We start from the raw sequence: 55,463 nt of genomic DNA on the forward strand, positions 1-55,463 counted from the left end.
TCATCTTCTCGATGTCGAGGCGGCGCACGGGCCAGGGGCCCTTGGTGATCTCGGAGCCGAGGAAGAAGTTGCGCCACACCGGCATCAGCGGGACCACGGCGAGGTCCTGGTAGACGGTGGCGATGCCCTTGTCGAGGGCCTCGCGCGGCGTGGAGAAACGCACCGGGGAGCCGTCCACGAGGAACTCGCCCTCGGTGTGCTGGTGCAGCCCGGAGATGATCTTGATGAGGGTGGACTTGCCGGCGCCGTTGTCACCGAGGACACAGGTGACCTGGCTGGGGAAGACCTTCAGGTCGACACCGTGCAGGGCCCGGATGTTGCCGTACGACTTGCCGGCGTTGCGGAGTTCGACGATCGCCCCGTCGGTGGCGGGGGCGTCGTCGGCGAGGACGGCTCCGTGGGTGCCGGCTTCGTTGCTGGATGTCATTGCGGTCACCTCCGGGTCGCCGTACGGCTGACCCACAGATTGATCAGGACGGCGCCGAGGAGCATCACGCCGAGGAAGGCCTTGAACCAGTCCGGGTTCCAGCCGGCGTAGACGATGCCCTGCTGCACCATGCCGAACATGAACGCACCGAAGACCGGGCCGATCGCACTGCCGGCGCCGCCGGTCAGCAGACAGCCGCCGATCACCGCGGCGGAGATGTAGATGAGCTCCTGGCCCACGCCCTCGCCGGACTGCACGGTGTTGAAGGAGAACAGGTTGTGCATGCCGACGAACCAGGCACCGAAGCCGACCAGCATGAACAGGGAGATCTTCGTGAAGGTCACCGGGACACCGACGGCCCGCGCGGAGTCCTTGTTGCCGCCGACGGCGAAGATCCAGTTGCCGTACTTGGTGCGCAGCAGCACCCAGGTCGCCAGCGCGGCGAAGACCAGCCAGTAGACGATGGTGATCTTGATCTGGACGCCGCCGACCTCGAAGGAGGAGGCGAAGACCTTCTTGGCCCCGGCGAAGCCGTCCATGGTGCTGATGTCGTCGGTGGCCACGTTGTCGGTGACCAGCTTGGTCACCGCGAGGTTGACGCCCTGGAGGATCAGGAACGTGCCCAGGGTGATCAGGAAGCTGGGCAGACCGGTCTTGACCACCAGCCAGCCGTTGAGGAACCCGATCGCCAGCGACACGATCAGCGCGGCGATGACGCCCGCCCAGACGTTCAGGGTGAGCTGGTAGGCGAGCATGCTCGCGGTGAGCGCCGAGGTGATGACCGCGACGCCGGAGGAGAGGTCGAACTCGCCGCCGATCATCAGCAGCGCGACCGGGAGCGCCATGATCCCGATGGTGGACGACTGGTACAGGATGTTGGCCATCGAGCTGCCGTCGCGCACCGGCGGGGCGGTGATGAGGAAGAACACCCACACCGCCATGGCGCCGAGGAAGACACCGACATCGGGGCGGCCCAACAGGCGCAGCGCCAGGGATCGTTGAGCGGTCCGGCCGTCGGTCTCCTTCGGGCCGGGGGCCGGCGGTGTGGTCACCGCCGGCTCGGCATGCTGGGTCATACCCATCACCTGGTGCCCTTCGCGGCGAACGCCGCCACCTTGTCGACGTTGGTCTTGTCCACGAAGGCCGGGCCGGTCAGCACGGGCTGCTCGCCGCCGCCCATGTAGTTGCCGTTGTTCTTGTAGAGCCACAGCGAGTCGATCGCGAGGTAGCCCTGGAGGTACGGCTGCTGGTCGACCGCGAACTCGATGGTGCCCTTGCTGATGGCGCCCGTCAGGTCCTTGTTGAGGTCGAAGGTGGCGATCTTCGCCTTGCTGCCCGCGTCGGACACCGACTGCACCGCGGTCAGCGCGAACGGGGCGCCGAGGGTGACGATGTAGTCGATGGACTTGTCCTGGCTGAGCTTGGCGGTGATCGTCGACGTCACGGACGGCATGTCCGTGCCGTTGACGTTCAGCGTCTGCAGCTTGCCCTCGAAGGTCTTGTCGACACCTTGGCAGCGCTGGGTCAGGCCGATGTTGCCCTGCTCCTGGACGACACAGACGGCGTTCTTGGCACCGGCCTCGTTCAGCCGCTTGCCGAGCGCCTCACCGGCGACGGTCTCGTCCTGGCCGAAGAACTCCATCAGGCCGAGCTTCTGCCACTCGCTGACACCGGAGTTGAGGCCGACCACGGGGATGCCGGCCGTCTTCGCCTTGGCGATGACGTCCTTGAGGGCGTCCGGCTTGGCGAGGGTCACCGCGATGCCGTCGACCTTCTGGTCGATGGCGTTCTGGATGAGGCCGGCCTGCTTGGCGGCGCTGGGGTCGTTGGAGTAGACGAGCTTGACGTTGTCCTTGGCGGCGGCGGCCTCGGCACCCTTGCGGACGATGTCCCAGAAGGTGTCACCGGCCGACTGGTGCGTCACGAGCGCGACCGTCATACGAGGAGTGCTGGCCTTGCCGGCGGAGGCGCCGTCCGCGCTCTCCTCGGACTTCTTGCCCCCGGAACTGCTGGAGCAGCCGGCGAGGGTCAGGGCAGCTGCCGCGGCGATCGCCACAATCGGGGCGAATCTACGGGAGCGGGAGTGCGAAGAGCGGTCCATCTTTCCTGCACCTCACTGTGCTTCACGGGGGAAAGGGAGAGAGATCTCGGGGGATTCCGAGGCCCGGGATCTTGGCATGTCCGGGTCGCGAGCCGCAAATACGAAGGTTGTACTGGGACGGGATCCAATCCCTAGATGGACCCACTGTCAAGACTTTGTTAAGACATCATTTCACAAGCAGGTCCGAATGTAAGTACAAACTGTTGACAGGTTGGCCTCCGAGGCCTACACCTGGGAGGCGACAGGCCCCCTGGGACTCGAGGAGCGTCACACATGGCCGATTCATCCCAGCCCTTCGACTTGATCACGATCGGCCGCATAGGAGTTGATCTTTACCCACTCCAGACCGGCGTGCCACTGGGCGATGTGCAGAAGTTCGGAAAGTTTCTGGGTGGTTCGGCGGCCAACGTTTCGGTCGCCGCCGCCCGGCTGGGCCGCTCCGCCGCCGTGATCACCCGCACCGGCGACGACCCCTTCGGCACCTATCTCCACACCGCGCTCAAGGAGTTCGGCGTCGACGACCGCTGGGTGACATCGGTGGCCGCGTACCCGACGCCGCTGACGTTCTGCGAGATCTTCCCGCCGGACGACTTCCCGCTGTACTTCTACCGCCGGCCCAAGGCTCCCGACCTGGAGATCCACACGGAGGAGCTGGACTACTTCGCGATCCGCGCGGCCCGCATCTTCTGGATCACCGGCACCGGTCTGAGCGAGGAGCCCAGCCGCTCGGCCACGCTCGCCGCGCTGAAGGCCCGCGCCAAGGCGGGCACCACCGTCTTCGACCTCGACTGGCGCCCCATGTTCTGGCGTGACCCCGAGGAGGCCCGCCCGTACTACGCGGAAGCCCTGCGCCACGTGACCGTCGCGGTCGGCAACCTCGACGAGTGCGAGGTCGCCACCGGAGTCCGCGAACCCCTCGCCTGCGCGGAGGCCCTGCTGGCGGCGGGAGTCGAGCTGGCCGTCGTCAAGCAAGGTCCCAAGGGCGTGCTCGCGGTCCATCGCGACGGCACGACCGCCGAGGTCCCGCCGGTCCCGGTCGAGGTGATCAACGGCCTCGGCGCCGGCGACGCGTTCGGCGGCGCGCTCTGCCACGGTCTGCTGTCCGGCTGGGAGCTGGAGCGGATCATGCGGTACGCCAACGCGTCCGGCGCCCTCGTCGCCTCCCGTCTCGCCTGCTCCTCGGCGATGCCGACGGCGGCCGAGGTCGAGGGCCTGCTGAACGGAGTCTCGTCTTGAGCGCCGACATCCGCGACCTCGCCTCCCTCAGGGCCCGGCATCCGGAAGCGATCGCCGAGGCGGCCGCCCGCCGTGTGCGGCGCCCGCTGCTGGGCGACAGCGGCCGGCTGATGATCGTGGCCGCCGACCACCCGGCCCGCGGCGCCCTCGGCGTCGGCGACCGCAGGCTCGCCATGGCCGACCGCGCCGACCTGCTGGAACGCCTCTGTGTCGCGCTGTCGCGCCCTGGCGTGGACGGGGTGCTGGCCACCGCGGACATCCTGGAGGACCTGCTCCTGCTCGGCGTGCTGGAGAACAAGGTCGTCATGGGCTCGATGAACCGCGGCGGCCTCGCGGGCGCCGCCTTCGAGCTGGACGACCGCTTCACCGGCCACCGCGCCCAGGACCTCGCCCGGCTCCGCTTCGACGCGGGCAAGCTGCTGCTGCGCGTCGATTACGACGACCCCGGCTCGTTGACAACGTTGGAGTCGACGGCCCGCGCGATCGACGACATGGCGGCCCACCGCCTCCCCCTGTTCGTGGAACCGTTCCTCTCCCGGCGGCTCGGCGGCAGGGTCGTCAACGACCTCTCCCCCGAGGCCGTCACCAGGTCGATCGCCATCGCCTCGGGCCTCGGCGGCACCTCCGCGTACACCTGGCTGAAGCTGCCCGTGACCCACGACCCGGACGACATGGCGGAGGTCCTGGAGACCTCCACCCTGCCCGCGGTACTGCTGGGCGGCGAGGTCGACGACCAGGAGGCCGCCTACGAGCGCTGGCGCAAGGCCCTCAGACTGCCGACGGTCCAGGGCATGGTCGTGGGCCGCTCCCTGCTCTACCCCGCCGAAGGCAGCGTGGAGACGGCGGTCGACACGGCCGTCGGGCTGCTGTGACACGAGACGCACGCGAAGGAACGGAGGCACCGATGACATATCACCTTCCCGCGGGAAAGGCCCTCGGCGGCCCTTACCTGGTCGACGTGTCCCCCGAGTCGGCCGGCTGGGGCTACTCCGCTCTCCGCGTCCTGGAGCTGCCGCCGGGCGGCACCCACATCTTCGACACCGGCGAGAGCGAGTGGATCGTCCTCCCTTTGGCGGGCGGCTGCACGGTGACCACGGCCGACGAGTTCGGCGGTGACACGTTCCAACTCCATGGCCGGGAGAGCGTGTTCACGGGCGCCAGCGACTTCGCGTACGTCCCACGCGATTCCCGTACGACGGTCTCGACGACCGGCGGCGGCCGGTTCGCGCTCACCGGCGCGCGCTGCACGAGACGGCTGCCCGCCCGCTACGGACCGGCGTCCGACGTGCCCGTGGAGCTGCGTGGCACCGGGAACTGCTCCCGGCAGGTCAACAACTTCGGGGCGGCAGGGGTCTTTGAATGCGACAAGCTGATCGCCGTCGAGGTGATCACCCCCGGCGGCAACTGGTCGTCCTTCCCACCGCACAAGCACGACGAGCACCGCCCCGGTGAGGAGTCGGTGCTCGAAGAGATCTACTACTTCGAGATCGACGGCCCAGGCGGCTGCGGCTACCAACGCGTCTCACCGTCCGGCCGGGGCCGCAACACCGACGTCCTGGCCGAAGTGCGCGGCGGCGACGTCGTGTTGATCCCGGACGGCTGGCACGGACCCTCCATGGCCGTGCCCGGTCACCACATGTACTACCTCAACGTCATGGCGGGCCCCGAGGCCGAGCGCGTCTGGCTGATCCGCGACCACCCGGATCACGCCGGCATCCGCGACACCTGGCCCGACCAGCCGGTCGACCCCCGACTCCCCCTCTACACGGCACCGGAGAAGTCCTGATGAGCACGCCCACCCGCCGCCTGACCGTCGCCCAAGCCCTGGTGCGGTTCCTGTCCGTCCAGTACACCGAGCGGGACGGGGTGCGGCACCGGCTGATCGCCGGGACCTGGGGCATCTTCGGCCACGGCAACGTGGCGGGCCTCGGGCAGGCGCTGCTGGAGGCCGGCGAGGGGGTGATGCCGTTCCACCAGGGCCGCAACGAGCAGTCCATGGTGCACGCGGCCGTCGGTCACGCCCGCCACCTCGACCGGCTCTCCGCGCAGGCCGTGACGACGTCCATCGGCCCGGGCGCGACGAACCTGGTCACCGGCGCCGCCCTCGCGACGATCAATCGCATCCCGGTCCTGCTCCTGCCCGGCGACTACTTCGCCACCCGCACCGCCGACCCGCTCCTCCAGCAGCTGGAGCACCCGACGGAGGCTGACGTGTCGGTCAACGACACCCTGCGCCCGGTCTCCCGCTGGTTCGACCGCGTCACCCGCCCGGAAGCCCTGATCCCCGCGGCCCTCAACGCCATGCGGATCCTCGCCGACCCCGCGGAGACCGGCGCCGTCACCCTCGCCCTCCCCCAGGACGTGCAGGCGGAGGCCCACGACTGGCCGGAGGAGTTCTTCGCCGAGCGGGTATGGCGGGTACGTCGTCCCGCTCCCGATCCCGTCGAACTGGCCGAGGCGGTACGGGCCGTACGGTCCGCCGCCCGCCCCCTGATCGTCGCCGGCGGCGGCATCCACCACAGCAAGGCGGAGGAGGCGCTGAAGGCGCTCGTGGACGCCACCGGCATCCCGGTCGCCTCGACGCAGGCCGGCAAGGGCTCGCTGCGCCACGATCACCCCGCCGACCTCGGCGGCATCGGCCACACCGGTACGTCGGTCAGCGACGACCTGGCCCGCACCGCGGACCTGGTGATCGGAGTGGGGACGAGGTACACGGACTTCACCACCGCCTCCGGCACGCTCTTCCTCGACCCCGGCGTCCGGTTCCTCAACCTCAACATCACCGGCTTCGACGCCCACAAGCTCGCGGCGCGAACGCTGGTCTGCGACGCCCGGGCGGGGCTCACGGCGTTGACGGAGGCCTTGTCCGGTCACCGGGTGGCCCCGGCCTACGAGTCCGAGTACCGCTCCGGCAGGGAACGCTGGGAGCAGGTGGTCGACGCGGCTTTCGGCGCCGCCGACGAGAACGCCGTCCCGACCCAGACCCAGCTCCTCGGCGCCCTCGACGCGGTCGTCGGCGACGAGGACGTGGTGATCAACGCGGCGGGCTCGCTCCCCGGCGACCTGCACAAGCTGTGGCGGGCCCGCAGCCCCCGCCAGTACCACCTGGAGTACGGCTACTCCTGCATGGGCTACGAGATCCCGGCCGCGATCGGCGTCCAGCAGGCGAGCCCCGGCACACCCGTGTGGGCGCTGGTCGGCGACGGCACCTATCTGATGATGCCCACCGAGATCGTCACGGCCGTCCAGGAGGGCCTGCCGATCAACCTGGTCCTCATCCAGAACCACGGCTACGCCTCCATCGGCGGCCTCTCCGAGACGGTCGGCGCAGAGCGCTTCGGCACCGCCTACCGCTACCGCGCCGCCGACGGCACCTTCTCCGGCGCCCCGCTCCCCGTCGACCTCGCCGCCAACGCGGCCAGCCTCGGCATGGACGTACTGCGCGCCAAGACGGTGCGCGAGCTGCGGGAGGCACTCACCGCGGCCCGCGCCTCCGACCGGCCGACCTGTGTGTACGTCGAGACCGACACCGCCAACCCGGCCGCTCCCCCGACCGAGGCCTGGTGGGACGTGCCGGTCGCCGAGGTCGCCTCCCGCGAGGCGGCCGTACAGGCGCGCGGGGAGTACGACCGCCAGGTCGCCGACCGCCGCCGCCACCTCTGAACCACCGCTCAGGAAAGGCCCCGCACCATGAAGACCCTCACCCACTGGATCGACGGCAAGCCCGTCGAAGGCCTCTCCGGCCGCCACGGCGCCATCTACAACCCGGCGACCGGCGCACAGGAGAAGCAGGTCGCGTTCGCGACGGTCGACGAGGTGGACGCCGCCGTGGCCTCCGCCAAGGCCGCGTTCGAGAGCTGGGGCACCTCCTCGCTGGCCAGACGCACAGCGGTCCTCTTCAAGTACCGCGAGCTCCTGGACGCCCACCGCGACGAGATCGCCGAGCTGATCACCGCCGAGCACGGCAAGGTGCACAGCGACGCGCTCGGCGAGGTGGCGCGCGGCATGGAGATCGTGGAGCTGGCCTGCGGAATCAGCGTGCAGCTGAAGGGCGAGCTGTCGACGCAGGTCTCGACCCGGGTCGACGTCGCCTCGATCCGGCAGCCGCTGGGCGTGGTCGCGGGCATCACCCCGTTCAACTTCCCGGCCATGGTGCCGATGTGGATGTTCCCGCTCGCCATCGCCTGCGGGAACACCTTCGTGCTCAAGCCCAGCGAGAAGGACCCCTCGGCCTCCTTCCGACTGGCCGAACTCGCCTCCGAGGCGGGCCTGCCGGACGGTGTCCTCAACATCGTGCAGGGCGACAAGGTGGCCGTCGACCGTCTTCTGGAGCACCCCGACATCGAGGCGGTCTCCTTCGTCGGCTCGACACCGATCGCCAAGTACATCCAGCTCAGGGCGGTCGAGCACGGCAAGCGTGTGCAGGCCCTCGGCGGCGCCAAGAACCACATGCTGGTCCTGCCCGACGCCGACCTGGACTTCGCGGCCGACCAGGCGATCAACGCGGCGTACGGCTCGGCGGGCGAGCGCTGCATGGCCGTGTCGGTGGTCGTGGCGGTCGGCGACACGGGTGACGAACTGGTCGGCAAGATCGCCGAGCGCGCGGAGAACCTGAAGATCGGCCCCGGCAACGACCCGTCGAGCGAGATGGGCCCGCTGATCACACGCGAGCACCGCGACAAGGTGGCGTCCTATGTGACGTCGGCCGCCGACCAGGGCGCGGTGGTCGTCGTCGACGGCACCGGTTACTCCGTCGAGGGGCACGAGGACGGCTTCTTCCTCGGCGTCTCGCTGCTGGACAAGGTGCCGCTGACGGCGGACGCCTACCGGGACGAGATCTTCGGTCCCGTCCTGGTCGTGGTGCGCGCCGAGTCGTACGACGAGGCCATCAAGCTGATCAACGACTCCCGTTGGGGCAACGGCACCGCGATCTTCACCCGGGACGGCGGCGCCGCCCGCCGCTTCCAGCTGGAGGTCAAGGCGGGCATGGTCGGCGTGAACGTGCCGATCCCGGTCCCGGTCGGCTACCACTCCTTCGGCGGCTGGAAGGACTCCCTCTTCGGCGATCTGCACGTCTACGGCAACGACGGTGTCGCCTTCTACACCCAGGGGAAGGTGATCACCACGCGCTGGCCGGACCCGGCCGACGCGGGCATCAACCTCGGTTTCCCCAGCCACTCCTGACACTTCCTCAGAAGGGAGGGACGTTCCATGGCGAAGACCGGCGGCTCCTCACGTGCCGCTACCGCCCCCGCGCTCGATTCCCTGGACTTCGCCCTGGACCGGGGCAGTCCGGTGCCGCTCTACTACCAGCTCGCCCAGCAGCTGGAGGCGGCGATCGAGCACGGGGCCCTCGCCCCGGGAAACCTCCTGGGCAACGAGATAGACCTGTCCGTACGCCTCGGCCTGTCCCGGCCGACGGTCCGGCAGGCGATCCAGTCCCTCGTCGACAAGGGGCTGCTGGTCCGGCGCCGCGGGGTGGGCACGCAGGTGGTGCACAGCCAGGTCAAGCGCGGCCTCGAACTGAGCAGCCTCTACGACGACCTGGAGGCCGCCGGACAGGGCCCGACCACGGTGGTGGTGCGCAACGAGCACGCCCCGGCGTCCGCCGACGTGGCCGCCGCGCTCGGTGTCGCGGAGGGCAGCGACGTCGTCGTCCTGGAGCGGCTGCGCGCCACACACGGCCAGCCGGTCGCGATCCTGTGCAACTACCTGCCCGCGACACTCCTCGAACTCGACTCCGCCCGGCTGGAGTCGACGGGCCTGTACCGGCTGATGCGCTCGGCGGGCATCACCCTGCACAGTGCCCGCCAGACCATCGGGGCCCGCTGCGCCACCGCCGAGGAGGCGACACGCCTGGACGAGAAGGCCGGGGCCGCGCTGCTGACGATGCAGCGCACGGCCTACGACGACACGGGCCGGCCGGTCGAGTACGGGACGCACATCTACCGTGCGTCCCGGTACGCGTTCGACTTCCAGCTGCTGGTCAGGTCCTGAGGCTCGCGGTGAACGGCGTGACCGGCCGCTCCCTGCGTTCGCCGTCCACGGTGATGTCGACGGCCTCGTTGTAGAAGGCGAGGAGTCCCTTGACCGGGGCCACCGCGAGCAGCGGCTCCGGGTAACTCCACAGGATGTTGCGGGGGATGTCGCCCTCGCCGCGCCAACTCCAGTACTCGGCCGTGCCCTTGTACGGGCAGCCGGTGCGGTGGTCGGTCGCGGTGAACAGGTCGAGGCGGACGTCGTCGCGGGGGATGTAGTACCGCGTGGGCAGCGAGGTCTCGAAGAGCAGTACCGGTCGCCGGCTGTCGGCGACGACGGTGCCGGCGATCTCGACCACGACATGGCGGCTGCTGAGCAGGGCGTCCACCCGTTTGTGCGGGTCACGGGGGTGGATGAAGATCTCTTCCTCCTCCTCGTACCAGTGGTCCAGGCCGCTGTCCCAGTGCCGGAACCACTCGAAGGCGATGTGCCCTGCGAGGTCGTCGGCCGGGAAGCTCCACGCCGCGTTCTCCACGAGTTCGCCGTCGACCTCGAGGTCGTAGAAGATCTGCGATCCCGTGTGGGCGCCCGTGCGCGGGTTCTTCGCCGGGCGGAGGAGGTCCGTGCGGACCTCCTCGCGGGGGAACGCGTAACACGGGACGGGGACACCGGGCTCCCAGACGAGGACCGGGTGGCGGCTGTCGACGACGGCGACGTCGCGTTTGCAGCCGCGCACCCAGCGTTCACCGGGCTCCCAGACCAGGCCTTCGGGGGTCGTCCGGACGGATCGCTCGGTGGGGAACAGGCTCATGGCGCACTCTCCCTTCGGCTCCTTTCGGAGCCTACTGCGGCCGTGGTCAGTGCGCCGCGTCCAGCCGGGCCCGCTGCTCCTCGGTCAGCTCCAGGTCGATCGCGGCCAGGTTCTCCTCCAGCTGAGCCACCGACGACACTCCGGCCAGCGGGAGGATCGGCAGTGCGCCGCCGATCTGCCAGGCCAGGACGACCTGGTTGACGGTCGCGCCGGTCTCCCGGGCCACGTCGTGCAGGACCTGGAGGCGGGCCGCGGTGCCCGGGTGGTCGAAGTCGGCGGGGAGACGGTCCGGGTGCGTGTAGGCGCCCTTGAGCAGGGGCGAGTACGCGACCAGGGTCAGGCCGGGCTCCTCGCGCAGATAGCCGAGGAGGTCGGGTCCCGCGTGGCCGAGGCTACCGTCGGGGAAGAGGTCCTCGGGGACGTCGTAGCGCGGGCGGAGGTGGCTGTGGGCGTACTGGAACACCTCGTAGCCGGGCAGCCCGGCCGCGGCGGCGATCGACCGCGCGCGCTCGACCCGCCACACCGCGTGGTTGCTGACGCCGAGGAGGCCGACCGTGCCCTCGGCGACCAGTTCGGCGAAGCCCTCGACGGTCTCCCGCAGGGGCACCGCGTGGTCCTCGATGTGGGCATAGAGCAGATCCAGCTTGTCCACGCCGAGCCGTTCCCGGCTGCGCTCGGCGGCCTCGCGGATCACCTTCGCGGACAGGCCCTCCGCGTTGTCGATGTAGCTGGTGCCGGGTGCGAGCGGGCGGGCGCCGAGCTTGGTGGCGATCACGATCTCGCCGCCGATGCCGCGGCTGCGCCGCCAGCGCCCGAGAAGCTCCTCGCTCTGGCCGCCCTGGCCGCCGTCGATCCAGAAGGCGTAGTTGTCGGACGTGTCGATGAAGTTCCCGCCGGCCTCGACATAGCGGTCGAGCACGGCGAAGGCGGTCTCCTCGTCGGTGCGCGAGCCGAACAGCATCGCGCCGAGGGCGAGCACACTGACCTCGCGGCGGGTCTTCGGGTCGGTGCCGATGGTGCGGTACCTCATGGGAAATCCCTCCCGTTCACGCATCCGCATTCGGGGTGCGCGAACGGGAGTCTGCAACGTGAAGTGCACTTCAAGGCAAGGGGATTCACGCCTTACCGGCGAACGGTCCCTCCAGAGCCGCCCATTGCAGCAGCATGATGGTCTTCGCGTCGGCGATCTCCCCCGCGCGGATCATCTCCAGGGCCCGGCGGAAGGGTAGTTCGAGGATCTCGATGTCCTCGCCCTCCTCGTCCAGGCCGCCGCCCTCGTGGGTGTGGGTCGAGGGGCCGTACTCGGCGGCGTAGAAGCTGACCCGTTCGGTCACGGACCCCGGACTCATGTAGACGTCGAAGACGTGCCGGACCTCACCGATGGTGTGCCCGGTCTCCTCGATCACCTCACGCCGTACCGCGATCTCCGGGTGCTCGTCATCGTCGTCGAGCAGCCCGCCCGGCGTCTCGACCAGCATGCCGTCGGGGTGGCCGTTGACGTACACGGGGAAGCGGAACTGCCGTGTGAGGAGGACGGTTTCGCGTTCGGCGTCGTAGAGCAGCATGGTGGCGCCGTTGCCGCGGTCGTGGGTCTCGCGCTGCTGGGTGCTCCAACTGCCGTCGGCGAGTTGGAGGTCGAAGGTGGTGGCCCGCTCGACGTACCAGTGGCTGGACAGGAGTTTCACGTCGCGGACCTTGACGCGGGGGTTGCCGGTCAGGTCGAGGCCGGTGCGGTGGAGGCCGGTGCGGCCCCGGCCGTCGGGAGTGTCGATGCCGGCGGTCATCGGGCGTCCCGGGTCGGGCGGAAGATCAAGGTGGTCATGTCTCCCTGTCTATCAGCCCCGGGAGATTCGGTGCGGGCACCGCGAGAAGGCCTTCGAGCGGATGCACCACGGAGGCGTCCCGCGCTCCGTGGTGCTCCTGCGGCCTCAGCTCACGTGCGCACCTTGGCGGTCATGGAGAACTCGTCGGCCTCGGCGAGGTCGAAGTCGCCGTGGTCGCTGCCGAGCCCCTGCGCCACCAGCGCCGCCGCCGCACTGCCCAGAATGGCGGCCTCTCGCGGCGTGCGGTCGAGGCTGATGCCGCGCAGGAAGCCGGCCGAGAAGGCGTCGCCGCATCCGGTCGTGTCGACGACGTCGATATCGAAGGCGGGGACGCTCTCGGTGCCCTCGGCGGTCACCAGCAGCGCGCCCTCAGCACCGCGGGTGACGGCGACGAGCCCGGCCCCGGCGGCGACCAGCTTCTTCGCGCCGGTCACGAGGTCGTCCTCGCCACTGAAGCCGAGCACCTGGTCGTCGTTGGGCAGCAGGTAGTCGACGTACGGGAGCAGCGGCTCGATCTGGTCGAAGGTGCCGAGCTCACCGGGGGCGAGAAGGTCCACGGAGGTGACGACGTCATGCTCCTTGGCGTGCGCCAGGATGCGCGCGGCGACGTCGGCGCCGATCAACTCCGGTCCGCCCAGGTGGAGATGGGTCGCCTCGGCGACCGCGTCCCAGGGGACGTCGTCGAGGCCGTAGGTGATGTTGGCGCCGAGGAGGTGGAGGGAGGGACGGTCGCCGTTGGGGCGGATGGGCAGGACGCTCGCGGAGGTGGAGGTGTCGATGCGCCGGACGAGCAGCCCGGTGCCGATACCGGCCTTGTCGAGCAGCTGCACCAGCAGATCGCCCGTCGGGTCGGTGCCGATCGCTCCGGCGGTACGCACCTGCGCGCCGAGCTTGGCGAGGGTGAGCGCGGTACCGGCGGCCGTACCGGCGGCGGTCATGCGTATGTCATCCACCAGGGTGGCGCCCTGCCCCTCGGGTATGGCCTCCACCGGCCGTACCAGTACGTCCAGTACGTGCACGCCCATCGTGACGACCTTCATCGGGTTCCCTCCTGCACAGGTGGTACGGATTGTGTGGTGCCGTAATTGCGTGCGACGGCGGCCTCGATGACCGCGAGTTGCTGCTGTTCGTCGAGGACGCGGGGCTGCCCGAGGGCGGCCGCGCTCTGATACACCCCGCAGGCCCACTCCAGCAGCAAGGCGTGCTCGACCGCCTTGTCGAGCGTCGGGGCGTGGGTGACCGCGCCGTGGTTGGCCATCAGTGCTCCGCCGCGGCCCTCCAGTGCGGTGAGCACCGACTCGGCGAGTTCCGGGGTGCCGAAGGTGGCGTACGGTGCCACGCGTACGGTGCCGCCGAGGGTGAGCAACTGGTAGTGGATGCAGGGCAGTTCGTCGAGGACGAGGGAGAGCGCGGTCGCCATGGGCGCATGGGTGTGGACGACGGCGCCGGTGCCGTAGCGGTGGTAGACACCGAGGTGCAGGTCCAGTTCCGAGGTCGGCCGGAGGGCTCCGGACACGATCTTTCCGTCGAGGTCGACGACGGTCACCTGGTCCGGGGTGAGGTCGGCGAGGACCGCGCCGGTGGCGGTGATCGCGACCCGGTCGTCCGTGCGCACGCTGACGTTCCCGGCCGTGCCGATGAGGAGTCCCTCGGCGCCCAGCCGACGGCAGGCGCCGGCAACGGCGGCCCGCTCCCCGCTCCACGCCGAGCTTGAGTCGGTCATGCGCGCGACGCTAACCTAAACATGAAACAAAGTCACGTTCACGTTCGGAGGTTGTTGCGTGGCCGATCCCATCACGGACACCGACTGGGCGGCGGGCGTCGCCTCGCTGCGCCGCACGCCCCAGCAGGCCCGTAGCAAGGCCCGGCTCGCCCGGGTCCTGGAGACCGCCGAGCGCGTGCTGGTCGAGGAGGGCGTCGAGGCGCTCACCACGACCCGGATCGCGGCCGAGGCGAGGGTCTCGGTCGGCTCGCTGTACCAGTACCTGCCGGACCGGGGCGCGATCATCGAGGCCCTCGCGGCCGGGTACTTCGCGAAGCTGGAAGCCGCGATGGACGACCTGGTCGGCGCGGCCGCCGCACAGCACTGGGACGACCCGGTCGGCATCCTCATCGACGCGTTCGCCTCCATCTACCGCACCGAACACGGCTTCCGAGCCCTGTGGTTCGGCAGCGGCCTGACCGAACAGACCCGCGCAGCCGACCGTGAGCACAAGCGCCGTATGGCCGACGGCATCCGCCGTATACTCCTCGCCCTCGACCTCGCCGAGGACGACGAGGCGCTGGCCCGCACCTGCCACGCGGCGATGCTGGCGGCCGACGCGCTCGCCCAGGAGGCGTTCCGGCGGGACCGGGCGGGGGACGCTGCGCTGCTGGACGAGGCGAAGGTCATGCTGCGGGGGTATCTGGGGGATGTCGCGGCGCGCTATCGGGGCGGGGCGACACACGGCGACCGCTGAAACGCGACCGGCGGACCTGCCTCAGGCAGATCCGCCGGTGAACACCGTCGGGACGACAGGATTTGAACCTGCGACCCCTTGACCCCCAGTCAAGTGCGCTACCAAGCTGCGCCACGTCCCGGTGCGTTTTCGCGCGGTGAACCGCGTGATCGCGCGAAGAGCACTTTACCCCACGTGGTGGGCCGCCTCGAAGACGGCCCGGCCGCGCGGGACAATCGGGATATGGGCAGTACATCCTCAGGACGGCAGGCCGACGCCAGGGACCGGGACGACGAGGGGCGGGCACGCAACGCCCGGCCCCGGGACGGGCTCGGGCGGCCCCTGCCGTACGGCGCTGACGGGATCGAGCGGCAGCCGGAGGGGGTCGTACGCACCCCCGAGCGGAGCGTCGCGGAGGCACAGGAGCTGCTGGACGCGGGCAAGCCCTTCCACGCGCACGAGGTCTTCGAGGACGCCTGGAAGTCCGGGCCCGAGGAGGAACGGGCCCTGTGGCGGGGTCTGGCCCAGCTCGCGGTCGGCCTCACGCACGCGGCCCGGGGCAACGTCACGGGCGGGGCGCGGCTGCTGCGGCGCGGGGCGGGGGCGATCGAGGAGTGGGCGTCGGCCCCGGGGCACTCCCAGCCGTACGGGATGGATCCGGCCGGGCTCGCCGGATGGGCTCGGGAGCTGGCGGAGGATGTGGAGCGGGGAGGCGGGGCCGTGGACGCGGCGCTGCGGGCACCGCGCCTGCGGCAATGACGCCGGATTCGGCGCCGGCCCGGAGCGCCTCGAGCCGTGGGCGCGCGCCCGGGTCTCGGACCGGGCCTGGCGTCGAGGGAGTCCCGGAGCGAGTACACAGCCGCAGCTCCACGGACCGAACTCGTCCCAGGGCACCGCGCCGGACCTCGGGCGCGACCTCTCCCGCGGCCTCGTGCCACGCCCCGGACGCGGTGCCCACCCTGTCAGTGCCGTACGGCAGACTCGGGGCGTGCGAAAGATTCATGTCATCGGTATCGGCGCGGGCGACCCCGACCAGCTCACCCTCCAGGCGGTCAGGGCGCTGCGGAGCACGGACGTGTTCTTCGTCCTGGACAAGGGCGAGGTGAAGAGCGACCTGACGGATCTGCGCCGAGACATGCTGGAGGCGCACATACCGCAGGGGACGTATCGCGTCGTCGAGGCGCGGGATCCGGAGCGAGACCGCAGGGCGGGCGGTGCGGCCTACTCGCCCGCCGTCGGGGACTGGCGCAGCGCCCGTGCCGAGATCTACGAGCGGCTGATCACCGAGGAGCTGGGCGAGGACGAGAGCGGTGCGTTCCTGGTGTGGGGCGACCCCGCGCTGTACGACAGCACGCTCGGGATCCTGGAGGAGATCCTCGACCGGGGTGCCGTCGGCTTCGAGTACGACGTCGTGCCCGGCATCAGCAGTGTCTCCGCCCTCGTCGCCCGGCATCGCACCGGACTGAACCGGGTCGCCCGGCCCGTGCAGATCACCACCGGACGGCGGCTCGCCGAGGGGTTCCCCGAGGGCGTGGACGACGTGGTCGTGATGCTCGACGCCCACCAGACCTTCCGGCAGTACGCGGACGAGGACATCGACATCTACTGGGGCGCCTACATCGGCACCCCGGACGAGATCCTCGCCTCGGGTCCGATCGCCGAGGCCGCGCCCCGGATCGAGCGGCTGCGGGCCGAGGCCCGGGAGCGCAAGGGCTGGATCATGGACACCTATCTGCTGCGCCGCAACCCCGGGGAGCGGTAGGGGACCCGAGCGGCCCCGTCCCGCATGCGTCACTGGGCCACCGGTGTGACCGTGGCCTCGTGACCGTCACCGAGGAAACCGCGCCGCCCGCCGCAGAGCCGCCGGTACTGGACAAGCGTCGTCGCAACGTCGTCTTCGTGACGATCATGCTGGGCATGCTGCTGGCCGCCCTGGACCAGACGATCGTCGGCACGGCCCTGCCGACGATCGTGTCGGACCTGGGCGGCGCCGAGCACATGTCGTGGGTGGTCACCTCCTATCTGCTCGCGGAGACCGTCTCGACGGTCCTGGTGGGCAAGTTCGGCGACCTGTTCGGCCGCAAGGTGGTCTTCCAGGTCTCGGCGATCGTGTTCATCACGGGTTCGTTCCTGTGCGGTCTCGCCGGGAACATGACCCTGCTGATCGCCTGGCGGGCGATGCAGGGCATCGGCGCGGGCGGTCTGATGGTGACGTCGATGGCCCTCATCGCCGACGTCATCCCGCTGCGGGAGCGCGGCAAGTACCAGGGCGCCATCGGTGCCGTCTTCGGGGTCGCGACCGTCATCGGGCCGCTGCTCGGCGGTCTGTTCACCGACCATCTGACCTGGCGCTGGGCTTTCTACGTCAACGTCCCGATCGCGATCGTCGTGGTCTTCGCCGCCGCCCGCACGATCCCGGTGGTGAAGTCGGCCTCCCGGCCGATCATCGACTATCTCGGCATCGCGCTGGTCGCGGTCGGCGCCAGTGCGCTGATCCTGGCGACGAGTTGGGGCGGCAACGAGTACGCGTGGGGTTCGGGCGTCATCATCGGCCTGTTCGTCGGCGGCACCGTCGCCCTCGGTCTGTTCTGCTGGGCGGAGACCCGGGCGCCTGAACCGATGCTGCCGATGCGGCTGTTCAGGAACCCGGTGTTCACGGTCTGCTCGATCCTCAGCTTCATCGTCGGCTTCGCCATGCTCGGCGCGATGACCTATCTGCCGAGCTATCTGCAGTACGTCGACGGCGACTCGGCCACGGTCTCCGGGGTACGGACGCTGCCGATGGTCATCGGCCTGCTCATCGCGTCCGTCGCGAGCGGCAACGTGGTCAGCAAGACCGGGCAGTACCGGATCTTCCCGATCGTCGGCTCCCTGGTGATGGGGGTCGGGCTGTATCTGATGTCCCTGATGGGGCCGGGTACCGGTGCCTGGCTGGAGTCGCTGTACATGTTCGTGCTCGGTACCGGAATCGGTCTGTGCATGCAGGTGCTGACGATCGCCGTGCAGAACACCGTCGACTACACCGACCTGGGCACCGCCACCTCCGGTGTCACCTTCTTCCGCACGCTGGGCAGTTCGTTCGGCACGGCCGTCTTCGGCACCATCTACGCCAACTCACTGAAGCCCAACCTCGAGGACGGGGTCGCGCGGGCCGCGCAGGCGGGCAGCGGTCTCGACCCGGCGGCCATCGCCAAGGCGGCGACCAGTCCGGAGGGCGTGCACAACCTGCCGTCGGCGGTGGCCGCCCCGATCATCGACGCCTACGCCGACACCATCCAGACCGTCTTCCTGTGGACGGTGCCGGTCGCGGCGCTGGGCTTCGTGGTCGCCCTGTTCCTCAAGCAGGTCCAGCTGCGCGACAGCGCGCGGGCGGGCTCGACCGACATGGGCGAGGGCTTCGGGCAGCCGTCCGGGGCGGACTCGCAGCGGGTGCTGGAAGCGGCGGTCGGAAAGATCATCGGCACCACGGGGCTGGAGGACGCGCGCCGTATCGTGGCGGCGTCCGACACCCGTCTGGACATCGCCGGTGCCTGGGCGGTGATGCAGGTGGAGCTGTTCACGCGGATGACGGGCCACGCCAGTCTGGGCCTGATGGCCGCCCGCCGTCACATGCCGCCCGAGGTGCTGCTGCCGGTCTTCGACCGGATGGTCGACGAGGGCTACCTGACCCGCGCCGGCAACCTCTTCTCGCACACCCACGCGGGCACCCGCGAGGCCCATGTCATCGGCAAGGCCTGGGCCACGTGGCTGGAGGAGCGGGTGCAGGAGGACATCGGCCGCCCGGCGGGCACTGATCTGCTGGCCGCGGTCGACGCGATCTCCAAGCGTCTGCTGGTGGAGGACCTGGGCAACGGGCTGACGGAACGGTCCGGCGAACTGGCCTCCACCCACTGAGAATCCATGTGCGGACGGGCCGGGCAGTCGGCATACTCCCGGCATGCCTCCCCTCCGCTTCCACGATCCCGGCCTCGACGCGCACCACTTCGGCGACTCGGTGCTGGTCCGCTGCCCGCGCTGCGACCGGATCGCGCACTTCGAGCGGAGCGCACCGCCGCAGCCTCGGGTGATCTGCCGGTCCTGCGGTCTGTGCCGGCCCACGAACCGGTGCGCCTGGCCGAAGCTGTGGCTGCGGACCGAGACCCGTCACGGCACGGTGTCGGCGTACAACCTCGAACACCTCGACCTGCTCAGGCGGTTCGTGGCGGCGGACCTGCGCGAGCGCGATCCCTGGTACGAGCACGGGCGCAAGATGACGTACATCGGCCGGCTCCCCGCCTGGATCAAGAGTGCCAAGAACCGCACCGAGGTGCTGCGCGCCGTCGACCGCATGCGGGCCTCGGTCATCTCCGGCTGAGGCCCAGCCACTCCAGGACCCCGGCGACATCGGGCACCGTCTCCCTGTCCGCGGGCAGCGGGGGACGTCGTACGACCACGACGGGCAACGCCAGTCGGCGTGCGGCCGTCAGTTTGGCGGCTGTCGCCGCTCCCCCGCTGTCCTTCGTCACCACGACGTCGATGCAGTGCGTGGACAGCAGCGCGGACTCGTCGTCCTCGGTGAACGGGCCGCGTGCCAGGAGGACTTCGGTGCGCGGCGGCATCGGCGGCTCGGGCAGCTCCACGGAGCGTACGACGAAGTGGAGTTCGGTCAGGTGCGCGAAGGCCGCGAGGCCCAGGCGGCCGGTGGTGAGGAACACGCGGGGGCCCAGCAGTGGCAGCAGGCCGGCGGCCTCCGCCAGTGAACCGACCGGGTACCAGCGGTCCTCGGGCCCGGGCCGCCAGCCCGGGCGGCGCAGCACCACCGCCGGTACGCCGGTCGCGGCGGCGGCCCGGGCCGCGTTTTCCGTCATGGCCTCGGCGAACGGATGCGTGGCGTCGACGAGGGCGTCCACGCGCTGCTCCCGCAGCCAGTCTGCGAGCCCGTCCGCACCGCCGAAGCCCCCGATCCGCACGTCCCCGGTGACCGCTCCGGGGCGTTTCACGCGACCCGCGAGCGAGGTGGTGACGCGGACTCCGGGCAACGCGGTGAGCGCGGCGGCGAGTTCACGGGCCTCGGTGGTGCCGCCGAGGATGAGGACGTGGGGGGCCATGAAGGAAAGCGTACGAAGGGCGTGCCGGAGAGCGGGCACGGGGGGTTCGTTCGATTTCCGCTGTCTGTACGGTTCGATACGGCCGCCGCTACACTTCGTCGGTGCAGGGACTTCCTTGGATACATTTTCGCGTATTTCGGGTTGCCGGGGCAGCACTCTTGGCGTTGTTCGCCACTTTCCTCTGCTACCGGGTTGTGCCCGAGATGATGTGGACCGTCGAGACCGTGGGCAAGGATTTCACGGCCGACGAAGAGACCCCCGATGAAGTCACCTACTGGCTCGGCTTCTCCGAAGGACAGGAGAAGCGCACCTCGACCTATTCGCTTTCCTTCACCGAGAACAGCGGCGGCGAACTCGAGGTCAGCGGCGAGGAAGTCCTCACCGTGCCCCTGGGTGATCCCCTGGCCGCGGTACTGCGGCACGGCGGTGTCACGTCAGACTGGTCGAACTTCGTGTGGGCGATGGCCTGTTCCGTCCACACCCCCGCTTCCGGCTGGACCTATCCCCAGGCGCCACGGATCACCGTCCGCGACGATCAGGTCATCGCGAGTTTCCCGATCCCCCGCACCACCCTCGATCTGACGGACGCGACGTCGATCGGCTTCTATTGCGGCTATGACAGCAGCGGCCGGAACACACCTCCGATAGGCCGGCGCGACTTCGATTTCACCGCGGAGGGGTATTCGTTCACCGGAATACACGAGGTGAATCCGTACGTCCAGGAACCGCACTCGGTCAAAGTGCGTACCCACGAGCCCGACGCAGGATTCCACATCTACCTGGCCCCGGACGGCAGCGGTGCCGCTCTCGCCACCGACGAGAAACCGGAACCCGAGGACGCCCTCCGCAATGAGCTGGCACTGGTACTCGCGGCCGCCGGCATCGGCCTGCTGCTGGCGCGTTCCCGGTTCCCCCGTCTCCCTGTGGGCGTCTCCGTCGCGGTGACGGGCATCAGTACGACGACCGGCTTCGTTCTCGCCACCTCGGACAGTTCCCGTCTCCGGGACGGAACGCCGGGGACCTTTCTGATCGACTTCTCCTTCGCGTGGTGGAGCCTGCTGCTGCCCGCCCTGCTGGTCATCGCCGTCACCCGCCATCGGGACAATCAGGGCCTGCCACCGCTCCCGCACCTGCTGAGGTACGGCACAGTCGCGCCCTTCGCTGCCGTGGTCCTCGCCGTGCTGGCGGTGCTCGTCCGGTACGCCGACCGGGTGCACGGCCCATGGCTCGTCGCCATCGGCTTCGTGGCGGTCGCCCAGCTCGCCTGGGCCTCCGAGATGCTCGGGCGCGGCCCATGGGTGGGCGCGGGACTCGGCTCCCTGTTGTTCACCGGTCTCTGGCTCGCACCCCTGCTGGAGGCTCCCCTTCCGGTCGGCCCCACGTTCGCCCTGGTGGCCGGCTGCTCGCTCTCCTGGGCCGCCGCACTCACGTTCTGCGCGCGCGGTCTCGGCGACTGGCGGATCGGCGCCCTGGCCCTGACCGCCTTCTGCGCCGTCCTGTGCCTCTTCCCCGCGAGCAAGTACCTCACCTGGAGCGGGGACGACGCTCTCTTCCGCGCGGTGGCCGACGCCACGGCCTCGTCCGTCGCCTACGGGCTGATCGAGCTGGCGGCTCTGGCCGCCGCGGCGGCCTGCGCCACCGTCGTCCTGCGGCGGGGTGCCGAGGCGGACGCCATGCGGGACGGTGACGTCCGCCTGTGCGGCGTACTGCTCGTCGGCCTGTCGATCAGTCCGCTGATGGCCAACGTGTCCTTCATGGCCAGCGATGTCATCGCCTGCGTCCTCGGAGTGATCACCTTCTGGTTCCTGCTGCCGAGGACCAAAGCGGAATTCGCCTACCGCCTCTCCCGGCTCAGCCCGGGAGCCTATGTGCGTCTGATGCACGCGGAGGCACGCAACCGGCTCCACCGGCAGGCCTGGATGGGTTTCCACAAATCGGCTCACAGCTCACTGAGCACCGAGGAGACCGGGGCCAGGGAATTCGAGATGAAGTGGCGCGACTTCGCCGAGCGGCCCATCCCGCTCAGAAACAAGCACTTCGTCTCGACGAACCCCGCACTGGCCAGCAGCGCCGCCCGGACACCCCGTCAGAACGCGCTGGAGACCGGGATCCTGGGTCTGGTGTTCGCCACCCCCGTGATCGTCATCGACCTGCGGTCCTGGGAATCGGTCTTTCCCGCCGTCTCGCTCACCGAACTCACCATGCTCGCGCTGCACATCCTCCGCTGGGCCGTCTATGCCGCGTTCTACGGCTACTTCTACCCAAGGCTTCCCGGGCAGGTTCCGGTCGCCAAGTCGACGTTCTTCCTCCTGGCGGTCCTCCTCCCCGAGCTGACCCTCATCCCCTTGTCCGCGCCGTATTCCACCCGCGAGACACTGACCGTTCTGCTGCTGCGCACCGGAGAGATCATCGTCTTCTGCTACGGCCTGGGCCTGTCCTGGGAGATCCGGCTGGCCCGGTTGGCCGGCCTGCCGTGGAGCGGTCTGCGCGATCTGCGCCGGCTGTCCACGATCACCGCGCCCGCCGCCACCGTGATCGTGGCCATGGCCACCACGGTCGCGACCGCGCTGGCGGGTGCGGCGACCGTGGCGATGCTCCAGTCCGGCCCGGCCAACCCCGAGGCGCCCGCCGTTCCGCAGAGCCCCTCACCCGCGAGCCCGACCGTCACGCCCTGAAGTGTGAGGGTCGTGTGGCATGAGTTCGGATCGCTCCGCCGGCCCGGGCGGATCGCTATCGTCCTGCCATGGACTCCGTGCGCGCCGTACTGATCGACATCGACGGGGTTCTCACCGTGTCGTGGGAGCCGTTGCCGGGTGCGGTCGAGGCGTTGCGGGAGATCCGCGAGTCCGGTCTCGCCGTCGCACTGGTCACCAACACGACGTCCCGGACACGGGCGTCGATCGCCGGGACGCTGGCGCAGGCGGGGTTCCCGGTGACGGCGCAGGACATCCTGACCGCGCCCGCCGTCACCGCCGCGTACGTCATCGAGCATTTCCCGGGGGCGCGCTGTGCGCTGCTGAACAGCGGGGACATCGGGGAGGACCTCGGGGACGTGGACGTGATCGACGCCGGGGACACCGGGACCGTCCCGGACGTCGTGATCGTGGGGGGTGCGGGGCCCGAGTTCGACTACGTGGCGCTGAACCGGGCGTTCGGGCATCTCCAGCGCGGTGCGCGGCTGGTGGCGATGCACCGGAACCTGTACTGGCGTACGGACGACGGACTTCAGCTGGACGCGGGTGCGTTCCTGGCGGGGCTGGAGAAGGCGGCGCGTACCGAGGCCGTGGTGACGGGGAAGCCGTCGCGCGCGTTCTTCGCCTCGGCGCTGGCCCGGCTGGGGGCCGGTGCGGACGAGGCGGTGATGGTGGGGGACGACGTGGAGTCGGACGTACTGGCGGCGCAGGCCGCCGGTGTCACGGGGGTGCTGGTCAGGACGGGCAAGTATCTGCCGCAGACGCATCGGGACGCGAGCGGCGCCCCGGACCATGTGATCGACTCGTTCGCGGGGCTGCCCGCGTTGCTCCGGGCGTGGTCAGCGGAGCAGTAGCTGGAGGCCGCCGACGATCGTCGCCGCGATCACGAGCTGTTCGAAGAGCCGCTGGTTGATCCTGTTGACGGCCCACTTGCCGAGTAACGCGCCGGGCACGACGAACGCCACGAGCGCGGCGTCGAGCAGGAGCGAGTGCCCGTCGATCAGGCCGAGGCCCACGCTGAAGGGCACCTTGGACGTGTTGACGATCAGGAAGAAGAACGCGGAGGTGCCCAGGAAGCCGAGCTTCCTGAAGCCCGCCGACAGAAGGTACATCGACATCACCGGGCCGCCGGCGTTGGCGACCATGGTGGTGAAGCCGCCCAGGACGCCGTAGGAACGGGCCTTGATCCGGCCCGCCTTCGTGGCGACCGAGTCCGGTTCCTCGGCCTGGTCGGCGGCGCGGCGGCGCCACACCGTCACGGCCGCCATCAGCAGCAGGATGGCGCCGATCGACGTCCGGACCATCTCGTCGTCGGCCCACATCAGGAAGAGCGTGCCGGCGACCACGCCCGCCGCGACCGCGGGGAACAGCTTCCACAGGGTCGGCCAGTGGGCGTGGCGCCGGTAGGTGAGGACGGCGAGCACGTCCCCGGCGATCAGGATCGGCAGCAGGACGCCGGTCGAGGCGCGGGCGGGCAGGACCGCGGCGAAAATGGCGAGGCTGACCGTGTTGGCCCCGCTCACGGCGGTCTTCGAGAAGCCGACGAGGAGGGCCGCGAAGGCGAGGGCGGCGAACTCCCAGCCGGTTATGTGCCAGAGCGTCATCGTGTTCATGCGGAACCCGATGCTATGCGCATCTAATGGGTGGCGTAAGGAGCGTCTCGCCTGATGACCCTTCCCGTGGCTAGTGCCTCTGCACCAGCACCGCGCTGCCCTGTCCCACCCCCACGCACATCGTCGCGAGGCCCCGCGTCGCCCCCGTCCGCCGCATGCGGTGCAGCAGCGTCGTGAGGATGCGTGCCCCCGAGCAGCCCAGCGGATGGCCGAGCGCGATCGCGCCGCCGCTCGGGTTGACCAGCTCCGGATCGATGCCGAGGCGGTCCACGCAGGCGAGGGCCTGGGCGGCGAAGGCCTCGTTGAACTCGGCCTCCTGGATGTCGCCGACGGTCCAGTCGGCGCGGGCGAGCGCCTTCTGCGTGGCGGGGACCGGGCCGATGCCCATCACGTCGGGGTGGACGCCGGCCGAGGCGCCGGCGACATAGCGGCCGAGCGACTCCAGACCGAGTTCGTTCAGCGCCTCCTCGCTGACCAGGAGGAGGCCCGCCGCGCCGTCGTTCATGGGTGAGGCGTTGCCCGCCGTGACGCTCCCGCCCTGCCGGAACACCGGCTTCAGCCCGGACAGCTTCTCGTACGAGGTGTCCTCACGAATGCACTCGTCGGCACTCACGACCACACCGTCCGGCCGCTCCACGGGCAGGAGCTCGTCGTCGAAGTGGCCGTTCTTGCGGGCTTCGGCGGCGCGTTGATGGCTGCGCAGGGCGAACTCGTCCTGGCGTTGGCGGGACACGGCGTAGCGGTCCGCGACCTCCTCCGCCGTCTCGCCCATGGACAGCAGGCCGTGCAGTTCCTTCATCGCCGGGTTGACCAGCCGCCAGCCGAGCCGGGTGTCCACCGTCTCGATGCGGTGCGGCAGGGCCTCGTCGGGGCGGGGCAGGACGAAGGGAGCGCGGCTCATCGACTCGGAACCGCCGGCCAGCACGATGTCGGCCTCGCCCGCGGCGATGGTGCGGGCGGCCGTCGTCACCGCTTCCAGCCCCGAGGCGCACAGCCGGTTCACCGTGGCGCCCGGCACGGTCTCGGGCAGGCCCGCCAGCAGCGCCGCCATGCGGGCGACGTTGCGGTTGTCCTCGCCGGACTGGTTGGCGGCGCCCCAGTAGACGTCGTCGACGCGGGCGGGGTCGAGCGCGGGCACATCGGCGACGAGTCCGCGGATGACGGTCGCGGCGAGGTCGTCGGGGCGTACGCGGGACAGGGCTCCGCGCAGCTTGCCGATGGGGGTGCGGCGGGCGGCCGCGAAGTGGACGGGACGCACGGCTGGTCTCCCCGGTCGAATTAATTAGCACTGCTAGTTTCGGAGTGTAGACCGCCCCGTCGCACCCTGGGAAGATCTCCGGGGACCTTCACCGACGCAGTTGGAGGAGACATGACCGAGGCCCGCGAGCACCACCTCGACGGACTCGTCGTACGCGAGTGGCCGCACCCACGGCCGAGCCACCTCGCGCTCGTGGTGCACGGATACGGCGAACACATCGGGCGCTACGAGGAGCTCGCCGACGTTCTCCACCGGCACGGCGCGGCCGTCTTCGGGCCCGACCACCGGGGCCACGGGAAATCGGCGGGCGAGCGGGTGCTGGTCGAGGACTTCGAGGACGTGGTCACCGATGTGCACACCGTGGCCGACTTCGCCCGAGCCGCCCACCCGGGCCTGCCGGTCGTCCTGATCGGACACTCCATGGGCGGACTGATCTCCGCCCGCTTCGCACAGCGCCACGGCACCGAACTCACCGCGCTCGTCCTGTCCGGACCGGTGATCGGCGACTGGGAGCTGCCCCGGCGGCTGATCGCCCTGGACGAGATCCCGGACACGCCCATCAGCCCGGCCTCGCTCTCCCGTGATCCCGCGGTGGGAGCGGCGTACGTGGCGGATCCGCTGGTCTGGCACGGGCCGATGAAGCGGCCGACGGTCGAGTCGTTCCTGCGCACGCTGGAGACCGTGGCCAAGGGTGGTGACATCGGCCCGCTCCCCCTGCTGTGGCTGCACGGCGACGACGACCGGCTGGTGCCGCTCACCGGCAGCCGCATCGGGGTCGAGCAGCTCAGCGGGGGTGTCCTGACCGAGCGGATCTATCCGGGCGCCCGGCACGAGGTGTTCAACGAGACGAACAGGGCAGAAGTCCTCGCCGACCTCACCCGTTTCCTGGACGGTGTGCTCGACAGCTGATCCCGCGGCGTTTGCACCGGTTCGCCCTGGGCACCCGCGCCCCCATGGAGTGGTCGCGGCAGGCCGCCCGTGACCAGGGACGCGTCGCACCGCTCCGCACCAGGCACGAACCACGCCAGAAGGAGGAGCACGGTATGACCGTGGTGAGGAGCACCCTTCCCGAGGACGCCCGGCGGATCGCCGGGGACGCCCTGCAGAGCACGCTGGTGGATCTGCTCGGACTGTCGCTGATCGGGAAGCAGGCGCACTGGAACATCGTCGGCCCGCGCTTCCGCTCGATCCACCTGCAGCTGGACGAGGTGGTGGACACCGCCCGCGCCTACTCCGACACCGTGGCGGAGCGCGCCGCGGCGCTCGGACTGCCGCCCGACGGCCGCCCGGAGACGATCGCCACCGCGTACACCCTGCCCGGCGCCAAGGAGGGCTGGCAGCGGGACAACGAGGTCGTCGCTCTGATGATGGAGACCCTGGAGACGGCGATCGGCCGGCTGCGCGAGCGCATCGGCGCGACGGAGAAGGCGGATCCGGTCACCCAGGACCTGCTGATCGGTATCACGGCGGAACTGGAGAAGCAGCGCTGGATGTTCGACGCGGAGAACTGGCCGCGCGACTGACCGCCTACCCGAACGTACGGAAGGGGCACGCGATGACCGACGCCCTCGAACTCGACGCGCTGTGGGAGGACTTCCACCGCGCGGTGAACATGACCTCGCAGGAACTGGCGGCCTGGCTGCGGGTCAGCGACGCCGACGAGGACACCGAGCCGCTGCCGGAACACGCCGGATCGCCCACCGGGCAGCATGTCCTCGCGATCCTGCAGAAGCGGCGCACGGATCTCACCGACGACGACGTCGAGGTGATGTACGAGGTGGTGGACACCGTGTCGGCCCGGGCGGACCCGGAGAACGAGCCGGCGGCCGAGGACACTCGGCGTCGGCACCTGCTGATGACGCTGGGCCACGATCCCCTCAAACCGTAGGAGTGACACCGCAGTTGACCTGAATCAGGTGGCCGAAGACCGACTCCGCCGGGCCCGGATGATCGTGCGAGACTGCTCGCAACCTTGACCTGCGAGCAGAGGAGCCACACGTGACCGGGACCGAGCCGGCCGCCGTCCAGCGGATCGACACGACCAAGCCGCACCCGGCGCGCGTCTACGACTGGTACCTCGGCGGCAAGGACAACTACCCGGTCGACGAGGCCCTCGGCCGCCAGATCGCCTCGCTCAGCGGCGACGCCCCGCGGGCCGCGCGCGCCAACCGCTGGTTCATGAACCGGGCCACCCGCCAGCTGGCCGCGAACGCGGGAATCCGCCAGTTCCTGGACATCGGCACCGGTATCCCCACCGAGCCCAATCTCCACCAGATCGCCCAGAAGGTCGCCGCGGACGCCCGCGTCGTCTACGTCGACAACGACCCGATCGTCCTCGCCCACGCCGGCGCCCTGCTGCGCGGCACCGAGGAGGGCGTGACGGAGTACATCGAGGCCGACGTGCGCGAGCCGCGGACGATCCTCGAACAGGCGGGCCGGATACTGGACTTCGACCGCCCCGTCGCGCTGTCGCTCATCGCGCTCATGCACTTCGTCGCCGACGAGGACGGCGCGTACGACCTGGTGGACACACTGGTCGGCGCGCTGGCTCCGGGCAGTGCTCTGGTGCTGTCCGCGATGACCGCCGACTTCGAGCCGGAGAACGTACGGCGGGGCATCGAGGCCTACGCGGCGGGCGGGGTGACGCTGGTGGCCCGTACCCGGGACGAGTTCGGCCGCTTCTTCGAGGGACTCGACGTGCTGGAGCCGGGGATCGTGTCGGTCAAGGACTGGCGTCCCGAACTCGCGGTGGACGAGACACCCGACCCCGCAGCGGGACCGGTGTCGCTCTACGGGGCCGTCGGGATCAAGTCCTAGCCCAGCAACCACCCTCCGTCCACGGCGAGTTCGACGGCGTTGACCGACCGGTTGCGCAGCAGGAAGTCCACGGCGTCCACCACGTCCGCCATCGTGGCGAGCCGTCCGGTGGGTGTCCTGGTGCGCAGTCCGGCGAGCACCTCCCCCGGTTTGGCCAGCCAGTACGGGCTGTCGCCGACGACTCCTGGGTGGAGGGCGTTGACGCGGACGGGGGCGAGTTCGACGGCGAGGGTGTGCACCAGTCCGCGCACACCCGCGTTGACGGTCGCCACGGTCGTCGCGCCCGGGTAGGGCCGCTCTTTGGCCTGCCCGCCGAACACGACGATGGCACTGTCGTCGTGCAGCCGGTCCCGGAGCGTGTGCACGACTTCGGTGTAGCCGACGAGCTTCAACGTCACCAGGTTCAGGGCGGCCTCGATGTCGTACGCGCTCACCCGGTTGTCGTCGCGGGTGACACCGCCGAGTACCAGATGGTCGACGGGCCCGATGCCGCCAAGCGCCACCGCGATCTCCCGTGGCCGCGACAGGTCGAGGGCGATGCCTCGCAGCGCGCCGATCTCCTTGGCCGCCGTGTCGGCACGATGGACGTCCCTGCCGGTGAGGACCACCTCGTCCCCCCGCTCCGCACGGGAGCGGGCGAACTCACGGCCGATCCCCGACGTACCGCCGACGACGAGCACACTGCTCATGACTCCAGGGCCTCCCTCAGGTACTGCCAGTCCCGGGTGAACCGGTACGAGTGGCGGGTCGGCGGCTGCGGCGCCTGTGTCTCCAGCCAACGCACCGGCCCGGCACCGGCGTTGGTGAACCCGTGCACACAACCGGCGCCCGCCCAGGCCACGTCGCCGGGTCCCAGCCGGTGCACCGAGCCGTCGAAGGTGGCGTCCACGGCCCCTTCGAGGATCAGGTACGTCTCCTCGAAGGGATGGTCGTGCGTGCCCGCGACGCCGTCCGGGGCGTACTGCACGATGAACATCGTCGAGGCGACCGCGCCCAGGTCGCCGTCGACCATCGTCTTCACCGTGATCCCGCTGTAGACGAGCAGTGCGGTGCGCATGCTCGCCGACACGGAGAGGAGGTCCTGGGACTGCTTGCCGGGTTCCATCTGCGCGGGCTCGAAGTGCCCCAAGGAGCGGGTGCGCGGGTCACGGACGTCGAGGCGGACGGGGTTGCGGCGGGGCAGCGCGGGCACCGCCTGGGTGTCGTGGCCGTAGCGGGCGCGCGGCACGGGTGCGAGCATGTCCGCCCAGCGTGCGGCGGTGTCCCCGGCGCCCCGCCAGGCGTGCGGGACACCGGTCGGCAGCAGCCCGTAGTCGCCCTCCTCGAGGAGATACGACCCTTCGGGCACGTCGAGGACGACGGTTCCGTCGAGCACGCAGAAGCTCTCCTCGTACGAGTGGACGTGGGGCCCGATCGCGCCGTCCGGCAGCAACTCGCAGATGCCGAAGCCGGTATGGACGCTGCCGTCGTCCTCGCCGACCAACTCCCGCCGCCGGTGGCCGTGTTCGTCGTACTCCGGCGGCGGTACGTCGGTGGCGCGGCGCACCAGGTGAGCGCTCACCGGGCGGCCTTCGCGGCCAGGAGCCGGTCACGGGACTCCTCGACGAGGCGCCGGGCGCGGGCCACGTCGGCCGTCAACTTCCCGTCCCGCTTGCGGATCACGCCGTCGACGAGCACGGTGTCCACATTGGAGACGTCCGCGGACAGCGTCACGGCGGCCGCCGCGTCGTGCACGGGCGCCACGTTCAGCGCGGTGGCGTCGATCGCGACGACGTCGGCCCGCTTGCCGGGGGTCAGCGAGCCGGTGCGGTCCTCGAGGCCCGCCACATGGGCGCCGTTGAGGGTGGCGATCTCCAGCATCCGACGGGCCGTCAGCATCGTTTCCGGCACCGGGACATCGGCCTGCCAGCACTCCGCGTTGACGCGGGCGCGTTCGGCACCGAAGGCCGCGCGGATCTGGGTGAACATGTCGCCGGGGACGGTGGTGACGACGTCGATGCTCAAGGAGGGCCGCAGTCCGTGCTCGATCGCCTTCATCACCGGCGGCCAGCCGTGCCCCATCTGCGTCTCGACCTGCGGCGCGATGGACACCGTACCGCCGCTGTCGGCGACCATCCGCCACTCCTCCTCGCTGAAGTAGCAGCAGTGGATGTAGGTGGTGTCGGGGCCGAGGAGCCCCAGGTCGTGGAGCTGCTTGACCATGCCGAAGCGACCGGCCATGCGCCCCATGCCGACATGGACGGTGATCGGGATGCCCAACTCCCGGGCCAGGCCCCATTCCGCGGCGACGACGTCGTTCACGCAGAAGCCGGGGCCGCGGGTGGCGAGGCCCATGGTGAGCAGGGAGTCGTCGGAGGCGAAGTACTTGGCGCGGATCCGTCGTACGTCGTCGCCCGGGATCGCGATCTTGCTCTCGAACCAGTAGTCGGCGAGGGAGGTGTTGGCGCTGCCGTAGGCGTACTGGGCGCGGATGCCGGTCTCGGCGAGGGCCCGGATCGCGGCGTCGGGGTGGTCGGGGGTGTTGTTGATGTGCGACCAGTCGACGAGCGTGGTGATGCCCGCGTTGAGGCATTCCAGGGCGCCGGCCAGGTTGGCCGCGTACACGTCTTCCGGGGTGTAGAGCGGCGCGAAGGTGTCGAGGATGTCGACGAAGTAGTCGTCGAGCGTGGCGTCCGGCGCGACCCCGCGGATCGAGGCCTCCCAGGTGTGGCGGTGGGTGTCCACGAAGCCGGGGATCACGATCCGCCCGGTCATGTCGAGGACTTCGGCGTCGGCGCCGATCTCGGGCTGTACGGCCACGATCTTCCCGTCCTCGATGAGGACGTCCCCTCGGGGAAGGTCCCCGATGTCGGGGTCCATGGAGATCACGTGACCTGAGCGCAGGAGTGTCCGAACGGTCATCGCCCTTCCTCCTTCGGGGTGTTCAGTACGCGGTGAGGTCGCGGACGGTCGTCACGACCTTGTCGACGGTGGGGATGACCCGCTCCTCCAGCGCGTCGGCGAACGGCAACGGGACGCACTCCCCCGCCACCCTCCGCACCGGCGCGTCCAGCAGGCCGAAGCCCTCGTCGGCGACGACCGAGACGACGGTGGCGCCCCAGCCGCCCTGGTACGGGTTCTCCTCGACGGTGACGAGCCGCGAGGTCCGGGCGAGCGAGGCGAGCACGGTGCTCATGTCCAGCGGCACCAGACAGCGCAGATCGACGACCTCGGCCTCGACACCCTCCTCGGCGAGCCGGGCGGCCGCCCGCAGCGCCACCGGCACCATCGCGGCGAGGGCGACGAGGGTCACGTCGGCACCCTCGCGCACGACGGCGGCGCGCCCCAGCTCGACCACGTGGTCCGACGGCGAGGGCGAACCCTTCGACGCCAGCAGCCCCTTGTGCTCGAAGAAGACCACGGGGTCGTCGCTGCGGATCGCCGCCGCCATCATGCCGATCACGTCGGCGGGCGTCGCCGGTGCCGCGATCTTCAGGCCGGGGACGGTGAGCGCCCAGTTCTCGGTGGCCTGCGAGTGCTGGGCGCCGAAACCGAGCCCGCCGCCGTTGGCGGTGCGAACGACGAGGGGCACCGTGACCTGACCGCCCGTCATGTAACGCACCTTGGGTATCTCGTTGGCGAGGTAGTCCCAACAGCAGGCCAAAAAGTCCGAGAACATGATCTCCGCGACGGGCCGCATCCCGGTCATGGCCGCGCCCATCGCCGCGCCCACGATGGCCTGTTCGGAGATCGGCGTGTCCCACACCCGCTCCGGCCCGAACTCCTCGAACAGCCCGGCGGTCGTCTTGAACACCCCGCCGGCCTCCCCGATGTCCTCCCCCAGGCATACGACCGCCGCATCCCGGCGCATCTCCCGCGCGATGCCCTCGGCGACCGCCTCCCGGTAGGTGATCATGTCCGCCATGCGGCACCCCCGTCGGCCCACACGTCGGTCAGTGCCTGCTCCGGATCGGGCGCGGGCGCGCTCTTCGCCGCCTCGACCGCCTTCCGTACGACGTCCAGGGCGCGCTCGTCGGCCGCGGTGAGCGTCTCCTCGGGCACGCCCAGCTCGGTCAGCCGTCCCCGCGCGATGTCCAACGGGTCGTGCTTGAGCCAGCGTTCGACCTCCTCGGCCGGACGGTAGGTCGCCGGGTCGGACCGGCTGTGCCCGAAGTGCCGGTAGGTCGCGGCCTCCAGCAGGGCGGGCCCGTCTCCTGCCCGGGCCCGCCCCGCCAGGGCGGCTACGGCGTCCCGGACCGCGACGACGTCGTTGCCGTCGACCGTCTCGCCCGGGATGCCGTAGGCGGGCGCCCGGTCGGCGGCGGGCCGGGCGACCGCGGTGACGGCGGCGATCGGCGTGTACTCCATGTACAGGTTGTTCTCGCAGACGAACAGCACGGGCAGCTTCCACACGGCGGCCAGGTTGAGTGCCTCGTGGAAGGCCCCGATGTTGGTCGCGCCGTCGCCGAAGAAGGCCACCGCGACCTGGTCGGTGCCGCGCAGCCGCGCCGACCAGGCCGCGCCGGCCGCCATCGGGAGGTGGGCGCCGACGATGGCGTAGGAGCCGAGCATGCCCGTGGCCGCCTTGGTCAGGTGCATGGAGCCGCCCTTGGCCCCGCACAGCCCCGTTGCCCGGCTCATGAGTTCGGCGAGGCATTCCTCGGGGGTGGCGCCCCGCGCCATGGCGTGATGGTGGCCGCGGTAGGTGGCGAAGACGTAGTCGTCGGCGCGCAGGGCGGCGCTCGCGCCGACGGCGATCGCCTCGTGTCCGGCGGCGAGGTGGGTGGTGCCCTTGACGAGTCCCTGGAGGAACAGGTCGTGGGCGGCTTTCTCGGTACGGCGGATGATGACCATCTGCTCGTACAGGGCGAGGAGTTCGGCGCTATCCACCATGGGAGTCACCCCGGTTGAGATGGGACTGCGACTCCCGCCGGGTGTTGAGTTCGCCGCCGACCGTCCAGTACTTGCGGCCCGCCACCAGCAGTTCCTCGGCCGGGAACTTGGTGATGACCTCGCAGCCGTCGGCGGTGACGACGAGCTCCTCCTCGATACGGGCCGCGGACCAGCCGTCGGCGGCCGGCCAGTAGGTCTCCAGCGCGAACACCATGCCCTCTTCGAGGACTTCGGGGTGGTCGAGGGAGACCAGACGGCTGAAGATGGGCTTCTCCCAGATGGACAGCCCGACCCCGTGGCCGTACTGGAGCGCGAAGGCGGCGGTCTCGTCGGCGAAGCCGAACTCCTCGGCGCTCGGCCAGACCCGGACGATGTCGGCGGTGGTGGCGCCGGGGCGCACGAGCGAGATCGCCTCGTCCATGTACTCCCGGCAGCGGACGTAGGCGTCGCGCTGGGCGCCGGACGCGCTGCCCACGGCGAAGGTGCGGTAGTAGCAGGTGCGGTAGCCGAGGTGGCTGTGCAGGATGTCGAAGAAGGCGGGGTCGCCGGGGCGGATCAGACGGTCGCTGTAGACGTGCGGATGGGGTGAACAGCGTTCCCCGGAGATGGCGTTGACACCTTCGACGTACTCGCTCCCCAGGTCGTACAGGACCTTGCTGACCAGCCCCACGCACTCGTTCTCGCGTACGCCGGGCCGCAGATAGCCGTACAGCTCCTCGTACGCGGCGTCCACCATCGCGCAGGCCTGGGCCAGCAGGGAGATCTCGTCGCGGGTCTTGATGCGGCGGGCCTCCAGGAAGACCTGCTGGCCGTCGACGACGTCGATGCCCTCGGCGCGCAGGGCGGCGAGGACCGGCATCTCGGCGACGTCGATGCCCAACGGCTCGTCCGCCAGGCCGTGTTCGCGCAGCTCGGCGGCGATCTTCGCGGCGACGTCCTCGGCGATCCCGGCGTCCGGGTGGAAGGCGCCGCGGAGGGTGGAGATGCCGGCGCGGGCGCCCGTGGGCGGGCCCTCCTTGCCGGCGCCGTAGTCGAGCCAGGGGTTGTACAGCTGGTGGTGGCGGGCGGCGGACCCGAAGTCCCAGACGACCGGTTCGCCACCGCGCGTCAGCAGGGCGAAGCGGATCAGCTTGTCCATCGCCCAGGTGCCGATGTGCGTGGCGGTCATGTAGCGGATGTTGGCGAAGTCGAAGCTGAGCACCGCGCCGAGGGAGGAGCGGTTCAGGGTCTCGTGCAGCCGGGCCAGCCGTTGCCTGCGGAGCCGGTCCAGGTCGACGCGCTCTTCCCAGTCGACGGCGTTGGGTCCGAAAGTGCGGATCGCCATGGCGACCACCCCCACCTTCGAGTCAACGACCGCGTCCCGGAAGTGTCAAGTGCTACTGAACACCCCGGCCGGCGACGAACCAGACCCCCACGGCCGGTTCCGCGCCGTCGTTGCGGTAGCGGTGCGGGGTCGTCGACTCGAAGCACACGGCGTCGCCGGGGCGCAGGACGCGTTCCTCGAAACCGAGGGTGAGGACGAGTTCACCGGAGGTGAGATAGCCGTACTCGGTGCCCGCGTGCCGCATCAGACCGCCCGAGGTCGCGGAGGAGCCGCCGGGCCGGTAGGTCACCAGGAGAAAGTCGGCGTCCGTCCCGGGGACGTGTCCGAGCCGCTCCCACACCACGCCCGAGTCCAGCTCCAGGACCTCCCGCTCACCAGGGGTGACCAGGGGTCCTATGCGTCGGCCGGGGTCGGCGGCGAAGGCGGCCATGGCGTGCAGTGCGGCGGCCCCGACCGTCGTCGCGGCGGGCTCCCGCGCCTCGAAGAGCGACTCGACGGAGATGCCGAGTGCCGTCGTGATCGCGTACAGCGTGCTCACCGACGGTTGGCTCTTGCCCGTCTCGATCTGCGACACCAGGCTCGCGGAGACCCCGACCGCACGCGCGAGGGCCCGCAGACTGAGCCCGCTCTCCAGACGCGCCCGCCGAATGCGCGCACCGACGGGCGGCACGGCGACAGGGGACACCGGCGACTCCTCTCCCTCGCGGGAATGTGCAGCACCATTGAACAGCGGGTGCCCGCCACGCGGCCAGCACCGCAGGTGGGCGCAGCACGACACGCCGCACCGGACGGGTGGGCGGGACCGGACGGCGGGCACTTCCCGGCGCCGCGGTGCTCGGTGCGAGCGGAGCGGTCCTCGGACTGTCGGGTACCGCGAGAGCGGGCGAGGCCGGCCTGGCCCCGGCACGCCGGACTCTCCGCCGCCCGCCCCTCGGCCCTGCGGTCAGCTGTCGGACCACGGCCCAGGACACTGACGCGGAACCCCGAGCGACGGCACCATCACCTCGACTCGAGGCACCGAAGCCGACATGCCGGTCACCGCGGGCGCGGGCGCCGGACGGTCGGATCGGCCGAAAGGCCGACCCCGCCCGCCGCGGCCATGGCCGTATGGCCGAGGCGCGCGCCCGGGCCCGCGGGCGAGGCTGGAGCCACTTCGGAGCCGCCCGGAGCCGCCGCTCCGACGCCCTCGATCCGCCCCCTCCTCCCCTCCACCCGCAGGAGTTCACGATGCAGCGCAGCAAGTTCCTCGTCGGCGCCGTCGGCGGCGCGACCGCGGTCGTCGCCGTCGGCGGCATCGGCACCTACCTGCTCTCCGGAACCGAGTCGACCACCGGGCTCGACGACATCAGCACGGTGACCGTGGACGGCCACCGGGCCCTGTCGGCCGACGTCGTCGCGGGCCGCACCGAGAGCAAGTACCACCCGCTGCCCTGGGTCGGCGAGAAGGTCACGGGCGTCACCTGCCCGACCGGGCTGAAGGCGGTGGCGGGAGCCACTGTCACCTGCACCGGCAAGACCACGGACGGGAAGGCCGTCAAGATCCCGGTCGCCGTGGTCAAGGCCACGCATTCGTCCGTCACCTGGAATTTCGAGCGCTGACAGAAGGCCACATCACCCCATGAGCACTGTTCTGGCCGGTCGCGGCCTCGTGAAGAAGTACGGCTCCACCACCGCCCTCGCGGGCATCGACGTGGAGGTCGGCGAGCGGGACTCCCTCGCCATCATGGGCCCGTCGGGCTCCGGCAAGTCCACCCTGCTGCACACGCTCGCCGGGATCGTGCGCCCCGACGGCGGCCAGGTCCTGCTGCGCGGCGAGCGAAGCGAGATGGGGGTCCCCCCGGCCGAAGGCTGGGGGCGCATCGACAGGCTGGGCGAGAACCGGCTCAGCGCCCTGCGCCGCAAGCGGTTCGGGTTCGTCTTCCAGTCCGGCCAGCTGCTGCCGGAACTGCCCGCCGACGAGAACGTCGCCCTGCCGCTGATGCTGGAGGGCACCCCCCGCAGACAGGCCGTGGAACGCGCCCGCCGCTGGTTCGCCCCGCTCGGCCTCGACGGCCTGGAGCACCGCAGGCCCGGCCAGCTGTCCGGCGGACAGGCCCAGCGCGTCGCCATCGCCCGCGCCCTGGCCGTCGAACCGGACGTGGTCTTCGCCGACGAGCCGACGGGCGCCCTCGACCAGACCACCAGCACCGAGGTGATCCGTCTGCTCACCTCCGTCACCCGCGAGCAGGGTGCCGCGCTCGTCATGGTCACCCACGACGCCGACGTCGCCGCCCACTGCGACCGGGTCCTGCAGGTCCGCGACGGCCGGATCAGCAACTACAGCCAGTTCACGGTCGCCTGAGCCCCTCCCGGAGATGTGATGCGCTCCCCCGTCCTGCCCCTGACCTGGCATCTGGCCCGGTCCTCCGGCCGCCGCGGCCTGCAGAGCCAGCTGCTCGCGGCCGGTGCCGCCGCCGTCGGCGTGTTCGTCATGCTGGTGATGATCGCCGCCACGACCGGTTCCGCCGTCCGCGCCGACCGCACGGCCTGGCGCACGCCCGACGCCGTCAAACACGGCACGGCCGTCCAGGCGTTGGCCACGACGTACGTACGCCACGAGCCCGTCACGGTCGTGTCGCTGGCCCAGCTGCCCGACCGCGCCCGGACCCCCGCACCGCCCGGTCTCCGAAGCTTCCCGAAGCAGGGCGAGGTGTACGTCTCCCCCGCCCTGGCCGACCTGCTGCACAAGCTGCCGGCGGACCAGCTCGCCGACCGTTTCCCGAAGCCCGCGTCGTACGGCACGATCGGCTCCGCCGGTCTCGCCTCGCCGGACGAGCTGGTCGCCGTGGTGGGACGGGCGCCGGGCGCAGCCGCGGTGTCCCCGGCCGCCGAGGGCGGCGCCACCTGGTACGACATCGGACAGGCCGCGCGCGCCGAGATCTCCGGGTTCTCCGGCACCGAGCGGAGCCTGTTCACCGACTCCGACCAGGCGGCGTCCATGCTCGGCGTCGTGCTCCTGGGGATGCCCGTGGTCGTGCTGGCCTCCGCGGCCGGGCGCCTCGGCGCGGCCCGGCGCGAACAGCGGCTCGCCGCCCTGCGGTTGGCCGGGGCGACGCCGCGCCAGATCATCGCGATGACCGCCCTGGAGGCGGCGGCCGTCGGCCTGGCCGGCGCTCTCACCGGCGCGCTCGCCTATGCGGCCCTGCTGCCCGCCCTCGCGAGGATCCCGTACGGCATCGGCGGCTGGTACACGAGTCAGCTCTGGGTCGGGACCGGCTGGTTCACGACCGTAGTGCTGGGCGTCACCGCCCTCCTCACCGTCAGCGCGGTGTCGATGCTGCGCCAGGTGGCGACCTCGCCGCTCGGTGTGGCCCAGCAGGCGAATCCGAGGCGGACCCGGATGATCCGTCTTGTGTTGTTCGTGGGCGCCCTCGGCTACATCTGGGCGACCTCCGGCGGTGGCGGCCAGCTGAACAAGCGGCAGCTCATGACCCTTCTGCTGCTGTTCTACGGCACGTTCTGGCTGTTCGGCCCGTGGGTCGTGGACCGGCTCGGCCGGGTGCTGGGCCGCTTCGCCCGCCGTCCGGCGACCCTGCTGGCCGCGCGCCGGCTCAGCGACGACCCGCGGGGCGCCTGGCGTACCGTCAGCGGCCTGGTGCTGGCCGGGTTCGCGGCCGGGTTCTTCTCGATCAGCATGCTGGGCAGCGACACCGGGCAGTACCGGGACCAGGTCGCCGTGGTCACCGCCGACGCCGGCACCGCCCGGCATGCCGCGACCGAGGCCCGTACTCTCCTGCACCGGGCCGGTGTCACCGCGACCGTCACGGTCGGGCGGGACGACGACTTCGACAGCATGCTGGGCGGTGCACCGGGTGTGCTCGCCCATGTCTCCGGCGGCACGGAACATATCGACACCGCCGTCACCGCGCTCGCCCCGCTCGCCCCGGGCACACCGCCGTACTCCGGCGACTACGCCGGCGCGGGCGACAGCACCGCCACCGGACGGATCGCCCAGGTCAGCATCGCGACCCTGGCCCTGAGCTTCGTCGTGGCGACCGCCTCGGCGGGTCTGACCGCCGCCGCGAACGTCCTCGACCGGCGCCGCGTGTACGGCCTGCTCCGGCTGGCCGGCACCCCGCTCAGGGTGCTGGACCGGGCCCGGGTCCGCGAGACGGTCGTCCCGCTGGTGGTCCTGGCGGGCGGCACCACCGCGATGGGCATGTACGGCGCCGGCAAGCTCAACCAGGCGTTCGGCACCACGATCAACACCACCGGCCTCCTTCAGCTGGCCGCCTGCACGGTGCTGGGCGCGCTGGCGATGTTCGCCGCGATCAGCGCCAGCCGGCCGCTGCTGCGGAAGGTGACGGCCGATCCGGCGCAGACCGCGGACTGAACCGACCACCGCACGGCCCGCCGCCACGACAGCGGCGGGCCGTCCGGCCACCCGTATCCGTGAGGCATGATCGAGCCATGACCGCCCCCAGCCCGACCGGCGCCCCCGGCAGCCCCATCCGGGTGCTCATCGCCGACGACCAGGACATGGTCCGCACCGGCTTCCGCTTCTTCCTGAACGCGCAGCCCGACATGACCGTCGTCGCCGAGGCCGCCGACGGGGAGGAGGCGGTGGCGCTCGCCCGTGAACTGCGCCCGGACGTGTGTCTGCTGGACATCCGGATGCCGAAGCTGGACGGTCTGGCCGCCACCCGGCTGCTGGCCGGGCCGGACGTCGCCGACCCGCTGCGGGTGGTCGTGGTCACCACCTTCGACCTCGACGAGTACGTGTACGGCGCGCTGCGCGGCGGCGCCTGCGGCTTCCTCCTCAAGGACTCCGGTCCCGCCCTCCTCGCCGAGGCGGTCCGGGCCGCCGCGGCCGGCGACTCGCTGGTCTCCCCCTCGGTCACCGTCCGCCTGCTCAAGCATGTGACGGACGCCCCGCAGCCGGCCGCCGCCACCCGCCGCGCACCCCTGACCGAGCCGCTCACGGACCGCGAACTCGACGTGGTCCGGCTGGTCGCCCTCGGCCGCACCAACGCCGAGATCGCCGCCGAGCTGTACGTCTCCCTGTCCACGGTCAAGACGCACCTGTCCAGCGTCCAGCTGAAACTGCGGGCACGGAACCGCGTGGAGATCGCCGCGTGGGCCTGGCAGCACGGACAGGTCACGCCCGGCGCCTAGTCTCCCGAACGGATGAGCCCCGTCAGATACCGCCACAGCGACGACCGCCGCTTGACGGCCGGGTCCTGTGCCTCCGGTACGCCGGTGGCGGGCGCCTCGGCCGGTACGGGCTCCGGCACGAACGTACCGGACAGCTCGTAGCGCACCGGCAGGGATCGCAGCCCTCGCATGAACGGCGAGGAGCGCCACGGCAGTTGGTCCACCGGCAGGGCGAGCTCCAGATGACCGAACCGTTCGACGATGCGGCTCACCCCGGCCGCCGCGATCGTCGACGCCAGCTCCCGGGCCGGGCACTGACGGGGCCCCGCACCCCACGCGAGATGCGCCCGGCTGCTGATGCTGGAGGAGCCCGGTGCCATCTGCCCGGCGAACAGCGGGTCGGCGTGCGCGGCGGCGGAGGAGACCCACACGGGGTCACCGGCGTGGATGGTGTAGTCGCCGAGCGGGGTGTCCGCGGCCGCGAACCTCGGCACGAAGTTGACCAGCGGCGGCTTGCGCATGACCACCCGGTTCATGGTCTCGCGGACCATGCCGGCGGACAGCGTCTGGCGCACCCCGCCGTCGCCCTCGCCGGAGATCACCTCGACGACGGTGTTGGAGATGAGGATGCCGACGTGGTCGGAGGTCATGCCGAGCAGCATGAACAGTTCGCGGGCCAGTTCGTCGACCGTGAGGTCCGGGTGGGCGGCGAGCAGATGGGAGGGGAAGTCGTCGCCCGGCTTCTCCCGCTTCGCGGCGGCCAGCTCCGAGAGCGTCACCAGCAGCCGCGCCAGGGCGGGTTCGGCGTCCGGGCCGGCGTCCAGCACCCGCCACATGTCCATCAGGGCGTCGTCGCCCTGCGAGCCGGGGAAGCCGAGGAGATGGCTCGCCGCCATCAGCGGCAGCGGGCGGGAGAACTGCGCCGACAGGTCGGCGAGGCCCGTACGGCCGCCCTGCGCGAGCAGGCCGATCAGCTCGTCGGCGTAGCCCGTGACGGCGGCCTTGAGCCGCTTGGCCTGCGGGTGGCGCGGGTCCTGGAAGGGCCTCAGGGCGGTGTCCCAGGCGCCGCGGAGCCGGGGGTAGCCGGGACCGCCCTGGATCAGTACGTGGTTGACCTCGAGGGAGGGGCCGAGCGGCCAGTCGGCGGGCACCCGGCCCTCGGTGCGGGCCCGCCAGTTCTCCAGTCCCTTCGGCCAGCCGGCGTCGTCCTGGAGCACCTGGAGCGACTCGCGGTAGCCGAGCACGAGCCAGGCGGGCACGCCCAGCAGGTCGACCGGCGCGACCGGACCGTGGCGCTCCCGCAGCCGCTCGTAGACGAGCGCGGGGCGCGTCTCGTAGTCCCGCGTCAGCAGGGGTTCGGGAGCCAGGTCCTCCAGCCGTGCCCCGCCCGACGTGGACTCCTCCTCGTCGACCACATGGAACTCCATCGTGCTGTCGCCCCCCTTCGGCGCCCGCCCATGACAGACCGCACGGGACCCTACCCGAGGCGTCACGGGCGTCAAGTGCCGGGGTACTGACCGGTAGGGATCAGTGCCGTTCGCCCTTCCCGGTCACCAACTGCTCCAGCCGGTCGAACCGTTCGTGCAGGGCCTGGACCGTCTCGTGGCCCAGTCGGTGGCGGCGCTTCTGCTCCCGGCCGACGAACCAGGTGGCCAGGGCCGCGGTGACCATGCCGTACGTGGTGATGCCGACGACCATCACCACCGAGCCGACGACCCGGCCCCACGGCGTCACCGGGAAGAAGTCGCCGTATCCGACGGTCGTCGCCGTCTCGATCGACCACCACAGCGCCTTCGGGTACGACGTCAGATTGGCGCCCCGCGCCCCGTCCTCGGCGGCCACCACCGCCCACGAGCCGAGCAGCATCACCACCACGAGAACGGCCGTGGCACCGCCCGCCGCCTTCAGATGCAGCGAGCGCCCCTCCCGGGCCAGCAGCAACTCGACGGCCCTGGTCAGGAATCCGGGCAGCATGGCGACTCCTTCGGGTGCGGGCGCTTGGAGTCAGTGTCGATGGCGGTGCGCGGGCGGGCATGCCGGGCGGCTCGTTCGAGTTGCCGTGCGCCGCACGCCGTCATCTGCTGGGGTCGACGCCCCCACTCGACGGAGGAGCCATGCCGCCGGAGCCCCGATCGGTGCCGGAGACCTTCGCGTTCGCCTGCGGAGACTGCGGCCACACCTGGGAGGCCACCTTCCAGGTCATGTTCTTCACCGACCCGCTGGACGCCTCGGGCCTGACCACACAGGAGTACGTCGACGAGGCGGGCAGAGCCATCAGGTCGCCCCTCACCGACGCGGTCTGCCCCGAGTGCGGCGGCCGCAGGGTGAGCGTCCTGGAGGCCGGGCACGCCCAGCACGCGGAGCCGGAACCCCGCACCCGCCACAAGCACCGCCTCCACCTCCCCCACCGCTCACCCGAACGGTCCGACTGAGCTGGTGAGCAGCGCGGGCCGGTGATGCGCTGAGGGCACACCCACGCCCCCAGGAGGCATCCGCGATGACCCGTCGTCCGTCCCGACCCGCCCGCGTCCTCGCCCCGGCCCTGGCAGCGACCGTGCTGCTGGCCTGTGCGGCCTGCTCGGACGACGACAAGGACGCCGGCACCTCGGCCATCGGCGCCTCCCCACTGGCCGCCGACTCCCCGACCGCCTCCGCCGCGGCCCGTCTCACCGAGGCCGGGGCCCGCCAGGCGCTCATCACCGAGACCGACCTCGAGGACGACTGGACACAGGTCGAGGACGCCGCGACCTGGCGCGACAGCCTGCTCGTCGGCAAGGTCGACGTGGCCGACTTCCTCACCGCCGAGGCGGACGCCGCGGACTGCCAGAAGCTCCTCGACGGCCTCTACAGCGACACGCTGCTCGGCGAGCCGTCCGGCGCCTCCGCGCTCACCGGCTTCAAGGAGGAGGACTCCCGGCTGCTCTACCAGGTGGCCGCCTACCGGCAGGCGGGCCTCGACGACTCCCTGGCCTGGCTGAAGTCCCTGCCGACGAAGTGCGACCAGTTCACCGCGGTCGACTCCGCGGGCGACAAGCGCACGGTCCAGGTCATCGAGGCCTCTCTGCCCGAGGAGGGCGACGCTCGGCAGGGGCTGCGGGTGACGGTCCAGGGCACGTCCGGCGGCACCCCGGCCACCCTCACCCTGGACGTCGCCGCCGTACGCGTCGGCACGGACGCGATCACGGTGACGGCCGGCGGCCTGGACGGCGACGAGGACGACTCGGTCGAGGACGCGGTGCGCGCGGGCACGAAGCGCCTCGACGACGTACTGAGCTAGGACAACCCCTCTTCCCCGCCGCCCACTTGAGCCGATTCCGGGACAGCTTGATCATCCGGCGGCACAATGGCGCCGACGGCCTGCGGCGCCGCAGTCGTCGGGGCGAGGAGAGGACGAGACGTGAGTGACACCCCGGACGTGCCGTCGAGGCTGAACACCGATGTCGCGCACAACGCGCGCGTGTGGAACTACTGGATCGGCGGCGAGGACAACTACGAGGTCGACCAGCGGGTCGGCGAGCATGTCGCCGGGATGTTCCCGATCATCCGGGCCATCGCCCGCGCCGACCGCGACTTCCTCGGCCGGGCCGTGCGCCACCTCGCCGCCGAGCGCGGGGTTCGCCAGTTCCTGGACATCGGCACCGGCCTGCCGACGGTGGACAACACCCACGAGATCGCCCAGCGCATCGCCCCGGACGCGCGGATCGTGTACGTCGACAACGACCCCGTCGTCCTCGCCCACGCCCGCACCCTGCTCGCCGGCACCGGCGAGGGCGTCACCGCCTACATCGACGCCGACGTCCACGAGCCGGAGGCGATCCTCGAACGCGCCGCGCACACCCTGGACTTCACCGAGCCGGTCGCGGTGATGATGCTGGGCATCCTCAACTTCGTGCTCGACCACGACAAGGCGCGGGACATCGTCCGCCGGATACTGGCCGAGGTCCCCTCCGGCAGCTGCCTGGTGCTCACCCACCCCACCTTCGACGACGCCCTCGGCGGCGCGGGCCAGATCCCGGCCATGAAGTTCTGGAACGAGAACGCCACCCCGCCGATCACCGCCCGCAGCGGCACCGACATCGCCGCGTTCTTCGACGGACTGGACCTCCTCGAACCGGGTCTGGTGTCGTGTTCGCAGTGGCGCGCCGAGTCCGACTCCCCGGGCGCGGTACCGCAGTTCGGCGCGGTGGCCGTGAAACCCTGACGCGGAGGCCCAGCCCGTCGTGGAGGACGTATGACACCCCTTGCCGACCCCGCCGATCCCGTACCCGGCGGACGTCCCGGTGACGTCGACCGTGCCACCGCCCTGAGCGACGAACTGGCCGGGACAGGTGTGCACGGCGTCGTGCTGTCCTACGTCGACACCGCGGGTGTCGGCCGGGTGAAGACGGTCCCGACGGCCAAACTGGCCTCGGCTGCGGCCTGGGGTGTCGGCATGTCCCCGGTCTTCGACACCTTCCTGGCGAACGACTCCATCGTCACCACCGACGTCCTCGGCTCCCCGGACGGCGACCTGCGCCTCTACCCCGACCTCGACCGACTCGTGGTCCTCGCCGGGCAACCGGGCTGGGCCTGGGCCCCGGTCGACCGCGTCACCCAGGACGGCGAGCGGCACCCGGGCTGCACCCGCACCTTCCTGCGCCGGATCGTCGCGGACGCGGAGCAGCGGCACGGCATCACCTTCAAGGCGGCCGTCGAGATCGAGTGGGCGGTCGGCCAAGGCCCGTCGGCCCAGGGGGACTTCGTGCCGGCCCTGTCGGGTCCGGCGTACGGCGCGATCCGCCAGGTCGAGGTCAGCGACTACACCGCCGACCTGCTGGCCGCGTTCGCGGCACAGGGCGTCGACGTCGACCAGCTCCATCCCGAGTACGCGGCCGGGCAGTTCGAGGTCTCGGTGGGTGCCCTGGACCCGGTGGCGGCGGCCGACCGGAGCGTGCTGGTGCGGCAGACGATCCGCGCGGTCGCCGCGCGCCACGGGCTCGTGGTCTCGTTCGCCCCGGCGGTCCTCGCCCAGGGCGTCGGCAACGGCGGCCATCTCCATCTCTCCGCCTGGCGCGACGGCACGAACCTCCACTCAGGCGGCGACGGCCGCCACGGCATGACGGCACAGGCGGAGTCCTTCGCGGCCGGGGTGCTGACCCACCTCCCGGCCCTCACGGCCGTCACCGCCCCCAGCCCGGCCAGCTATCTGCGCCTCAGGCCCTCCCAGTGGGCAGGGGTGTTCACCGCCTGGGGCCGCGAGACCCGCGAGGCGGCGGTACGCGTCGTCACGGGCACCCTCGGCCTGCGCGACCAGGCGGCCAATCTGGAGGTCAAGCCGGTCGACCTGGCCGCCAACCCGTATCTGGCGCTGGGGAGTGTGATCGCCGCGGGCCTGGACGGCATCACGTCGTCCGCGCCGCTGCCCGAGGAGATCACCGGCGACCCGGCCCGCCTGGAGGCCGGCGCCGCGACGGCCCGTGGCGTGCGCCGGCTGCCCACGTCGCTGGCGGAGGCGGTGGTGGAGTTCCGCGGGGACAAGCAGCTGCGCGGCGCCCTGGGCACGGTTCTCGCCGACGCCGTGATCGCCGTACGGGAAGGCGAGATCGCGGCCGTGGCCGGACTGGACGACGACCAGGTCGCGGCGGCGTACCGCTGGAAGTACTGACATGGGCGCGGTCCACGAGGCGCTCGCCGCCCTGAGCCTGGTCGACCACCACTGCCACGGTGTCGTGACCGCCGACCTGGACCGGCCCGGCTTCGAGTCGCTGCTGACCGAGGGCGACCGCTGGCCGGGCGGCTCACCCTTCGACACCCCGGTGGGCGTGGCCGTACGCCGCCACTGCGCACCGCTGCTGGACCTGAACCGGCACGCCCCGCCGCGGGAGTACCTGGCGCGGCGGACGGAACTGGGCTGGCGGGAGGTGAACCGCCGCTTCCTGGCCGCCGCGGGTACCGGTACGTACTGCGTGGACACCGGATTCGGTCCGGCCGAGCTCGCCGCGGACGACGTGTACGAGGTCGTCCGGCTGGAGAGCGTCGAGGAGGCGATGGCGGCCCAGGGCGTGGAGCCCGACGCATACGCGCAGGCCTTCCTCTCGGCCGCGCGGAAGGCGGTGGGGCGGCCGGGCGTGGTGGCGGTGAAGTCCGTGGCGGCGTACCGGACGGGCTTCGACCTGGATCCGGCCCGTCCGTCGGCGGCGGAGGTCGAGCGGGCGGCGCGGCACCGGCTCGCGGTGGGCGGGCGGCTGGAGGACCCGGTCCTCGTACGGAACCTGCTCTGGACGGCGGTCGACCTGGGCCTCCCGCTCCAGCTGCACACGGGGTTCGGCGACAACGACATCCGGCTGCACCGGGTGGACCCCACGCACCTCACGGACTGGCTGCATCTGAGCGCCGGTACGATCCCGGTACTGCTGTTGCACTGTTGGCCGTACCAGCGGCAGGCCGGCTATCTGGCGGCGGTCTTCGAGCAGGTGTACCTCGACGTGGGCCTGACCTTGCACCACGTCGGCCCGGCACGGGCGCGGGCGGTACTGGAGGAGGCGCTGGAGATCACACCGTTCCGCAAACTGCTGTACAGCTCCGACGCGTACGGTCTGTCCGAGTTCTACGCGCTCGGCGCGCTGTCCTTCCGCAAGGGCCTGAGCGAGCTGCTCCAGGCCCGGGTGGACGACGACGAGCTGAGCCTGTCCGACGCACTGCGGCTCGCAGAGTGGGCGGGAGCACACAATGCCCATCAGGTCTACCGCCTTTCCGGCCCCTCCTGAAAGTATGATCAAGCAATGTCTGACATGACCGAAACCACGCCCGGCTGGCTGACTACGGACGACCTCGAGCAGGCGCGCGCCCGTATGCCGATCCTGTACGTCGAGGCCGTGCCCGTGCGCGTCGACGACAGCGGCGAAGTCACCAGCGTCGGCCTGCTGCTGCGCATCGGCTCCGGCGGGACGGTCAGCCGGACGCTGGTCTCCGGCCGTGTTCTGCACCACGAGCGCGTCCGCGACGCCCTCATGCGGAACCTGGAGAAGGACCTCGGCCCGGTGGCGCTGCCCCGTATCCCGGCGGCCCCGCAGCCCTTCACGGTGGCCGAGTACTTCCCGACGCAGGGCATCACGCCGTACCACGACCCCCGTCAGCACGCGGTGTCACTGGCCTACGTCGTCCCGGTGACCGGCGACTGCCGCCCCCGCCAGGACGCCCTCGACCTGGTCTGGTTCAGCCCCCAGGACGCCGTGTCGGAGGCGGTGCAGAGCGAGATGCCCGGCGGGCACGGGGTGCTGCTGAAGCAGGCGCTGGCACACCTGGGCTGCGCGGTCTGACCGACCGGCCCTATTCGGCGTTGCGCTGGGTCGTGCCCGGCTCGCCCGTGTCCCGCCGCCACTCGACGACCAGCTCGTCCTTGGTGCCGAACCGGACGAGATGCCGTCCCACCACGTCCTCCAGGACGGCGAGGTGCTCGGCATCCGTCTCCACCGCGAGCAGCAGGGCACCCTCGGTCGCGGTGAGCGTGCCGGTGCCGTTCTGGAACACGATGCCGCCCTCCCCCGAGTCCTCGTCCCAGCTCGTCTCGCTGCGGCGGCTCAGGTGGGAGGCGAGTTGTTTGGCGTAGCGGTGGGGGCGGTCGGTGGCGACTCGGGCTTCCGATCGGGGCATGGAGGTACTCCAGCTGTGGTGGCGGATGCCGACGGGTCGATAGTGCCGGATGCGGGCCGCGCCCGGCCGTCCGGCGCCGCAAGCTATGGATTCCGGGGCCGTCGGATGCCCGTGGGACATGAGGACGTCCGCAATACGCCATGAGCGTATGTTTACGTTGCATACGTCCCCTGGAGGCGGGTCATGGCCGAGGACCCCGGCGAGGCTCCGGCGCGCCGCGCGAGCGACCCCGGTCGCTACGGCCGCCTCAGCCGCGAGCGGGTCCTCGGCGGCGCCCTGGAACTCGTCGACCGCGACGGCCTCTCCGCGCTGAGCATGCGCCGCCCGGGCGCCGAGCTCGGGGTCGAGGCGATGGCGCTGTACCGGTACGCGGCGAGCAAGGACGCCCTGCTCGACGGGCTGGTCGAGGCGCTGCACGTGGAGCTGGAGGAACGGCTGGCCGCGCAGGCCCCCGCCGCCACCCGGCGTGCCGAGCTCGGCCGGATCGCGACGGCGACCTACGACGTGTGCCTGGCCCACCCCCAGGTGGTGCCGCTGCTGTCCATCCGCATGTCGGCGGTCCCACTGGCCCGGCGGCCGCTCGCGACGCTGCGGCACCACGAGCGGGTGATCGGACTGCTCCGGGAGGCCGGACTCGACGCGGACCGGTCCGCCGCCGTGTTCCGCGCCTTCACCGGCTGGGTCCTCGGATACGTGTCCGTCGAGCTCCAGGCCATGGTGGACAACCCCGAGGAAACGGATCCCGGGTTCCGGCTGGGCCTGCACCACATGCCGCCGCGGGAACTGCCCCGGTTGCGCGAGGTGGCGCCCGCGCTCGCGGAGCGCGGGGGGCCGCAGGGGCTGGCGGCCGGTCTGGACGCACTGCTCGGGCGCTTCACACGAGCGAACCGAGACCTCACGGATCCCTGAGGAGTACAACCATTCGGCGAGCGCTGACGTCTCACTCCCGGGAACTCGCGTTCCCCCTAGTTCGACCGTCAGCCACCGTCGATTCACGCAAAGGGACCCGCATGTTCCAGGCCGTTCCCGGCTCTCGTACGCTCCGACAGACCACCGGTGCGCTCGGCGCCGTCGCGCTGATGGCACTGGGCGCCACGCCCGCCGTCGCCGACGACCCGGCGCCCGAACTGGTGCTGGGAGAGATCGCGCCCGTGACGGGGCTGAAGCCGGGCAGCGCCTTCGACATACCGGTCTCCTTCACGAACACGGGCACCGAGGCGCTCGGCAAGGTCTGGCTGTCGTACTCGCTCACCCAGGGGCTGAGCCACACCGAGCTGCCCTCCAACTGCGCGCGCTACGAGGTCGGTTCCTTCGACGAGGCGCCCAGCTACTCGTACGCGGTCTGCGAGTTCGACCAGACCGTGGAGCCCGGGGTCGTCTACGCGCCCGAGAAGTCACCGGAGTTCAAGGCCCTCGGCAAGGCGTACACCGATGAACTCCGCGCCGTCGTGGCCGCGGACGACCCCGCGCCCACGGAGGGCGTCGACGAGGGGCCGGTGCCCGGCACCGGGCCCGCCGTGAAACTCGTCGAGCGTCCCGACGCCACCCCGGCCGCCCCGGGCTCCGGCGAGCACGAGGGCTGGGACGCCGCCGACGTGCCGGTGAACGCGGTCAACACGGCCGACTTCCAGGTGAGCGGTGCGAAGTTGAAGGGCAAGGTCGGCGAAACCCTGGCCTTCGAGGTGAAGTTCACCAACGCCGGACCCGCGTGGGTGCGCAGGGAGTCCGGCACCGGTGCGACCAAGGTCATCGTCAAGATGCCCGCCGGGACGACCGTGACCAAGGCCCACGGATTCTGCGACAAGATCGCGGCCCGTACCTACGAGTGCGGCACCAGCCAGGCCTGGGTCGACCCGGGTGACGGCGAGACCTACACCTTCAAGCTGCGGATCGACAAGGAGGTGTCCGGAGCCAAGGGCTCGGTGAAGCTGGCCGGTGAGCCCAGGCCGTTCGACGAGAACACGGCGAACGACACCGCCGCCATCCTCCTCGACGTCGCCGGCAGCGGCGGATCGACGGGCGGAGGCGGCTCCGCCGACGGGGGCGGGTCCACGGGCGGCGGGGGCTCCACGGCCACTCCGAGCGCTGACCCCACCGACGGCGGCGGCTCCACGTCGTCCAACGGCGGGTCCACCACGGGCGGCTCCTCCACCCTCGACGGCGACCTGGCGAGCACCGGCTCCTCCTCGACGCTGCCCCTCGCGGGCGCGGCGGCCGCGGCCGTCGCCGTCGGAACCGGTGCCGTGCTGGTGGTGCGACGCCGAAAGGCCCGCCAGTAAGGGTCCTCAGCCGCCCCTGTTGATCTGCCGCAGGATCGTCTCGTCGCTGATCTTCGTGTCCGCGGCGAGAAGCTGCGCCTTGCTCAGGATCAGCGACAGCCGGTCGTCCTCGAACGGCAGGAACACCTTGCCCTCGGCCCTGCGGCGCGCCGGGACGATGCACAGATAGGAGTCGTCGGGCTCCATCAGGATGTTCGCCGATCCGAGGTGGATCCGGTACGTCCGCAGGTCGCCGCGCACGCTCAGCCAGCGGCCGGCGATCGAGCACCGCTCGGCGATCTTCAGGCGCGGCAGGATCCGTTCCAGTACCTCGCGGCGGACCTCGGCGCTCGCCGTCAGGTCGCCGAAGCCGGCCCTCCGCCAGTAGGCGGCGTGACGGCTCTCGCCCCGGTCGCTCCACTCGGGATCCGCCGCGATCGAGGTGACGCCGACGAACAGATCGACGTCGCGCATCGCCTCGCTGAACACCAGCGGCTCCACGTCGGCCAGCGGAGTCTCGCGCCAGCGCCGGCCGTCCCGTCGTTCGAAGCGCACCTGGTCGGTGGCGGCGCGCTCGACGTCGTGGCCCCCGTCGTCCGCGGGTTCGTGGTGGAAGCAGACCCGCCACCGGCCGTCGGCGAACTCGGCCCGGGCCTCCCCGTCCCGACCGCCGTCGTAGTGGCCCAGGAAGGTGGTCTGCCAGCCGCGCTCCTTGAACAGCGCGTAGAGCTGCCGGTAGTGGACGATGTGGGCGGCGAACCGGTTGGAGTGGACGCCGGTCTCCTCCTCGGCCGGAGTGAGCAGATAGAGCTCCCGGAAAGCCTGCTTGAACGGCTGCCGCAGCCGCTCGCCGACGATCCGCTCCCGCCATGCCCCGATCTCGTCCACCGACGCCCGGATGGGGTGCCACAGCCGCACCCGCTCAGGCCGGCCGTCCGGCCGAGCGGCCGGCGCCACGGCGTGCCACTCCCCGTCTGCGCCCTGGAACTCCCAGATCAGGCCACGCACGAGCACACCGGTGACCGGGTGGTCGCGGTAGTGACGACACCATGCGTCGTACGGCCATTCCCGCGCCGCCGACATCAGCGCCTCGATCCGGCCACGCTCCCCCGCCAGCGTGCCGCGCACCTCTCTGACCAGGGTCCTCAGTTCCTTGAGCTCCTCCGGGAACCCGTCCTTCAGCGCGGCGGGCGCCGTGCGGGACGCCCGCCCGTCGGGGGCGGTGAAGCCGATCCGTACGGTCCTCGCGTCCTCGATCTCCACCCGGACCCGGTGGCCGCCCGTCTCGCGTTCCAGCGAGCCGTCCGCTGCCAGGCCGTGGTCGGGCACGCTGCGCTCGACGAGTTGCACCGGGGTGATGCCCTGCCGCCGTGAGTGCGGTGTCGAGCTGCTTGCGCAGACCCCGGTGCCTGATCCGGGACCGGAGCCGCCACAGGGATTCCAGGGCGGTCGGGTCGTCGATCTCGGCCAGCGCGTTGATCGCGGCGCCCGCGAGCTTGAGGTCCTCGGCCACGCCGGGCTGCCGGGCGGCGCCGGTGCGCAGCGCCAGGGCGTCGAGGTACGGCACCGCGGCCGGGCCGTCTGTCAGGGCGGCGGCCCAGACCGTGCCGCGCGCGAGGTCGCCGTCGTTCCGGTGGACGACGTAGTGGTAGTGGTGGTCGCCGTACTCCCAGGCGGTCTGCCGCCCGTGTTCCCTGCTGCACAGCGGTTCGCCCTCGGCCAGGGCCCTCAGCGTTTCGGCGACGAGGTCGCTCCCCGATGCCGCTTCGACGGCCGTCAGACACGTCCGGCGCCAGCGCTGTGTGGGACGCGGCGCCGTCAGGCCGGCCAAGTGCCGTATGAGGCCGGACAGTTCGGCCCCCGGGGTGGCGGCCGCGCGGGCACGGAGCGGAGCGGCCCACGGCGCCTGCTCGGGGAGGAGCCCCTCGGGGATCTCCGCACCGTCCACGAGCGCCAGCAGGGCGCGGAGCCGACGGGCGAGGGAGGAGGCTCCCGATCCGATCTCCGTGTCCAGGAGCTCCGTGTGCGCCCACCGCAGCCAGGGCGCGATCGTACGGAGGCCCTCGTCGTCCAGACCCTCTGCGGCGGTCAGGGCGGACCCGAGCGCGTTGGCGAACCAGAAGCCCATGTCGTACTCGGCGGAGCGCAGCAGCATCACCGCGACCTCGGCGGGCGTCCACCCGCGCACCCGCCCGACCAGGGCACCGATCTCGGAGTCGTACTCCCACAGTGTGTCGCCGAAGCTCGCGGCCAGCAGCAGGCTCAGGACCGCGGCCCGGCCCTCCTCGTCCCCGCAGGCGGCGAGGCCCGCGTCGATCTCGGCTTGTATCCCCGCGTACCGCGTGTCGGGCTGCTCGGGCGTGTACGGACCGTGCAGACCCGCCCCGAACTCGGCTCGCTGACGTTCCAGAAGATCGACGAGCCACCGCGCACGGGCGAGCGCGCCCGCCCGCACGTCGTCGAACGGGTCGTTCCTGCGGGCCTCGGCCGCCAAGGTGTCGTAGAGCATGGCGGGATGATGACAGGAGGCACTGACAACGCGATCAAGCGACGCAACGGCAAAGGGCCCCCACAGGCTCTCGCCTGTGAAGACCCTTCACACCGTCGGGACGACAGGATTTGAACCTGCGACCCCTTGACCCCCAGTCAAGTGCGCTACCAAGCTGCGCCACGTCCCGGTGTCCGTCTGACCTGGGCTTTCGCCCGGCCGAACGTGCAGGGAAACAATACCGCACTCGGGTCGGTGGTCGCGCACCCGTTTATTCGGGGCCGGCGGTCCGGGGGCGGGCGTCGGCGCGCACGAGATCACGTATCGCGGGGACCGAGAGCAGGGCGGCACAGACGACGAGGCTGGTCGCACCGGCGACGAGGAGCACGTGGTCGGCGCCGAGGACCGCGGCGGAGGGGCCGGCGAGGGCCTGGCCGACGGGCATCAGGGCGAGGGAGCCCGCCACGTCGTAGGCGTGGATGCGGTTGAGGGCGTCGGCCGGGACCTGGGTCTGGACGCTGGTCGACCACATCACGCTCCAGAACGCCATGCCCACCCCGGCGACCGCGGCGCCGGCCGCCATGGCCGGTACACCGAGGCCGGCGCCGACGCTCGCCGGGAAGGCTCCGAAGCCGACCAGGGCGATCGCCCCGGCGCGGAGCATCCGGCGGGGGCGCAGTCGCAGGGCGAGCAGTCCGCCGATCACCGTGCCGGCGCCGAGGGCGGAGTTCACCAGGCCGTAGGCGCGTGGGCCGTGCTCCTGGACCACCTCCGTGGCGACCAGCGGGACGGTCGGGCCCGAGACGGCGATCATGTAGAGGCCCCAGATGGCGATCACGCCCCAGAGCCAGGTGCGGGATCTGAACTCCCGCCAGCCCTCGACCAGATCGGCCCCGAAGGTGCTGGGGGTGTGCGGGGGCCGGCCGTCGTCGGGGGCGCGCGCGGGCAGGCGGAGCAGGAGGAGGCACAGGGCGCTCACGGCGTAGGTGGTGGCGTGGGTCGCGAAGACGCCGCCGGGTGAGGCGAAGCCGACGAGCACACCGGCGAAGGCGGGGCCCGCGAGCTGGGCGCAGGCCTCGGCGACGCGTATCGCGCCGTTCGCGCCCTGGACGTCGGTGGCGAGGCGGCGCACCGTGCTCGCGACACCGGGCTGGAACAGGGCGCCGGCCACGCCGTTGGTGAATCCGATGGCGCAGATCTGCCAGAGCACCACATGCCCGGAGAAGAAGAGCGTGGCGGCCAGGGCCTGGGTGCCCACGCGCACCAGGTCGGCGCCGATCATCAGCCGGCGGGTGTCGAAGCGGTCCGCGATGACCCCGCCGAAGACGACGAACCCGGCGAAGGCGGCCGCCGTGGCGGCCATGGCGAGGCCGACCGCGCCCGCCCCGTACCCGTGCTGGAGCAGGCCCGCGGCCAGGGCGACGGGCAGCATGGTGTCGCCGAGTCCGGCGACCGCCCGCGCGGCGAAGAACAGGGCGAAGTCCCGCGACCAGACGGTGCGACTCGCCGGCTTTCTCCCCTGGTCACCGGCAACGCGCTCGGCGTGCGACGACGTCCCGGTCACCTCTCGCGCCCTCCCCGGCAGGTCCGCCCCGGCTCTCACGGCTCCGGATCATGCCACGGGGGCCGACGGCGTCCGAGGGATTTTCAGTCCGCGGCCGGTCTTCCCAACTCGGGGTGGCTGTCGATGAGTCGGGGCGGGGCGGCCTGGCGCCAGGAGTCGGCCAGGATGTCCCGCAGTTCGTCCTCGTCCTCCAGCGCGGCGAGCCGGGCCCGCACCCAGGCGAACTGTGCCTCGTGCTCGGCGATCCAGAACTTCTCCGGCTCGGCCAGCACCAGTTCGTTCCGCTCCTCCTTGGGGCAGCGCACCGCGAGGGACGTCTCCTCCTCGGGCAGCGTGGCGAACATCTTGCCCGCGACCCGGAACGTGGGCATGCTCCAGGCGATCTTCTCCGAGGTGTCCGGCAGGGACAGGGCGATACGGCGTACGTCTTCGGCATCCGGCATGGCAGGCACCGTAGCGGCTCGCACTGACAATCACCTGGTGGGAGCGGCTGCTCCCAGTTGCTTGAAGTAGAGCGTGGTGGGCCTCAGCACCCCGGCCGGGTCGGCCGCGTAGTCCGGGATCACGCCGGCCCGGGTCCAGCCGGCCGTCGTGTAGAGGTGCTCCGCCGGGCTGTCGGTCTCGGTGTCCAGGTGGAGGAGGGTGACGCCGGCCGCGGCGGCCGCCTCCTCGGCGGTCGTCAGCAGTCGCCGGCCGAGGCCGCGGCCCCGGGCGTCCCGGTGCACCATCAGCTTCACCAGTTCGGCGCGGTGACGGCTGTTGGGTTTGTCGGGGAAGGCCAGGCCGACCGTGCCGACCACCTGTTCGCCGTCGTGGGCCGCCCAGATCGCGAGCGACCCGGCGGCCACACCGGCGGCCCGCTCCTTCCACCAGGCGGTGGCCTCGGCGTGGTCGAGGGGGCCGAGGAAGCCGATCGAGGCGCCCCCGTCCACGGTGTCGACCATCAGGCCGGCCAACGCGTCGAGCCGGTCCAGGACCTCACTCTCGTCCAGGCGTGTCACGCTCACGGCAGCACCACCGCCAAGGCGTAGCGCACCGGCTCGGGCCCGGCGCACCGGAACCGCGTCGGCCCCCACACCCGCAGCCGAAGGCAGTCGCCGGTGTCGAGGTGGTGCTCGACGTCCTGAGCGGTCACGTCGAGCGCCCCTTCCAGGACCCAGATGTGCTGTTCGAGGCCGGGGACGGGCGGCCGGTCGTAGGCGATGTCGGCGCCCGCGGCGAGCCGCCCCTCGACGAGTTCGCCGCGCAGCCCGGTGTGCGGCGGGGACACGGACCGCCGCAGGAACCCGGAGGCCCGGTCCTCCCACACCAACTGCTCGGCGGCCCGCACCAGCAGCGCGGGCTCGGCCTCGACCTCGCTGAGCAGCTGGGACATGGTCCGCCCGTACACCCCGCACAACCGGTTCAGCAGCTGGGCGGTGGGGCTGATCTCCGCCCGCTCGGCCCGCGACAGGGTCGACCTGCTCACTCCGCTGCGCTCCGCCAACTCCCCCAGCGACCAGCCGCGTTCGGCCCGCAGCTCGGCGAGGCGGGCGCCGAGCCGGGCGTCGACGGGGTCGGGCCCGGTCTCGACGACGACATCCTGCTTCATATCCGGGATGCTATCCCGAATACGGGACGACGGTCATCGTGACCCCTCTCACTCCCGTCCGCCGAACGCCGCCAGCGTCCGCTCCAGTGCCGGCATCGCCCGCACCACCCGCTGCGAGCGGATCAGCAGGTCCCACGCGGGCTCGAACTTCTTCCAGCCGCCCGAGTAGGCGAGGTGCCGCAGCCGCTCAGGACGGCCCGGCTGGGCCGCCGAACCGCGCCAGATGTTGGACCAGCGATAGAAGTCGCGGTACGCGCGCCAGTAGCCGTCCTCCAGCTGGCGTGGCGTCATCCCCTTGGGCCGGTAGACGACATGCCG

At 71.4% G+C, this 55,463-nt stretch carries 56 protein-coding genes and 2 tRNA genes (1 of these 58 running past the window's edge); 29 read left to right on the forward strand and 29 right to left on the reverse strand.

Translation table 11 applies throughout. The features are described 5' to 3' along the window. The 3 genes from ACWD3I_RS29850 to ACWD3I_RS29860 all read right to left on the reverse strand — a co-directional run. Positions 1-427, reverse strand: a 427-nt coding sequence (locus ACWD3I_RS29850) for an ATP-binding cassette domain-containing protein (RefSeq protein ID WP_365396622.1), incomplete at its 3' end; no start/stop codon positions are given. A 5-nt stretch (positions 428-432) separates the two neighbouring features. Further along, positions 433-1,509: an ABC transporter permease gene (locus ACWD3I_RS29855; protein ID WP_451084218.1), complete on the reverse strand. Its 1,077-nt coding sequence runs from the start codon at positions 1,507-1,509 to the stop codon at positions 433-435. Next, a complete protein-coding gene (locus ACWD3I_RS29860; RefSeq protein ID WP_365402851.1) occupies positions 1,509-2,528 on the reverse strand; it encodes a sugar ABC transporter substrate-binding protein in 1,020 nt (339 codons plus the stop codon). Before ACWD3I_RS29860 ends, ACWD3I_RS29855 begins: the two co-directional genes overlap by 1 nt. Positions 2,529-2,801: 273 nt before the next feature. Here ACWD3I_RS29860 and iolC point away from each other — a divergent pair, with 273 nt between their 5' ends. The 6 genes from iolC to ACWD3I_RS29890 are packed head-to-tail and all read left to right on the forward strand — an operon-like array spanning position 2,802 to position 9,761. Next, positions 2,802-3,764, forward strand: a complete 963-nt coding sequence (gene iolC / locus ACWD3I_RS29865; protein ID WP_365402854.1) for a 5-dehydro-2-deoxygluconokinase — start codon at positions 2,802-2,804, stop codon at positions 3,762-3,764. Beyond that, positions 3,761-4,636: a Cgl0159 family (beta/alpha)8-fold protein gene (locus ACWD3I_RS29870; protein ID WP_365402857.1), complete on the forward strand. Its 876-nt coding sequence runs from the start codon at positions 3,761-3,763 to the stop codon at positions 4,634-4,636. The genes iolC and ACWD3I_RS29870 overlap by 4 nt, the downstream gene beginning before the upstream one ends. A 32-nt stretch (positions 4,637-4,668) precedes the next feature. Then, the gene (gene iolB / locus ACWD3I_RS29875) at positions 4,669-5,550 is read left to right on the forward strand and encodes a 5-deoxy-glucuronate isomerase (protein ID WP_365402860.1); all 882 of its coding nucleotides are present in this window, start codon (positions 4,669-4,671) and stop codon (positions 5,548-5,550) included. Next, on the forward strand, positions 5,550-7,427 hold the full coding sequence (gene iolD / locus ACWD3I_RS29880) for a 3D-(3,5/4)-trihydroxycyclohexane-1,2-dione acylhydrolase (decyclizing) (protein ID WP_365402863.1): 1,878 nt from the start codon (positions 5,550-5,552) through the stop codon (positions 7,425-7,427). The genes iolB and iolD overlap by 1 nt, the downstream gene beginning before the upstream one ends. A 27-nt stretch (positions 7,428-7,454) precedes the next feature. Beyond that, a complete protein-coding gene (locus ACWD3I_RS29885; RefSeq protein WP_365402866.1) occupies positions 7,455-8,948 on the forward strand; it encodes a CoA-acylating methylmalonate-semialdehyde dehydrogenase in 1,494 nt (497 codons plus the stop codon). 27 nt (positions 8,949-8,975) lie between these two features. Continuing rightward, a complete protein-coding gene (locus ACWD3I_RS29890; RefSeq protein WP_365402869.1) occupies positions 8,976-9,761 on the forward strand; it encodes a GntR family transcriptional regulator in 786 nt (261 codons plus the stop codon). Here the strand turns inward: ACWD3I_RS29890 and ACWD3I_RS29895 are convergent. The 5 genes from ACWD3I_RS29895 to ACWD3I_RS29915 form a co-directional block, all read right to left on the reverse strand. After that, positions 9,751-10,554: a DUF427 domain-containing protein gene (locus ACWD3I_RS29895; protein WP_365402872.1), complete on the reverse strand. Its 804-nt coding sequence runs from the start codon at positions 10,552-10,554 to the stop codon at positions 9,751-9,753. The genes ACWD3I_RS29890 and ACWD3I_RS29895 overlap by 11 nt on opposite strands. Positions 10,555-10,600: 46 nt before the next feature. Further along, positions 10,601-11,584 (reverse strand): aldo/keto reductase, encoded by a 984-nt coding sequence (locus tag ACWD3I_RS29900; RefSeq protein WP_365402875.1) that lies wholly within the window; start codon positions 11,582-11,584, stop codon positions 10,601-10,603. Between the two features lie 85 nt (positions 11,585-11,669). Further along, complete coding sequence (locus ACWD3I_RS29905) at positions 11,670-12,338, reverse strand: NUDIX domain-containing protein (RefSeq protein WP_267014274.1); 669 nt, start codon at positions 12,336-12,338, stop codon at positions 11,670-11,672. Positions 12,339-12,487: 149 nt separating this feature from the next. Beyond that, positions 12,488-13,417: a carbohydrate kinase family protein gene (locus ACWD3I_RS29910; RefSeq protein ID WP_365402878.1), complete on the reverse strand. Its 930-nt coding sequence runs from the start codon at positions 13,415-13,417 to the stop codon at positions 12,488-12,490. Next, positions 13,414-14,100, reverse strand: a complete 687-nt coding sequence (locus ACWD3I_RS29915; RefSeq protein WP_365402881.1) for a class II aldolase/adducin family protein — start codon at positions 14,098-14,100, stop codon at positions 13,414-13,416. Before ACWD3I_RS29915 ends, ACWD3I_RS29910 begins: the two co-directional genes overlap by 4 nt. A gap of 58 nt (positions 14,101-14,158) precedes the next feature. Here ACWD3I_RS29915 and ACWD3I_RS29920 point away from each other — a divergent pair, with 58 nt between their 5' ends. Further along, a complete protein-coding gene (locus ACWD3I_RS29920; protein ID WP_365402884.1) occupies positions 14,159-14,836 on the forward strand; it encodes a TetR/AcrR family transcriptional regulator in 678 nt (225 codons plus the stop codon). Between the two features lie 47 nt (positions 14,837-14,883). On the opposite strand, the gene ACWD3I_RS29925 is transcribed toward ACWD3I_RS29920, so the two are convergent. Then, positions 14,884-14,957, reverse strand: a tRNA-Pro gene (locus ACWD3I_RS29925). A gap of 101 nt (positions 14,958-15,058) precedes the next feature. Between ACWD3I_RS29925 and ACWD3I_RS29930 the strand changes: the two genes are divergently transcribed. From ACWD3I_RS29930 to ACWD3I_RS29945, 4 genes are all read left to right on the forward strand, one after another. Continuing rightward, positions 15,059-15,574 carry a DUF309 domain-containing protein gene (locus ACWD3I_RS29930; RefSeq protein ID WP_365402887.1) on the forward strand — a complete coding sequence of 172 codons (516 nt, stop codon included), beginning with the start codon at positions 15,059-15,061 and terminating at the stop codon, positions 15,572-15,574. 229 nt (positions 15,575-15,803) lie between these two features. Beyond that, complete coding sequence (gene cobF, locus ACWD3I_RS29935; RefSeq protein ID WP_365402890.1) at positions 15,804-16,577, forward strand: precorrin-6A synthase (deacetylating); 774 nt, start codon at positions 15,804-15,806, stop codon at positions 16,575-16,577. Positions 16,578-16,636: 59 nt separating this feature from the next. Continuing rightward, the gene (locus ACWD3I_RS29940) at positions 16,637-18,709 is read left to right on the forward strand and encodes an MDR family MFS transporter (protein WP_365402893.1); all 2,073 of its coding nucleotides are present in this window, start codon (positions 16,637-16,639) and stop codon (positions 18,707-18,709) included. Between the two features lie 43 nt (positions 18,710-18,752). Continuing rightward, positions 18,753-19,169, forward strand: coding sequence for a hypothetical protein (locus ACWD3I_RS29945; RefSeq protein WP_365402895.1), 417 nt, complete (start codon positions 18,753-18,755; stop codon positions 19,167-19,169). On the opposite strand, the gene ACWD3I_RS29950 is transcribed toward ACWD3I_RS29945, so the two are convergent. Further along, complete coding sequence (locus ACWD3I_RS29950) at positions 19,156-19,902, reverse strand: cobalt-precorrin-6A reductase (protein ID WP_365402898.1); 747 nt, start codon at positions 19,900-19,902, stop codon at positions 19,156-19,158. The genes ACWD3I_RS29945 and ACWD3I_RS29950 overlap by 14 nt on opposite strands. Before the next feature lie 164 nt (positions 19,903-20,066). Between ACWD3I_RS29950 and ACWD3I_RS29955 the strand changes: the two genes are divergently transcribed. Beyond that, positions 20,067-22,577 carry a hypothetical protein gene (locus tag ACWD3I_RS29955; protein WP_365402901.1) on the forward strand — a complete coding sequence of 837 codons (2,511 nt, stop codon included), beginning with the start codon at positions 20,067-20,069 and terminating at the stop codon, positions 22,575-22,577. Between the two features lie 68 nt (positions 22,578-22,645). Continuing rightward, on the forward strand, positions 22,646-23,449 hold the full coding sequence (locus ACWD3I_RS29960; RefSeq protein WP_365402904.1) for an HAD-IIA family hydrolase: 804 nt from the start codon (positions 22,646-22,648) through the stop codon (positions 23,447-23,449). On the opposite strand, the gene ACWD3I_RS29965 is transcribed toward ACWD3I_RS29960, so the two are convergent. After that, positions 23,435-24,208 (reverse strand): sulfite exporter TauE/SafE family protein, encoded by a 774-nt coding sequence (locus tag ACWD3I_RS29965; protein WP_365402907.1) that lies wholly within the window; start codon positions 24,206-24,208, stop codon positions 23,435-23,437. The genes ACWD3I_RS29960 and ACWD3I_RS29965 overlap by 15 nt on opposite strands. Positions 24,209-24,278: 70 nt before the next feature. Continuing rightward, positions 24,279-25,466 carry a thiolase family protein gene (locus tag ACWD3I_RS29970; protein ID WP_365402910.1) on the reverse strand — a complete coding sequence of 396 codons (1,188 nt, stop codon included), beginning with the start codon at positions 25,464-25,466 and terminating at the stop codon, positions 24,279-24,281. A gap of 111 nt (positions 25,467-25,577) precedes the next feature. Between ACWD3I_RS29970 and ACWD3I_RS29975 the strand changes: the two genes are divergently transcribed. The 4 genes from ACWD3I_RS29975 to ACWD3I_RS29990 all read left to right on the forward strand — a co-directional run bounded on the left by ACWD3I_RS29975 (position 25,578) and on the right by ACWD3I_RS29990 (position 28,283). Continuing rightward, positions 25,578-26,375: an alpha/beta hydrolase gene (locus ACWD3I_RS29975; RefSeq protein ID WP_365402913.1), complete on the forward strand. Its 798-nt coding sequence runs from the start codon at positions 25,578-25,580 to the stop codon at positions 26,373-26,375. A 134-nt stretch (positions 26,376-26,509) separates the two neighbouring features. Beyond that, positions 26,510-26,989 carry a Dps family protein gene (locus tag ACWD3I_RS29980; RefSeq protein WP_365402916.1) on the forward strand — a complete coding sequence of 160 codons (480 nt, stop codon included), beginning with the start codon at positions 26,510-26,512 and terminating at the stop codon, positions 26,987-26,989. 32 nt (positions 26,990-27,021) lie between these two features. Then, positions 27,022-27,354, forward strand: coding sequence for a DUF3140 domain-containing protein (locus ACWD3I_RS29985; protein ID WP_365402919.1), 333 nt, complete (start codon positions 27,022-27,024; stop codon positions 27,352-27,354). Positions 27,355-27,464: 110 nt separating this feature from the next. Then, positions 27,465-28,283, forward strand: a complete 819-nt coding sequence (locus ACWD3I_RS29990) for an SAM-dependent methyltransferase (protein WP_365402922.1) — start codon at positions 27,465-27,467, stop codon at positions 28,281-28,283. Here ACWD3I_RS29990 and ACWD3I_RS29995 read toward each other — a convergent pair. Genes ACWD3I_RS29995 through ACWD3I_RS30025 form a run of 7 tightly spaced genes read right to left on the reverse strand, consistent with a single transcriptional unit; the run spans position 28,280 to position 35,164 of the window. After that, positions 28,280-28,972: an SDR family oxidoreductase gene (locus ACWD3I_RS29995; protein WP_365402925.1), complete on the reverse strand. Its 693-nt coding sequence runs from the start codon at positions 28,970-28,972 to the stop codon at positions 28,280-28,282. The two genes, ACWD3I_RS29990 and ACWD3I_RS29995, sit on opposite strands and share 4 nt — an antisense overlap. Further along, on the reverse strand, positions 28,969-29,844 hold the full coding sequence (locus tag ACWD3I_RS30000) for a cupin domain-containing protein (protein ID WP_365402928.1): 876 nt from the start codon (positions 29,842-29,844) through the stop codon (positions 28,969-28,971). Before ACWD3I_RS30000 ends, ACWD3I_RS29995 begins: the two co-directional genes overlap by 4 nt. Continuing rightward, positions 29,841-31,184, reverse strand: coding sequence for an amidohydrolase family protein (locus ACWD3I_RS30005; protein ID WP_365402931.1), 1,344 nt, complete (start codon positions 31,182-31,184; stop codon positions 29,841-29,843). Before ACWD3I_RS30005 ends, ACWD3I_RS30000 begins: the two co-directional genes overlap by 4 nt. Positions 31,185-31,206: 22 nt before the next feature. Beyond that, positions 31,207-32,187: an alpha-ketoacid dehydrogenase subunit beta gene (locus tag ACWD3I_RS30010; protein WP_365402934.1), complete on the reverse strand. Its 981-nt coding sequence runs from the start codon at positions 32,185-32,187 to the stop codon at positions 31,207-31,209. Then, on the reverse strand, positions 32,175-33,152 hold the full coding sequence (locus ACWD3I_RS30015) for a thiamine pyrophosphate-dependent dehydrogenase E1 component subunit alpha (RefSeq protein WP_365403020.1): 978 nt from the start codon (positions 33,150-33,152) through the stop codon (positions 32,175-32,177). The genes ACWD3I_RS30010 and ACWD3I_RS30015 overlap by 13 nt, the downstream gene beginning before the upstream one ends. Then, on the reverse strand, positions 33,145-34,479 hold the full coding sequence (locus tag ACWD3I_RS30020; RefSeq protein ID WP_365402937.1) for a M24 family metallopeptidase: 1,335 nt from the start codon (positions 34,477-34,479) through the stop codon (positions 33,145-33,147). The genes ACWD3I_RS30015 and ACWD3I_RS30020 overlap by 8 nt, the downstream gene beginning before the upstream one ends. A 52-nt stretch (positions 34,480-34,531) precedes the next feature. Beyond that, positions 34,532-35,164 (reverse strand): helix-turn-helix domain-containing protein, encoded by a 633-nt coding sequence (locus ACWD3I_RS30025; RefSeq protein WP_365402940.1) that lies wholly within the window; start codon positions 35,162-35,164, stop codon positions 34,532-34,534. Between the two features lie 542 nt (positions 35,165-35,706). Here ACWD3I_RS30025 and ACWD3I_RS30030 point away from each other — a divergent pair. The 4 genes from ACWD3I_RS30030 (at position 35,707) to ACWD3I_RS30045 (ending at position 39,633) form a co-directional block, all read left to right on the forward strand. Then, positions 35,707-36,078: a DUF4333 domain-containing protein gene (locus tag ACWD3I_RS30030; RefSeq protein WP_365402943.1), complete on the forward strand. Its 372-nt coding sequence runs from the start codon at positions 35,707-35,709 to the stop codon at positions 36,076-36,078. A gap of 19 nt (positions 36,079-36,097) precedes the next feature. Next, positions 36,098-36,820 carry an ABC transporter ATP-binding protein gene (locus ACWD3I_RS30035; RefSeq protein ID WP_365402946.1) on the forward strand — a complete coding sequence of 241 codons (723 nt, stop codon included), beginning with the start codon at positions 36,098-36,100 and terminating at the stop codon, positions 36,818-36,820. An 18-nt stretch (positions 36,821-36,838) separates the two neighbouring features. Continuing rightward, positions 36,839-38,851 (forward strand): FtsX-like permease family protein, encoded by a 2,013-nt coding sequence (locus tag ACWD3I_RS30040; RefSeq protein ID WP_365402949.1) that lies wholly within the window; start codon positions 36,839-36,841, stop codon positions 38,849-38,851. Positions 38,852-38,928: 77 nt separating this feature from the next. Then, complete coding sequence (locus tag ACWD3I_RS30045; protein WP_365402952.1) at positions 38,929-39,633, forward strand: response regulator transcription factor; 705 nt, start codon at positions 38,929-38,931, stop codon at positions 39,631-39,633. On the opposite strand, the gene ACWD3I_RS30050 is transcribed toward ACWD3I_RS30045, so the two are convergent. Both ACWD3I_RS30050 and ACWD3I_RS30055 read right to left on the reverse strand, forming a co-directional pair. Continuing rightward, positions 39,630-41,039, reverse strand: coding sequence for a cytochrome P450 (locus ACWD3I_RS30050; RefSeq protein WP_365402955.1), 1,410 nt, complete (start codon positions 41,037-41,039; stop codon positions 39,630-39,632). The two genes, ACWD3I_RS30045 and ACWD3I_RS30050, sit on opposite strands and share 4 nt — an antisense overlap. 100 nt (positions 41,040-41,139) lie before the next feature. After that, positions 41,140-41,586 (reverse strand): potassium channel family protein, encoded by a 447-nt coding sequence (locus ACWD3I_RS30055; RefSeq protein WP_365402958.1) that lies wholly within the window; start codon positions 41,584-41,586, stop codon positions 41,140-41,142. A gap of 140 nt (positions 41,587-41,726) precedes the next feature. Between ACWD3I_RS30055 and ACWD3I_RS30060 the strand changes: the two genes are divergently transcribed. The 6 genes from ACWD3I_RS30060 (at position 41,727) to ACWD3I_RS30085 (ending at position 46,910) form a co-directional block, all read left to right on the forward strand. Then, positions 41,727-42,044 (forward strand): FmdB family zinc ribbon protein, encoded by a 318-nt coding sequence (locus tag ACWD3I_RS30060; protein ID WP_365402961.1) that lies wholly within the window; start codon positions 41,727-41,729, stop codon positions 42,042-42,044. A 65-nt stretch (positions 42,045-42,109) separates the two neighbouring features. Beyond that, positions 42,110-42,889 (forward strand): hypothetical protein, encoded by a 780-nt coding sequence (locus ACWD3I_RS30065; protein WP_365402963.1) that lies wholly within the window; start codon positions 42,110-42,112, stop codon positions 42,887-42,889. A gap of 66 nt (positions 42,890-42,955) precedes the next feature. Next, the gene (locus ACWD3I_RS30070; RefSeq protein ID WP_451084219.1) at positions 42,956-43,813 is read left to right on the forward strand and encodes an SAM-dependent methyltransferase; all 858 of its coding nucleotides are present in this window, start codon (positions 42,956-42,958) and stop codon (positions 43,811-43,813) included. Positions 43,814-43,843: 30 nt separating this feature from the next. Beyond that, positions 43,844-45,256 (forward strand): glutamine synthetase family protein, encoded by a 1,413-nt coding sequence (locus ACWD3I_RS30075; protein WP_365402969.1) that lies wholly within the window; start codon positions 43,844-43,846, stop codon positions 45,254-45,256. A 1-nt stretch (position 45,257) separates the two neighbouring features. Beyond that, on the forward strand, positions 45,258-46,358 hold the full coding sequence (locus ACWD3I_RS30080) for an amidohydrolase family protein (RefSeq protein ID WP_365402972.1): 1,101 nt from the start codon (positions 45,258-45,260) through the stop codon (positions 46,356-46,358). Between the two features lie 15 nt (positions 46,359-46,373). After that, positions 46,374-46,910, forward strand: a complete 537-nt coding sequence (locus ACWD3I_RS30085; RefSeq protein ID WP_266820233.1) for an NUDIX hydrolase family protein — start codon at positions 46,374-46,376, stop codon at positions 46,908-46,910. A 10-nt stretch (positions 46,911-46,920) separates the two neighbouring features. Here ACWD3I_RS30085 and ACWD3I_RS30090 read toward each other — a convergent pair whose 3' ends face one another. Then, positions 46,921-47,244, reverse strand: coding sequence for a DUF2218 domain-containing protein (locus ACWD3I_RS30090; protein WP_365402975.1), 324 nt, complete (start codon positions 47,242-47,244; stop codon positions 46,921-46,923). Positions 47,245-47,427: 183 nt separating this feature from the next. On the opposite strand from ACWD3I_RS30090, the gene ACWD3I_RS30095 reads away from it, so the two are divergent. Beyond that, on the forward strand, positions 47,428-48,153 hold the full coding sequence (locus ACWD3I_RS30095; RefSeq protein ID WP_365402978.1) for a TetR/AcrR family transcriptional regulator: 726 nt from the start codon (positions 47,428-47,430) through the stop codon (positions 48,151-48,153). Positions 48,154-48,254: 101 nt separating this feature from the next. Beyond that, positions 48,255-49,523 (forward strand): LPXTG cell wall anchor domain-containing protein, encoded by a 1,269-nt coding sequence (locus tag ACWD3I_RS30100; RefSeq protein ID WP_365402981.1) that lies wholly within the window; start codon positions 48,255-48,257, stop codon positions 49,521-49,523. Positions 49,524-49,529: 6 nt separating this feature from the next. Here the strand turns inward: ACWD3I_RS30100 and ACWD3I_RS30105 are convergent, their stop codons facing one another. The 7 genes from ACWD3I_RS30105 to ACWD3I_RS30135 form a co-directional block, all read right to left on the reverse strand. Then, on the reverse strand, positions 49,530-50,852 hold the full coding sequence (locus ACWD3I_RS30105; RefSeq protein ID WP_365402984.1) for a DUF4132 domain-containing protein: 1,323 nt from the start codon (positions 50,850-50,852) through the stop codon (positions 49,530-49,532). Between the two features lie 1,254 nt (positions 50,853-52,106). Then, positions 52,107-52,180: transfer RNA gene (locus ACWD3I_RS30110), tRNA-Pro, on the reverse strand. An 81-nt stretch (positions 52,181-52,261) separates the two neighbouring features. Beyond that, positions 52,262-53,554: an MFS transporter gene (locus ACWD3I_RS30115; RefSeq protein ID WP_365402987.1), complete on the reverse strand. Its 1,293-nt coding sequence runs from the start codon at positions 53,552-53,554 to the stop codon at positions 52,262-52,264. 83 nt (positions 53,555-53,637) lie between these two features. Next, positions 53,638-53,997 carry an MmcQ/YjbR family DNA-binding protein gene (locus tag ACWD3I_RS30120; RefSeq protein ID WP_365402990.1) on the reverse strand — a complete coding sequence of 120 codons (360 nt, stop codon included), beginning with the start codon at positions 53,995-53,997 and terminating at the stop codon, positions 53,638-53,640. 30 nt (positions 53,998-54,027) lie between these two features. Next, positions 54,028-54,561 (reverse strand): GNAT family N-acetyltransferase, encoded by a 534-nt coding sequence (locus ACWD3I_RS30125; protein WP_365402993.1) that lies wholly within the window; start codon positions 54,559-54,561, stop codon positions 54,028-54,030. Then, positions 54,558-55,145 carry a helix-turn-helix domain-containing protein gene (locus ACWD3I_RS30130; RefSeq protein WP_365402996.1) on the reverse strand — a complete coding sequence of 196 codons (588 nt, stop codon included), beginning with the start codon at positions 55,143-55,145 and terminating at the stop codon, positions 54,558-54,560. Before ACWD3I_RS30130 ends, ACWD3I_RS30125 begins: the two co-directional genes overlap by 4 nt. 48 nt (positions 55,146-55,193) lie before the next feature. Continuing rightward, positions 55,194-55,463 carry the 3' portion of a B12-binding domain-containing radical SAM protein gene (locus ACWD3I_RS30135; RefSeq protein WP_365402998.1) on the reverse strand. The gene runs 1,104 nt beyond the window's last position, so 270 of the gene's 1,374 nt are visible here — the last part of the coding sequence; its start codon lies beyond the right edge, outside the window; the stop codon is at positions 55,194-55,196.

The sequence above is a fragment of the Streptomyces sp. NPDC002817 genome, from assembly GCF_053592055.1.

Coding starts and splice junctions, on each gene's coding strand:
- ACWD3I_RS29960 (WP_365402904.1), top strand. CDS start 22,646: ATGGACTCCGTGCGCGCCGTACTGATCGACATCGACGGGGTTCTCACC.
- ACWD3I_RS30005 (WP_365402931.1), bottom strand. CDS start 31,184: ATGACCGTTCGGACACTCCTGCGCTCAGGTCACGTGATCTCCATGGAC.
- ACWD3I_RS29995 (WP_365402925.1), bottom strand. CDS start 28,972: ATGAGCAGTGTGCTCGTCGTCGGCGGTACGTCGGGGATCGGCCGTGAG.
- ACWD3I_RS30045 (WP_365402952.1), top strand. CDS start 38,929: ATGACCGCCCCCAGCCCGACCGGCGCCCCCGGCAGCCCCATCCGGGTG.
- ACWD3I_RS29915 (WP_365402881.1), bottom strand. CDS start 14,100: ATGACCGACTCAAGCTCGGCGTGGAGCGGGGAGCGGGCCGCCGTTGCC.
- ACWD3I_RS30050 (WP_365402955.1), bottom strand. CDS start 41,039: ATGGAGTTCCATGTGGTCGACGAGGAGGAGTCCACGTCGGGCGGGGCA.
- iolC (WP_365402854.1), top strand. CDS start 2,802: ATGGCCGATTCATCCCAGCCCTTCGACTTGATCACGATCGGCCGCATA.
- ACWD3I_RS29910 (WP_365402878.1), bottom strand. CDS start 13,417: ATGAAGGTCGTCACGATGGGCGTGCACGTACTGGACGTACTGGTACGG.
- ACWD3I_RS29885 (WP_365402866.1), top strand. CDS start 7,455: ATGAAGACCCTCACCCACTGGATCGACGGCAAGCCCGTCGAAGGCCTC.
- ACWD3I_RS29860 (WP_365402851.1), bottom strand. CDS start 2,528: ATGGACCGCTCTTCGCACTCCCGCTCCCGTAGATTCGCCCCGATTGTG.
- ACWD3I_RS30060 (WP_365402961.1), top strand. CDS start 41,727: ATGCCGCCGGAGCCCCGATCGGTGCCGGAGACCTTCGCGTTCGCCTGC.
- ACWD3I_RS29855 (WP_451084218.1), bottom strand. CDS start 1,509: ATGGGTATGACCCAGCATGCCGAGCCGGCGGTGACCACACCGCCGGCC.
- ACWD3I_RS30010 (WP_365402934.1), bottom strand. CDS start 32,187: ATGGCGGACATGATCACCTACCGGGAGGCGGTCGCCGAGGGCATCGCG.
- ACWD3I_RS30100 (WP_365402981.1), top strand. CDS start 48,255: ATGTTCCAGGCCGTTCCCGGCTCTCGTACGCTCCGACAGACCACCGGT.
- ACWD3I_RS29895 (WP_365402872.1), bottom strand. CDS start 10,554: ATGAGCCTGTTCCCCACCGAGCGATCCGTCCGGACGACCCCCGAAGGC.
- ACWD3I_RS29945 (WP_365402895.1), top strand. CDS start 18,753: ATGCCTCCCCTCCGCTTCCACGATCCCGGCCTCGACGCGCACCACTTC.
- ACWD3I_RS30085 (WP_266820233.1), top strand. CDS start 46,374: ATGTCTGACATGACCGAAACCACGCCCGGCTGGCTGACTACGGACGAC.
- ACWD3I_RS29900 (WP_365402875.1), bottom strand. CDS start 11,584: ATGAGGTACCGCACCATCGGCACCGACCCGAAGACCCGCCGCGAGGTC.
- ACWD3I_RS29980 (WP_365402916.1), top strand. CDS start 26,510: ATGACCGTGGTGAGGAGCACCCTTCCCGAGGACGCCCGGCGGATCGCC.
- ACWD3I_RS30120 (WP_365402990.1), bottom strand. CDS start 53,997: ATGCCGGATGCCGAAGACGTACGCCGTATCGCCCTGTCCCTGCCGGAC.
- ACWD3I_RS30130 (WP_365402996.1), bottom strand. CDS start 55,145: ATGAAGCAGGATGTCGTCGTCGAGACCGGGCCCGACCCCGTCGACGCC.
- ACWD3I_RS29930 (WP_365402887.1), top strand. CDS start 15,059: ATGGGCAGTACATCCTCAGGACGGCAGGCCGACGCCAGGGACCGGGAC.
- ACWD3I_RS30055 (WP_365402958.1), bottom strand. CDS start 41,586: ATGCTGCCCGGATTCCTGACCAGGGCCGTCGAGTTGCTGCTGGCCCGG.
- iolB (WP_365402860.1), top strand. CDS start 4,669: ATGACATATCACCTTCCCGCGGGAAAGGCCCTCGGCGGCCCTTACCTG.
- ACWD3I_RS29965 (WP_365402907.1), bottom strand. CDS start 24,208: ATGAACACGATGACGCTCTGGCACATAACCGGCTGGGAGTTCGCCGCC.
- iolD (WP_365402863.1), top strand. CDS start 5,550: ATGAGCACGCCCACCCGCCGCCTGACCGTCGCCCAAGCCCTGGTGCGG.
- ACWD3I_RS30075 (WP_365402969.1), top strand. CDS start 43,844: ATGACACCCCTTGCCGACCCCGCCGATCCCGTACCCGGCGGACGTCCC.
- ACWD3I_RS30035 (WP_365402946.1), top strand. CDS start 36,098: ATGAGCACTGTTCTGGCCGGTCGCGGCCTCGTGAAGAAGTACGGCTCC.
- ACWD3I_RS30070 (WP_451084219.1), top strand. CDS start 42,956: ATGGCGCCGACGGCCTGCGGCGCCGCAGTCGTCGGGGCGAGGAGAGGA.
- ACWD3I_RS30030 (WP_365402943.1), top strand. CDS start 35,707: ATGCAGCGCAGCAAGTTCCTCGTCGGCGCCGTCGGCGGCGCGACCGCG.
- ACWD3I_RS30020 (WP_365402937.1), bottom strand. CDS start 34,479: ATGGCGATCCGCACTTTCGGACCCAACGCCGTCGACTGGGAAGAGCGC.
- ACWD3I_RS30065 (WP_365402963.1), top strand. CDS start 42,110: ATGACCCGTCGTCCGTCCCGACCCGCCCGCGTCCTCGCCCCGGCCCTG.
- ACWD3I_RS30090 (WP_365402975.1), bottom strand. CDS start 47,244: ATGCCCCGATCGGAAGCCCGAGTCGCCACCGACCGCCCCCACCGCTAC.
- ACWD3I_RS29985 (WP_365402919.1), top strand. CDS start 27,022: ATGACCGACGCCCTCGAACTCGACGCGCTGTGGGAGGACTTCCACCGC.
- ACWD3I_RS29890 (WP_365402869.1), top strand. CDS start 8,976: ATGGCGAAGACCGGCGGCTCCTCACGTGCCGCTACCGCCCCCGCGCTC.
- ACWD3I_RS29975 (WP_365402913.1), top strand. CDS start 25,578: ATGACCGAGGCCCGCGAGCACCACCTCGACGGACTCGTCGTACGCGAG.
- ACWD3I_RS30040 (WP_365402949.1), top strand. CDS start 36,839: ATGCGCTCCCCCGTCCTGCCCCTGACCTGGCATCTGGCCCGGTCCTCC.
- ACWD3I_RS30095 (WP_365402978.1), top strand. CDS start 47,428: ATGGCCGAGGACCCCGGCGAGGCTCCGGCGCGCCGCGCGAGCGACCCC.
- ACWD3I_RS29905 (WP_267014274.1), bottom strand. CDS start 12,338: ATGACCGCCGGCATCGACACTCCCGACGGCCGGGGCCGCACCGGCCTC.
- ACWD3I_RS30080 (WP_365402972.1), top strand. CDS start 45,258: ATGGGCGCGGTCCACGAGGCGCTCGCCGCCCTGAGCCTGGTCGACCAC.
- ACWD3I_RS29950 (WP_365402898.1), bottom strand. CDS start 19,902: ATGGCCCCCCACGTCCTCATCCTCGGCGGCACCACCGAGGCCCGTGAA.